The organism is uncultured Campylobacter sp., from assembly GCF_938041645.1.
Taxonomy (GTDB): Bacteria; Campylobacterota; Campylobacteria; order Campylobacterales; family Campylobacteraceae; genus Campylobacter_B.
Window position 1 is genome coordinate 1 of sequence record NZ_CALIST010000011.1, and the last position, 57,671, is coordinate 57,671.

General features: G+C 49.6%; 49 protein-coding genes (1 of these 49 running past the window's edge). 19 read left to right on the top strand and 30 right to left on the bottom strand.

Translation table 11 applies throughout. The features are described 5' to 3' along the window. Positions 1 to 1,392: translation initiation factor IF-2 (gene infB / locus Q0600_RS01135; RefSeq protein ID WP_298755917.1), on the top strand; the 1,392-nt coding region annotated here is incomplete at its 5' end. Positions 1,393 to 2,041: 649 nt separating this feature from the next. Here infB and Q0600_RS01140 read toward each other — a convergent pair. Further along, positions 2,042 to 2,365: a hypothetical protein gene (locus Q0600_RS01140; RefSeq protein ID WP_298755920.1), complete on the bottom strand. Its 324-nt coding sequence runs from the start codon at positions 2,363 to 2,365 to the stop codon at positions 2,042 to 2,044. A 40-nt stretch (positions 2,366 to 2,405) separates the two neighbouring features. Between Q0600_RS01140 and rbfA the strand changes: the two genes are divergently transcribed. Beyond that, the gene (rbfA, locus tag Q0600_RS01145; RefSeq protein ID WP_005872391.1) at positions 2,406 to 2,771 is read left to right on the top strand and encodes a 30S ribosome-binding factor RbfA; all 366 of its coding nucleotides are present in this window, start codon (positions 2,406 to 2,408) and stop codon (positions 2,769 to 2,771) included. Then, positions 2,764 to 3,183, top strand: a complete 420-nt coding sequence (rimP, locus tag Q0600_RS01150; RefSeq protein WP_298755922.1) for a ribosome maturation factor RimP — start codon at positions 2,764 to 2,766, stop codon at positions 3,181 to 3,183. Before rbfA ends, rimP begins: the two co-directional genes overlap by 8 nt. Positions 3,184 to 3,927: 744 nt before the next feature. Here the strand turns inward: rimP and Q0600_RS01155 are convergent. Then, a complete protein-coding gene (locus Q0600_RS01155) occupies positions 3,928 to 4,182 on the bottom strand; it encodes a hypothetical protein (RefSeq protein WP_069435689.1) in 255 nt (84 codons plus the stop codon). 539 nt (positions 4,183 to 4,721) lie between these two features. Here Q0600_RS01155 and ribD point away from each other — a divergent pair. Next, entirely contained in the window at positions 4,722 to 5,879 is a 1,158-nt protein-coding gene (gene ribD / locus Q0600_RS01160) for a bifunctional diaminohydroxyphosphoribosylaminopyrimidine deaminase/5-amino-6-(5-phosphoribosylamino)uracil reductase RibD (protein WP_298755923.1), read from the top strand. A 5-nt stretch (positions 5,880 to 5,884) separates the two neighbouring features. On the opposite strand, the gene Q0600_RS01165 is transcribed toward ribD, so the two are convergent. From Q0600_RS01165 to Q0600_RS01185, 5 genes are all read right to left on the bottom strand, one after another. Then, the gene (locus Q0600_RS01165; RefSeq protein WP_298755924.1) at positions 5,885 to 6,415 is read right to left on the bottom strand and encodes a hypothetical protein; all 531 of its coding nucleotides are present in this window, start codon (positions 6,413 to 6,415) and stop codon (positions 5,885 to 5,887) included. Between the two features lie 62 nt (positions 6,416 to 6,477). After that, positions 6,478 to 6,861, bottom strand: coding sequence for a transporter (locus tag Q0600_RS01170; RefSeq protein ID WP_298755926.1), 384 nt, complete (start codon positions 6,859 to 6,861; stop codon positions 6,478 to 6,480). Between the two features lie 156 nt (positions 6,862 to 7,017). After that, on the bottom strand, positions 7,018 to 7,596 hold the full coding sequence (locus Q0600_RS01175) for a hypothetical protein (RefSeq protein ID WP_298755928.1): 579 nt from the start codon (positions 7,594 to 7,596) through the stop codon (positions 7,018 to 7,020). Between the two features lie 458 nt (positions 7,597 to 8,054). Then, the gene (locus tag Q0600_RS01180; RefSeq protein WP_298755930.1) at positions 8,055 to 9,011 is read right to left on the bottom strand and encodes a cation diffusion facilitator family transporter; all 957 of its coding nucleotides are present in this window, start codon (positions 9,009 to 9,011) and stop codon (positions 8,055 to 8,057) included. Positions 9,012 to 9,063: 52 nt separating this feature from the next. Further along, a complete protein-coding gene (locus Q0600_RS01185) occupies positions 9,064 to 9,939 on the bottom strand; it encodes an ABC transporter six-transmembrane domain-containing protein (protein ID WP_298755933.1) in 876 nt (291 codons plus the stop codon). A 165-nt stretch (positions 9,940 to 10,104) separates the two neighbouring features. Here Q0600_RS01185 and Q0600_RS01190 point away from each other — a divergent pair, with 165 nt between their 5' ends. The 4 genes from Q0600_RS01190 (at position 10,105) to Q0600_RS01205 (ending at position 14,160) form a co-directional block, all read left to right on the top strand. Continuing rightward, entirely contained in the window at positions 10,105 to 10,479 is a 375-nt protein-coding gene (locus Q0600_RS01190) for a cupin domain-containing protein (protein WP_298755935.1), read from the top strand. 213 nt (positions 10,480 to 10,692) lie between these two features. Further along, entirely contained in the window at positions 10,693 to 11,328 is a 636-nt protein-coding gene (locus Q0600_RS01195) for an NAD(P)H-binding protein (protein WP_298755937.1), read from the top strand. A 930-nt stretch (positions 11,329 to 12,258) separates the two neighbouring features. Then, entirely contained in the window at positions 12,259 to 12,669 is a 411-nt protein-coding gene (locus Q0600_RS01200) for an Rrf2 family transcriptional regulator (RefSeq protein WP_298755940.1), read from the top strand. Between the two features lie 159 nt (positions 12,670 to 12,828). Continuing rightward, positions 12,829 to 14,160, top strand: coding sequence for an ankyrin repeat domain-containing protein (locus Q0600_RS01205; protein WP_298755943.1), 1,332 nt, complete (start codon positions 12,829 to 12,831; stop codon positions 14,158 to 14,160). A gap of 117 nt (positions 14,161 to 14,277) precedes the next feature. Here the strand turns inward: Q0600_RS01205 and Q0600_RS01210 are convergent, their stop codons facing one another. From Q0600_RS01210 to ileS, 7 genes are all read right to left on the bottom strand, one after another. Next, entirely contained in the window at positions 14,278 to 14,943 is a 666-nt protein-coding gene (locus tag Q0600_RS01210) for a ThiF family adenylyltransferase (protein WP_298755946.1), read from the bottom strand. Continuing rightward, positions 14,940 to 16,088 (bottom strand): carbon-nitrogen hydrolase family protein, encoded by a 1,149-nt coding sequence (locus Q0600_RS01215; RefSeq protein ID WP_298755949.1) that lies wholly within the window; start codon positions 16,086 to 16,088, stop codon positions 14,940 to 14,942. The genes Q0600_RS01210 and Q0600_RS01215 overlap by 4 nt, the downstream gene beginning before the upstream one ends. A gap of 9 nt (positions 16,089 to 16,097) precedes the next feature. Then, positions 16,098 to 16,283, bottom strand: coding sequence for an exodeoxyribonuclease VII small subunit (xseB, locus tag Q0600_RS01220; RefSeq protein ID WP_005872361.1), 186 nt, complete (start codon positions 16,281 to 16,283; stop codon positions 16,098 to 16,100). Beyond that, a complete protein-coding gene (locus tag Q0600_RS01225) occupies positions 16,273 to 17,379 on the bottom strand; it encodes a homoserine O-acetyltransferase (protein WP_298755952.1) in 1,107 nt (368 codons plus the stop codon). Before Q0600_RS01225 ends, xseB begins: the two co-directional genes overlap by 11 nt. Then, on the bottom strand, positions 17,376 to 18,827 hold the full coding sequence (gene guaB, locus Q0600_RS01230; RefSeq protein WP_295152204.1) for an IMP dehydrogenase: 1,452 nt from the start codon (positions 18,825 to 18,827) through the stop codon (positions 17,376 to 17,378). Before guaB ends, Q0600_RS01225 begins: the two co-directional genes overlap by 4 nt. A 2-nt stretch (positions 18,828 to 18,829) precedes the next feature. Further along, complete coding sequence (gene gatA, locus Q0600_RS01235; protein ID WP_298755955.1) at positions 18,830 to 20,188, bottom strand: Asp-tRNA(Asn)/Glu-tRNA(Gln) amidotransferase subunit GatA; 1,359 nt, start codon at positions 20,186 to 20,188, stop codon at positions 18,830 to 18,832. Between the two features lie 96 nt (positions 20,189 to 20,284). Next, complete coding sequence (ileS, locus tag Q0600_RS01240) at positions 20,285 to 23,044, bottom strand: isoleucine--tRNA ligase (protein WP_298755958.1); 2,760 nt, start codon at positions 23,042 to 23,044, stop codon at positions 20,285 to 20,287. A 118-nt stretch (positions 23,045 to 23,162) separates the two neighbouring features. On the opposite strand from ileS, the gene Q0600_RS01245 reads away from it, so the two are divergent. The 6 genes from Q0600_RS01245 (at position 23,163) to Q0600_RS01270 (ending at position 30,418) form a co-directional block, all read left to right on the top strand. Beyond that, positions 23,163 to 24,293 (top strand): CinA family protein, encoded by a 1,131-nt coding sequence (locus Q0600_RS01245; RefSeq protein WP_298755961.1) that lies wholly within the window; start codon positions 23,163 to 23,165, stop codon positions 24,291 to 24,293. Between the two features lie 11 nt (positions 24,294 to 24,304). Continuing rightward, positions 24,305 to 25,150: a hypothetical protein gene (locus Q0600_RS01250; protein ID WP_298755964.1), complete on the top strand. Its 846-nt coding sequence runs from the start codon at positions 24,305 to 24,307 to the stop codon at positions 25,148 to 25,150. A gap of 556 nt (positions 25,151 to 25,706) precedes the next feature. Further along, positions 25,707 to 26,237 (top strand): NAD(P)H-dependent oxidoreductase, encoded by a 531-nt coding sequence (locus Q0600_RS01255; protein WP_298755967.1) that lies wholly within the window; start codon positions 25,707 to 25,709, stop codon positions 26,235 to 26,237. Between the two features lie 279 nt (positions 26,238 to 26,516). Next, on the top strand, positions 26,517 to 27,446 hold the full coding sequence (locus Q0600_RS01260) for an aspartate carbamoyltransferase catalytic subunit (RefSeq protein ID WP_298755970.1): 930 nt from the start codon (positions 26,517 to 26,519) through the stop codon (positions 27,444 to 27,446). Then, positions 27,443 to 28,723, top strand: coding sequence for a dihydroorotase (locus Q0600_RS01265; protein WP_298755974.1), 1,281 nt, complete (start codon positions 27,443 to 27,445; stop codon positions 28,721 to 28,723). Before Q0600_RS01260 ends, Q0600_RS01265 begins: the two co-directional genes overlap by 4 nt. A 666-nt stretch (positions 28,724 to 29,389) precedes the next feature. Next, a complete protein-coding gene (locus Q0600_RS01270; protein WP_298755977.1) occupies positions 29,390 to 30,418 on the top strand; it encodes a hypothetical protein in 1,029 nt (342 codons plus the stop codon). Between the two features lie 28 nt (positions 30,419 to 30,446). Here the strand turns inward: Q0600_RS01270 and Q0600_RS01275 are convergent, their stop codons facing one another. The 4 genes from Q0600_RS01275 to Q0600_RS01290 all read right to left on the bottom strand — a co-directional run bounded on the left by Q0600_RS01275 (position 30,447) and on the right by Q0600_RS01290 (position 37,139). Beyond that, positions 30,447 to 32,900: a molybdopterin-dependent oxidoreductase gene (locus tag Q0600_RS01275; protein ID WP_298755980.1), complete on the bottom strand. Its 2,454-nt coding sequence runs from the start codon at positions 32,898 to 32,900 to the stop codon at positions 30,447 to 30,449. A 221-nt stretch (positions 32,901 to 33,121) separates the two neighbouring features. Beyond that, positions 33,122 to 35,257 (bottom strand): TonB-dependent siderophore receptor, encoded by a 2,136-nt coding sequence (locus Q0600_RS01280; protein WP_298755983.1) that lies wholly within the window; start codon positions 35,255 to 35,257, stop codon positions 33,122 to 33,124. Further along, positions 35,254 to 36,396, bottom strand: a complete 1,143-nt coding sequence (locus Q0600_RS01285) for a PepSY-associated TM helix domain-containing protein (RefSeq protein ID WP_298755985.1) — start codon at positions 36,394 to 36,396, stop codon at positions 35,254 to 35,256. Before Q0600_RS01285 ends, Q0600_RS01280 begins: the two co-directional genes overlap by 4 nt. Before the next feature lie 380 nt (positions 36,397 to 36,776). Further along, entirely contained in the window at positions 36,777 to 37,139 is a 363-nt protein-coding gene (locus Q0600_RS01290) for a diacylglycerol kinase (RefSeq protein ID WP_298755988.1), read from the bottom strand. A 67-nt stretch (positions 37,140 to 37,206) separates the two neighbouring features. On the opposite strand from Q0600_RS01290, the gene Q0600_RS01295 reads away from it, so the two are divergent. The 3 genes from Q0600_RS01295 (at position 37,207) to Q0600_RS01305 (ending at position 43,858) form a co-directional block, all read left to right on the top strand. Beyond that, positions 37,207 to 37,965, top strand: a complete 759-nt coding sequence (locus Q0600_RS01295; RefSeq protein ID WP_295152225.1) for an exodeoxyribonuclease III — start codon at positions 37,207 to 37,209, stop codon at positions 37,963 to 37,965. Between the two features lie 138 nt (positions 37,966 to 38,103). Then, a complete protein-coding gene (locus Q0600_RS01300; protein ID WP_298755991.1) occupies positions 38,104 to 39,750 on the top strand; it encodes a formate--tetrahydrofolate ligase in 1,647 nt (548 codons plus the stop codon). Between the two features lie 1,474 nt (positions 39,751 to 41,224). Beyond that, the gene (locus tag Q0600_RS01305; RefSeq protein ID WP_298755994.1) at positions 41,225 to 43,858 is read left to right on the top strand and encodes a hypothetical protein; all 2,634 of its coding nucleotides are present in this window, start codon (positions 41,225 to 41,227) and stop codon (positions 43,856 to 43,858) included. Here the strand turns inward: Q0600_RS01305 and Q0600_RS01310 are convergent. From Q0600_RS01310 to Q0600_RS01335, 6 genes are all read right to left on the bottom strand, one after another. Further along, positions 43,855 to 44,013: a pyrimidine dimer DNA glycosylase/endonuclease V gene (locus Q0600_RS01310; RefSeq protein ID WP_298755996.1), complete on the bottom strand. Its 159-nt coding sequence runs from the start codon at positions 44,011 to 44,013 to the stop codon at positions 43,855 to 43,857. The genes Q0600_RS01305 and Q0600_RS01310 overlap by 4 nt on opposite strands. Before the next feature lie 141 nt (positions 44,014 to 44,154). Continuing rightward, positions 44,155 to 45,261: an alanine racemase gene (locus Q0600_RS01315; RefSeq protein ID WP_298755999.1), complete on the bottom strand. Its 1,107-nt coding sequence runs from the start codon at positions 45,259 to 45,261 to the stop codon at positions 44,155 to 44,157. Positions 45,262 to 45,673: 412 nt separating this feature from the next. Then, on the bottom strand, positions 45,674 to 46,387 hold the full coding sequence (locus tag Q0600_RS01320; RefSeq protein ID WP_298756002.1) for a vWA domain-containing protein: 714 nt from the start codon (positions 46,385 to 46,387) through the stop codon (positions 45,674 to 45,676). A 296-nt stretch (positions 46,388 to 46,683) separates the two neighbouring features. Then, complete coding sequence (locus Q0600_RS01325) at positions 46,684 to 47,577, bottom strand: DMT family transporter (protein ID WP_298756005.1); 894 nt, start codon at positions 47,575 to 47,577, stop codon at positions 46,684 to 46,686. A gap of 263 nt (positions 47,578 to 47,840) precedes the next feature. Further along, positions 47,841 to 48,563, bottom strand: a complete 723-nt coding sequence (locus Q0600_RS01330) for a hypothetical protein (protein ID WP_298756007.1) — start codon at positions 48,561 to 48,563, stop codon at positions 47,841 to 47,843. A 42-nt stretch (positions 48,564 to 48,605) separates the two neighbouring features. Then, a complete protein-coding gene (locus Q0600_RS01335) occupies positions 48,606 to 49,295 on the bottom strand; it encodes a hypothetical protein (protein ID WP_298756009.1) in 690 nt (229 codons plus the stop codon). A gap of 350 nt (positions 49,296 to 49,645) precedes the next feature. On the opposite strand from Q0600_RS01335, the gene Q0600_RS01340 reads away from it, so the two are divergent. Next, positions 49,646 to 50,806 (top strand): PepSY-associated TM helix domain-containing protein, encoded by a 1,161-nt coding sequence (locus Q0600_RS01340; protein WP_298756012.1) that lies wholly within the window; start codon positions 49,646 to 49,648, stop codon positions 50,804 to 50,806. A 184-nt stretch (positions 50,807 to 50,990) separates the two neighbouring features. Continuing rightward, positions 50,991 to 51,941 carry a hypothetical protein gene (locus Q0600_RS01345; protein WP_298756020.1) on the top strand — a complete coding sequence of 317 codons (951 nt, stop codon included), beginning with the start codon at positions 50,991 to 50,993 and terminating at the stop codon, positions 51,939 to 51,941. Positions 51,942 to 51,995: 54 nt separating this feature from the next. On the opposite strand, the gene Q0600_RS01350 is transcribed toward Q0600_RS01345, so the two are convergent. From Q0600_RS01350 to trmB, 6 genes are all read right to left on the bottom strand, one after another. Next, positions 51,996 to 52,487, bottom strand: coding sequence for a threonine/serine exporter family protein (locus tag Q0600_RS01350; protein ID WP_298756034.1), 492 nt, complete (start codon positions 52,485 to 52,487; stop codon positions 51,996 to 51,998). A 1-nt stretch (position 52,488) separates the two neighbouring features. Further along, positions 52,489 to 53,292, bottom strand: a complete 804-nt coding sequence (locus tag Q0600_RS01355; RefSeq protein WP_298061162.1) for a threonine/serine exporter family protein — start codon at positions 53,290 to 53,292, stop codon at positions 52,489 to 52,491. 476 nt (positions 53,293 to 53,768) lie between these two features. Then, positions 53,769 to 55,151, bottom strand: a complete 1,383-nt coding sequence (locus Q0600_RS01360; RefSeq protein WP_298756023.1) for a peptidoglycan DD-metalloendopeptidase family protein — start codon at positions 55,149 to 55,151, stop codon at positions 53,769 to 53,771. After that, positions 55,148 to 55,963, bottom strand: a complete 816-nt coding sequence (locus Q0600_RS01365; RefSeq protein WP_297882232.1) for a hypothetical protein — start codon at positions 55,961 to 55,963, stop codon at positions 55,148 to 55,150. The genes Q0600_RS01360 and Q0600_RS01365 overlap by 4 nt, the downstream gene beginning before the upstream one ends. Next, positions 55,950 to 56,639: an ATP-binding cassette domain-containing protein gene (locus Q0600_RS01370; RefSeq protein WP_005872302.1), complete on the bottom strand. Its 690-nt coding sequence runs from the start codon at positions 56,637 to 56,639 to the stop codon at positions 55,950 to 55,952. The genes Q0600_RS01365 and Q0600_RS01370 overlap by 14 nt, the downstream gene beginning before the upstream one ends. Then, positions 56,627 to 57,671 carry the 3' end of a tRNA (guanosine(46)-N7)-methyltransferase TrmB gene (gene trmB / locus Q0600_RS01375; RefSeq protein WP_298756027.1) on the bottom strand. 1,112 nt of this gene lie beyond the right edge of the window, so only the last 1,045 of its 2,157 coding nucleotides appear in the window; its start codon lies beyond the right edge, outside the window; its stop codon occupies positions 56,627 to 56,629. Before trmB ends, Q0600_RS01370 begins: the two co-directional genes overlap by 13 nt.

Here is a 57,671-nt window from a genome sequence, read left to right on the forward strand (position 1 = left end):
GGCGCGTATATGGTCGAAAAAAACGGCAGGAAGATCACCTTCATCGACACTCCGGGTCACGAAGCCTTTACTTCGATGAGAGCGCGCGGAGCGGAGGTTACCGATATCGTAATTATCGTAGTGGCCGCAGACGACGGCGTCAAACCTCAGACTAAGGAGGCTATAGCGCACGCTAAGGCGGCAAACGTGCCGATCATCATCGCGATAAATAAAATGGACAAGCCTAATGCTAATCCCGATCTCGTAAAAACCGGGCTTGCAGAGCTTGATATAATGCCTACCGAGTGGGGCGGTAGCTACGAGTTCGTGCCGATCTCCGCAAAGACGGGCGACGGGATCGAAAATTTATTAGAGATCGTGCTTTTGCAAGCCGATTTTTTGGAGCTCAAAGCAGATCCTAGCAAGCAGGCTAAGGCAACCATCATCGAAAGCTCCCTTCAAAAAGGTCGCGGCGCCGTTGCCACCGTCATCGTGCAAAACGGCACCCTACGCGTTGGAGACACCGTCGTAGCGGGTATTGCATACGGCAAGGTGCGCGCGCTTAGCGACGATAAGGGCAGGGCGCTAAAGCAAATTTTACCGGGCGAATGCGGCGTTATCATAGGCCTTAGCGAGGTTCCGGGCGCGGGCGAGACGCTGATCGGCGTTTCAAGTGATAAAGAAGCGCGCGAGTACGCGAGTAAAATTTACGAGCATCAGCGCCAAAAAGAGCTTAGCAAATCGACCAAGGTCACCATCGACGAGCTAAGCGCCAAGATCGCCGAAGGCTCGCTAAAAAGCCTACCCGTGATCGTCAAGGCCGACGTCGCGGGCTCGTTGGAAGCTATCAAAGCAAGCCTTGAGAAGCTTCGCAACGACGAGGTTAAGGTCGATATCATCCATAGCGGTATCGGCGGTATCACGCAAAACGATATCGCCTTGGCAAGCGCTAGCGAAAACTGCGTGATCTTGGGCTTCAACGTCCGTCCTACGGGCGAGATCAAAGAGCTTGCCAAGGAGCGCGGCGCACAGATTAAGACCTACAACGTCATTTACAATCTCATCGACGATATCAAGGCGCTTTTGGGCGGCCTTATGAGCCCGATCATCAGCGAGGAGGCCTTGGGTCAAGCCGAGATCCGCCAGGTCATCAACGTGCCTAAGATCGGGCAGATCGCGGGCTGTATGGTTACCGACGGCCTTATCGCTCGCGGCGCAAAGATCCGCGTCATCAGAGAGGGCGTCATCGTTTTCGAGGGCAACGTCAGCTCGCTCAAGCGTTTCAAAGACGACGCTAAGGAGGTCGCCAAGGGCTTCGAGTGCGGCGTAGGCATCGAGGGCTACGACGATATGCGCGTGGGCGATTTTATCGAAAGCTACAAGCAAAAAGAGGAGCAGGCTACGATCGACTAATGCTCGCGGATTTCGCGTGGGCATTCGCTTCGTTTGCACGGTTTGCGGCTAAATTTGAAGTCGCGATCGCGCTTTGAAATTTTATGCTCGTAGAATTTGGGCGTGAAATTTCGCCTTTTAAATTTAGCGGCGGAATGCGCGGGCAAGGCTTTAAATTTTGTCGGTTTCTGCATGAGGCTCTTCCGCGTGGCGTCAGTTTTAAAATTTTAATGTTTAGACTTTTTGCGGCGCGGCTTTGCGATCAAATTTTATTTTACGCTGCTTGCTGATCGCGGATTTTCCGTGCGACTTAAATTTTAAATTTAATCGCAAAGTTGAAATTTTAAAGCGGCAAAATTTAGATTTCGCGCAGCATCGAAGCGTTTTTAAAATTTAAGATAAATTTCGAAGCGGCGCAGTGTGCGGCAAAACAGCGACGCGGAGGATAGCGCTGTGCAAGCGGCGCAAAATAAAGCCGCAAGGGCGCGCGGGTGCTATTGGGCAGCGCCAAGACGGGCAGTGCGCAGCGAATATAACGCGTCGTGGCGAGCAGAGCACGGCGCAGAATAGAACTGCGCCTTGCGCGGAAATATTTATGCGGTAGCGGTGTGGCTATGCGACGAGCTTCCGTATGCGAGCTGTAAAATTCTACGCGGCTTGCGTTTTGAAGTTAAGTGCAAAGTGTCGAGTTAAAATTTAAAAGCAAAATTTCAAAGCAGGGCTTGCGCCTTTTAAAATTTAAGAGCGAAATTTTAAAAGCGCAGCGCCGCTTGTAGTGCCTGCGCGATGCAAACCGCTCAGAATTTAAATAGACGCTCCGACGCATCGCAAGCCGCGTCAAATTTAAACAGACCGCGTCGCCGCAGGACGGATATTTCGTCATGTCAAAGCGAGATAAAATTCTGCGTTGTCGCTGCGCCGAAGCGAAATAAAATTCCGTATCGCCATAAGACGGATGCGAGATAAATTCCATGGCGGAGCAATAAAATTCCATCGCCGCGCAATCTGCGGCGATTTAAGATAGCGAGGTAAAGATGAATCCGACCGAACTTAGAAGACTGCGCACGCAAAGCGTGCTAAAGCAGCTCATCCCCGAAGCGCTCGCGAGCCTTGAGGACGAGCTTTTGCGCGGGCTGTGCGTCACCGACGTGGAGTGCAAGCGCGGGCGCTACGACGCGTTCGTGTATCTGGATAAAAACGCCTTCGACGAGCGCGAGCAGGAATTCGTGCTCGAAAAGCTCGGCCGCGTGGCGAGATATTTGCAAAACTTCTGCGCCGAGGCGGAGGGCTGGTACCGCTGCCCCGCGTTTCACTTCAAATTTGACGACCGCTTGGAGTATCAAAACAAAATGGACGATCTTTTTGACAAAATAGAGGAGGAGCTGCGCAAAAATGGTTGATTTAGAGGCTTTGGCGCGCGAGTGCGGCGTGCAGCTTTACGACGTGGAGACGGTGAGCGAAAACGGCAGAACGATCTACCGCATCAGCATCACGAAAGCGGGCGGCGTGGGCCTAGACGACTGCGAGCGGCTATCGAGGCTGCTTTCGCCGATTTTCGACGTGGAGCCGCCGCTTGAGGGCGAATGGACGCTGGAGGTCGGCTCGCCCGGGCTTGAGCGCAAGCTAAGTAAGCCGCAGCATTTCGCAAACTCCGTGGGCGAGCTTGTGCGCCTAAGCTGCACGGACGGACAGAAACTAAGCGGCGAGGTGCTAGACTGCAAAGACGGTGTGCTTAGGCTACGCGCGGATGGCGGCGAGGTAAGCGTGCGATTTGACGAGATCAAAAAGGCGCGAACCTACGTGCAGTGGTAGCGGCGCGGATTTTAAAGCTCTGCGTGCAGCTTTGAAATTTTGCGAATGAAGCTTTAAAATTTGCCGCGCGAGATTTGTGAGTTTGAAATTTCAGCTTTAAATTTTGAGGTTTAAATTTTAAAATCGCCTTTAAATTTTTGTCGCTCCCGGTTGCTCTTGGCTGCTTTTTGTCGCTCTTGATCTCTCGCGGCGCTCGGCGCAAAATTTTAAGATTCCAGCACCGCCCGCCTGTTTTGAAATTTTATGTTACGCCGATGAAAGGTAATTTTTTTATGCCGCTAGGCGGCGCTTTGAAATTTAAAATCGCTCCGCTAAAAGGCAGATTTTTGCGGCGATTGCTGCTGCGCAAATTTTTAATTCCCATGCCGCGCGTGCCGTTTTGAAATTTCACACTGCACCGTTAAAAGGTAAGTTTTGCATGACATTTGCGCGCCACTTTGGAATTTCACGGCATGTCGCTAGAAGCGGCTAAATTTAAAATTTACGCGCTATTTCGGCACGGTAAAATTCCACGCTAAAATTCCGCCCGTAAATTTTTGATACGAAATTTCTGCGCTAATTTTCGCCTTAAAATTTTACCCGTAGAATTTTAAGCGACTAAATTCTGCCCGTAAAATTTACGTTTTAAAGCTCTGCGGGCAGAGGTTCGCGCGCGTTCGGCGGGAGCTTAATTAGCCGCCGGCGAATTTTAATGTTCGTCCGGCAAAATTTTAATCACCGAGCAAGCGGCGCGGATGTTTGCGACTACGAAGCGGAGATGCCGATCGTGGCTAGCAGTACGGGCGACGTCATGAGCCCTACGATCGTAAGGATCCACGCTAATATCGCTATTACGAGCGAGGCTTGCTTTTTGACGGCTTGATAGGTCGCGGCGATCGCGCACAAAAACGCAAGCGGAACAAAGACGATACCTAGGAAAAATATCCCTAAAATCGCAAAGACTATGGAGAGTATCCCAAGCACGTTTGATTGGGGTTGAACGGTCGGTTGTTCAGACATTTTAATCCTTTGAAAAAAATTATGTAATTCTACCCCCCCCTGAATTTGAGCTGAAATTAAGCCGTGCCTTTTGGGGCTGTATATTCACGCTCGATTGCGGTTCTGCCATGCGCCTATTAAAATTTTACTTCGCAAAGCCGGCTTTTCCGCGCTATCGGCAGACGCTTTTTTTTGCACGATAAGCGTAAAATTTTGTGCCGTTCGCGCGCGAAACGGACGCCGCAAAATTTGTGATTTAGGATAAAATTCTAAAACCTGTGGTAAGATTTCACAGTTTCGCTTCCGCGCGGAATTTCTCTCAGGCACATACGGCGCGCGGCTTGTAAGCTCCGATAAATTTGGCGTTTAAAGCAAGCTTGGCTCTTGCAAGTGGGCTAAGTGCGAGCCGGCGCTATCCGGTACAGCAAGGATGAGCGCAGGTGAGCTAGTCGGTTTGCACCCGAGGCGTAATCCGTTGCGGGCAGACGAGGTTGCCGACTAGCCGCAATTTGGCTAAGCAAGCGCGGCGGAGCGGGACAATTTAAATTTTTGGATCTTTTATGAACGACGAATTTTACATGGATTTGGCGCTGCGGGCTGCGTGGCGCTATCAGGCCTTGACGCTACCAAACCCTGCCGTGGGCTGCCTGCTGCTGGATAAGGGCGGCAGAGTTCTAGGCATAGGCGCGCACAAAAAGGCGGGCTTTTTGCACGCCGAGGCAAACGCCGTTTTCGCCGCGCTGTGCGATCTGGACGCAAATTTCGCGCGGGATTTCGCTTGCGAATACGCCCGCAAATTCGGCGTTAAATTTCAAAACCTAGAAGCCCTAAAAAGCGCGCTCTTGCAGCCGAGCTTTACTTATGATTTTATCTTAAACCGCCACGGCGGGCTTTTGCGCGGTGCTTGCGCCTATGTCACGCTCGAGCCCTGCGCGCACCGCGGCAAGACCCCATCTTGCGCCGAGCTTTTGGCACAGCTCGGGCTATCGCACGTGGTAATCGGCGCGCGCGATACGAACGCGCAGGCTGCGGGCGGCGCGGAAATTTTACGCCGCGGGGGCATAGAGGTGAAATTTGACGTTTGCCATGCCGCGGCGGCAGAGCTTGCGGAGCCGTTTTATTTGGCGCGCGAGAGCGGCTTTTGCTTCATCAAAATCAACGCCACGCTAAACGGCTCGGTGCATGGGCGGATCGGCAGCGAGAAGCAGCGCGCGTTCGTGCACGAGCTGCGCGGCGTGTGCGACTACGTAGGCGTGGGCGGACAGACCGTGCGCGCCGACAGACCGACGCTGGACGTGCGTGCGGCTAAATTTGACGAAATTAGCACTTTGGCAGGCAGAGCCGATATGCTGGCACTAGACGTGCATGCAGTGTCGCAAAATCTAAAGCTACGCGCGCCCGATGTGTGGATCCACTCGCGCCGCAGCCTTTCGGATTTTGATGCGAGCATTCCGCTTTTTGGCGTCGCGGATCGCAAGGTGGAGGTCTCGCGCTCGCTGCCTGCGGGTGCCAAAATCACGATGATAGAGGCGGGGGCGAGCTCGTTTGACGAGTTCGCGCAGTTTGCGAGCCACGCGCTTATTTTTTACAGCGCGCAGATGAGGGACGCGGGAAATTTTAGAGCAAATGCCGCGCTACAGCCGCTTTTTATCTCTAGCGCGGGCGATCCGCACCTAGAAGCGAACGAATTCTACGGCTGGTTTAAAATTTTAAAATGAAAGGTTTATATTACTGCCGATATAAAAATCAGCGCAACTACTATTATTATGACGAACACTAGCACTTTATCTATATTATATTTCCTTTTAGGGCTGCAATTTTGCAAGAAAGCCCCAAGCTTGTATCCGCTGATATGAAATAGCCAAGCGGTCCAAATCGATCCGAGGGATAGGCACATCTCCGCAAATGCCGTATCAGATTTCTGCCATACGATCATGCCGAAAATCAAAAACAAAGACAGAAAAGAAACGATAATCACGCCTATCGTGGCAAAGGCGATAAAAAATATAAAATTTAGCTTGCAATCGATGCCTAAAATGCGAAAATCAATAATTTTATTTGCGATATAAAATGCAGAGATTATCGTTAGGATAGCTTTTGCGAGCTCGGCTTTAAAAGGAGCGTAAGGTAATAGCGATGCGCCAAAAACCGCATTTAATATGATGCCCACGTGCGATAAAGTAAAACCGAGCGAGAATGAAAATACGCCCATCAGTAAGATGCCTAAAAGTAATTTGTAGAAATATATTTTCATATGCAATCCTTAAAATTCTGCGAAATTATACGCAATAGCGGCTTAAAATTTTGATCGCAAATTTAGCGTAAGCTTTGAAATTTTTCACGTATGCCGCAGGCAACGACACAGAGCGAATATAAAAAACAGATATATGCCGCAAGCGGAACAAAAGCGACAAATCCCGAAGCATAAATTAGGGCGCTTAACCCGTATGTCGTATTTGCTAGTGCCGGTATATGATAAGTCCAAAGTTCGGGCTTTTCAAAAGGAGTGTCGATAGCGTTAAAATACAAAGCCAAATTTACGACAAGCAGCAGAAAAAATATATAGTTCTTTTTCATAAAAGGAAAAGCGGCGCAAACCAAGACTACTATCAAATTTAATGCGATAAGAAAACCTATGTAATTAATATCTATAAAGGCGCAAAGTAAGCCCAAAATCGCGATTAATATATGTCGTTTCATATCTAATTGCCGTCCTTTTCAATTTCTGCAATTATAATGCGTGGGTTTAAATTTTGATGTAAAAGTATTCTGCGTTTAAAATTCCGTCGCGCTGCGCGAACGATATACACCTATTAATTTAGCGCAGACGGACGAAATTTAAACGGCGCGTTTGCTTTATTTGGATGCAAAAAAGATAAGCCCCAGCCAAATTGCAGATACGCTAAGCAGCAAGATAGGGAATAGCTTCTTATTGATTTCCCCACTTCTCTTTCGGCTGACGATCTGCAAAAATTTGCCGAGCTCATAATTACTTTTGCGAAATGAATACGCCGTGAAATAGATACCTAAAAATAATGTCGTAGCGGATAATATTGCTACTAGCTTTTTCTCTAAATCCATACCAAATATCATAAAGCCGAATACTACGATAAGGGTGCCGGCGGTAAGCGCTAAAATTCCTATCGTCGCAAAGGCGATAAAAAATATAAAATTTAGCTTGCGATCGATGCCTTTGACGTAAAAATCGCTCAAACTGCTACTGATATAAAATGCGAATAGCTCAAGAATCGCCGTCGTAAAAGGCAGACGAATATCGCCCGGAAATAAAAAATAGCCTTTCAAAAAGCCTATTACATCGAGGCCTGAAAGCATTGTGAGATGCCACGAAACAACGTAAAATGAAATCACAAAAATAGCCAAAAAGACATTGCCTAAAAGAAACTTGTAAATTAGGTATTTTATGTTTTTGCGCACCTTGGCTCCCTGAAATTTCGCGAGATTATACGTCAAATTTGCTTTTAACAGGCTCAAATCGGCAGGAAAATAATGAGTGAAATTTAGGTAAATTTTGAGAGTAGTTTAAATTTGCAGCTCGATTTACAGCTCAACTTACGGCGCGGAATTTTAAAATTTAAAGGCGCGATATGCTTGGTTAAATTTTATTGAATGGTACAGCGATCTGCTGCGTAAAATTCTACTATTTTGCGTGCGCGCTGCCTGATTTTGAAATGGCTTCCGCGGAGCGAAATTTTAAAATTCCGCCACGTGTAGGAATTTTAAAATTTCATAACGAGCGCAAAATTTTAAAATTTGAAACCTCAAAATTCCAAAATTCCAAAATTCCGAAATTCCACTGCGGAGGCAAATTTAAAATTTAAAACTCAAGCCAAATTTTAAATTTCAAACCGAGCGGAATTCTAAATCCAAAAAATTTAGTGATGATGCCCCAAATGCCCGTCACCGCCATTTGATCTTACTTCGCAGATGAGCTCGCCGTCGCATTCGTTTTCGCTGCTCTCAAGCTGCAGCGTCGTGTGTGTGATGCCCAGATGCTCCATTTCGTGCGATACTTCGGCCATGATCCGCTCCGCTTCGCGCACGCTCAGCTCGCCGCTGACCACGATATGCGCCGTGAGCGCGTTTGCGCCGCTCGTGATGCTCCAGACGTGCAGGTCGTGCACCGAAAGCACGCCGTCCACACCCCTGATCTGCGCGACGAGCGCGTCCAGGCACACGCCATTTGGAGAGCCCTCCATCAGGATGTTTAGGCTCTCTTTTAGCACGCCCCAGCCGCTTTTTACGATGAGCGCAGCCACGAGCAGGCTAGCCGCCGCGTCCGCCCAGCCCCAGTCAAAGCACATCATCGCTAGCGCAGCCGCGATCGCGCCCACAGAGCCTGCAGCGTCGCCCAGCACGTGCAGGTAGGCGCCGCGCATATTGACGTTTTCTCTCACGTCGCTGCCACGTAGCATGTAAAGCGCCACGACGATGTTTACGGCAAGACCCAGCGTGCTGATAGCGAGCATGCCCGCGGTGGCCACTTCGGGCGGATTTTGCAGGCGCCGCGCCGCTTCGATGACGATCAAAACGGCGATGACGATGAGCGTGACGGCGTTTATCGTCGCGGCTAAAATTTCGATCCGCCTGTAGCCGAAGGTCTTTTGCAGATTGCCTTTGCGTTCGCCGAATTTAAACGCAAATAGAGAAAGCCCGAGCGCCGCGGCGTCTGATAGCATGTGCCCGGCGTCGGAGAGTAGGGCGAGTGAATTTGTGAGAAATCCGCCCGCGACCTCGACTAGCATAAAAGCGGAGATTATAAGGAAGGAATTTCTCAAAACGACCTTGTTTGACGCGTGCGAATGCGCGCAGCGGGCGTGATTTTCGTGCATTTTGACCTCGCTTTTGGGCAAATTTTAGTTAAATTATACCTCAAAAAAGCGCTTAAATTTTATCTATATCGCCTTCTAGTCCGGCATCTACGCGCTTGCCGATGTCTTTTAGTTTGCTAAACTCTTCTATCAGCCTCGGCGCGTCATCAAGGCTGATCGCAAACGTCCAAAGATAGGTGAGCACCGAGTAGATGTGGCCCGCGTTTGCCTGCTTGCTTGATAGCAAAAATATCGCCAAGCTAAAAATCGCCGCCGCGCTCGCGCCGATGATAAAAAAGCTCATCGCCTCTCTGTTTGATATGCGGATACGAAGCTTTGAAAGCACGTCGTAGTGGCGCTTTAGCGTACGCTCATCGCCTGCGCTTATGCGTCCTGCTTCGCGCTCTAGCTGGTTGTTTAGCTTTAGATACAAGCGGTCGTTTTTGGCGATGTATTTGGGTAGCAAAACTCCAAAAACCGCGAGCAGGGCAAAAACAGCCAAACCCACGTAGAACTCGATAAATAAAAGCATGATCGCCGAGCCGAAAATCGAGACGACCGAGGTAAAAAACACGGGAAAATGCTGCTCGAAAAAATCCACGAATTCGCGAGATAAATTTGCTCTTGCGATTACGGCGCTTTCGTCTTTTGCGGCTCTTTTTTCGTTCATTATCACGCTTACGGCAAGTCCTGCATATATCCTAGTAAACACCTGCGTATCCACGCGCCGTCTAATCGAGCCAAGCCCCCAGCCGACGAATACTAAGCCCGAGTAGCTAAGCGCCAAAAGCGTATCGCCCGCTACGATGGCGTTTATGGCGATGCCGGCTAGTACGGGATAGATGAGAAATAGCCCGTTTTCCGCCAAAACCAGGCTAAACGTTAAAAACAGCTTTTTAAAATTTTTCTTTGCGATGAGCGTTAGCGTCTTAAATGCGCTATTTTGCATAAAAACCCTTCGGTTAAAATCGCGCGGATTTTAGCTGATTTTAAAATTCGAGTCAAATTTTTTGAAAATTTTTGCTGTAACCCTTGACATTACAACAAAATTTTATTATACTTCGCTCATCGGTTGTAAGTTATAGCATTACAACAAAAATCTAAGGAGAAAAAGATGTCAAACTACAAGATCGTTTCAACGAAAAACGAACCGAGAGTCGAGCTAAAAGAAGTTCTAAATTTAAGCGGCTGTGAGCTTTCTATCAACGAGCTTCCCGCAAACGCGAGCGTGCCTTTCGTGCATTCGCACAAGCAAAATGAGGAGCTTTATTTGGTGCTAAAAGGCGGCGGTACGCTCTTTATCGACGGCGAGGAGAAGGCGGTCAAGGAGGGCGATGCGATCCGCATCGATCCGGCTGGCAAAAGATGTTTCAAAGCGGGCGCGCAGGGGATGAAGTCTATCTGTATCCAAACTAAACGCGGCAGCCTGGAGCAGTACACTAACGGCGACGGCGTGATAAACGAGGACGTAAAGCCTAGCTGGCTGTAAAATTTCGCAAGATAAGCATGTGGCAAAGCGCGGGTGTAAATTTTAAACCGTGCGGCGGGCAAGACGCGCCCTGCGGGGCGGGCGCAGCGGCTGCGACGACGACGATAGGTGATCGTATGATAGAGTATATCAGTCGCGGCGGCAATTAAATTAGCTTGCCGCAACGATAGGCAGCTGCGTCAGCAAACAAAATCTAAATTTAAAGGATAGAAAATGAAAAAGGTAGCAATCATCGGAGCAAACGGGAAATCAGGTAGCACGCTAGTCGCGGAGGCGCTAAAGCAGGGCTACGACGTAACGGGCTTCGCGCGAAACAAAGAGTATAAAAATGGTGCCATCAAGCTCGTGCACAAGGACGTTTTTGAGCTTAGCAAAGTCGATTTGGCGGGCTTTGACGTCGTCATCAGCGCGATCGCTGCATGGACGCCGCAGACCTTCCCGCTTCACGCGAAAATGACGCAGTACATCGCGGAGCTGCTAGGCGGCACGCAGACGAGACTTTTCGTCATCGGCGGCGCGGGCGTGCTATACACAGACGCTTCACGTAAGACGCGCCTGATGGATACTCCAAGCTTTCCGGCTGAGTATATGGGCGTAGCCGAGGCGACTGCAGCGAGCTACGAGGTGCTAAAAGCGAGCAAAGATTTGATCTGGACCTACGTGATCCCCGCCGCGGAATACGACGCAAACGCCGCTCGCACGGGCTCATGCGTCCTAGGAGGCGACGAGCTGATCCTAAACGGCAAGGGCAAAAGCTACATCGGCTACGCAGACCTCGCGCTCGCCGTAATAGATGAGATCGGGGCGCAAAAATTTATCGGTAAACCGTTCACGGCGGTCGGCGAATAATGCGGCTTTGCCGCGTATAAATTTTAACTGCACGGCACGGCAAAATTCTAACGTAAATTTTAAATCGTTTAGCGCGGTAAAATTCGAACGTAAATTTAAAATTTAGCAGCAAAGCAAGCTAGAGCTTTAAATTAAAATTTAGAGCTAGAGCGAGCTACGGCTGAAATTAAATTTAGCGGCGGAGCCGAACTCAAGCTAAAATTTAAAATTTAATGGCGATGGTGGCGACAGACGCACGGTTTTATTAATGATGGCTGCGATTGCGTTGCAGAACATCGGTAGCGATTGTATTCGAATAATAGCGGCGGTGGCGACTGCGGCGGATTGTATTCACGACAACGGCGGTAGCGGCTGCAATGATGGTAGGCGGCAGCGGCGTGTACGGTGACATTAGCGGCAGCCGTATCGCAGCGGGCGGCAGTGAGAATATAAGCGGCGACTGCAATAACAGCCGTAAAGATAATGAGCGATGGTAGCGTAACGGCAAGCAGCAATAGCAATCTGCTGTAAATATAATGAATGGTAGCGGCGAGAATGGCAGTAACGGCGATAATGTCGGCAAAGATAATGTGGTAGCGAAGTAATAGCGACGATAGCGGCAGTCGCGGCGACGAGACGGGGATAGTCGCGCTATCGGTATAGGGTAACGCGAGACCTGCTATGTCGCGGATGAAATTTAGGCGTGATTAAAATTAATATCTAAATTTTAAAAAATCGACTAGCGGATAAAATTTTGAAACGATTAAAATTTAATATCCGAATTTTAGGAAATCATTTAGCGAGTAAAATTTAGACACGGTTAAATTTAAGATCAGAATTTTAGGAAAATCGCTTAGTGGATTAAATTTTAGCGCGATTTGAAATTTAGCGGCCGAGTTTAAGGAAAATTTCGCTTAAATTCTAAAACTCAGATCCAAATCAAGGAGCGAAATGCAGGTAGGTATCAAATTTTCACTCGCCGTGCACATTATGCTTTGCGTCGCGTATTTTCGCGAGGAGAAGGTCACGGGCGATTTCGTCGCCGCAAGCTCGGGGATAAACCCCGCCATCGCGCGTAAGCTGATCTCGCAGCTAAAAAACGCGGCCTTGGTGCTCACGACTGCGGGCGTGGGCGGCATCACGCTAGCTCGCGACGTGCGGCTCATTACGCTTTTAGACATTTACGAGGCGGTGAGCGAGGAGGACGCGATGTTTCGCCTGCACAAAGGCTCGCCTAGCGCCTGCCCTGTGGGCGGCAAGATCGAGGCGGTACTCGCGCCGCGCTTTGCGCGCATTCAAGGTGATTTTGAGAAGTCCCTATCAAGCGTGAGCTTGGCGGATCTTTTGAGCGATCTAGAATAAAGCTAATTAAAATTCTAAACACGCATCTAATTTTTAAATTTGCTCAGATTTCAAAGCTTGCGGGCTAAATTTATATAAAATTTTACCCGCCCGCCATGTAAAATTTCGATTTAATTTGATTTAAGATATAATCCTCCTAATTAATTCTAAGGGGAAATTTTGAAATATTTAAAAGCTATATTGCAATTCATCGCAGTTTTTGCTTGCCTTATTTTGTATCTATTCGTAAGCGGAAGAGTAGGACTTCATAAATCTCAATCTCACTACACTATTACGATAGGCTCCGATACTACTAAAGAAGCGGAACTTGATAAGTATGTAAGCGAAGCGGAGATGCAAAGTTTTGCATTTAGACATTGGGATATAGATTATAATTCAAACCCAAAAAACGTATTTAAAGAACCTGCCATAGACGTAGAGCTAAAAAGGCTTTTAAAAAGCAAGCAAACTGATGAAATTTTAAAATTTATGAAAGATAACAATCTAACCGTCGAGCATACTATGCACGGAGGGGTAACGCCAGTGATGTATTCTAGCTTTTGGAATGATACAAATACCACTCAAGAGCTTATAAAGCTAGGTGCGGATATACATAAAAAAGACGAATACAAACTATCCGCTATGGCTTATGCGATAGAAAATAATGCTACTAAAACGGTAAGACTGCTTTTAGACAACGGGGTTAAATTTGAAGAGGCGGAGGTCGTTAGAAATAGGCTGCTTCCGCCGAATTATAACCATATAAAATCCCTACAAATAAGTGACGATGGAAATTTTACGTTGATTTATGAGACCGACTACCCTATGATTAGTATAGGAGAGCCGAATTATTTCTTTTCATATCTTACGAATACGAATATGTATGAGATAGCAAAGATGGCATTAGAAAGCGGCTACAAGCCATATATTTGGAAATTTCAAAACTCTACGGTAGGTCTAAGGTACGGAAACGATATTAAAAAGGTCGTGCCTGAAGGAATATTAAATGATAAAGCGGAACCGACGGACGGATTTGATATTACCGAATATGATTTTTCATTGTATGATACATTTCCGGGCACTCCAAATTACGAATCGATTTTAAAGCTGCTTATACAGTATAACGTAGGTGGACAACCGAGTCCGGAATTTCTAAAACGAAAATATGATGATTGTCATAGAAACTATATATATAGTTTGGATAGTTATTATAAAATAAACTACGATGCAACTTATTATATACCTAAAAGTGAAATTTCGCTTATAACGACGGTATATCGCAAATATTGCAAAGATAGAAATTCTACATTTAAAGATGTTTATGAATATACGAAATTTGCAAGCGAGTTAAATGAAATGGAAGCGGTATCCATCCATATGTATACCAGAGATAAAGACGGTCGCAAGCTTGATCAGCCGTATAAAGATAATTTAAAAAAGCTAGATAAATATATAGACGATATCTCATCCGATGAGATAAAAAATGCAATAAAAGAATCTTATGAAAACTAGATATTAAGGAGAATGAAATGACAGAAGAAGAGTTAAATCAACATACTCAAAGTTAGCTTTTTGATATAAAGTCAACCCACAAGCTCGGGCTTAAATTTAAACTAGCCCGAGCCAAAACTACAACCTTATCTTCCTAACTTCCAGCTCGCCGCCAAAAAAGTTCGCGTAGTAAAGCAGGTCTTTTTCGACCTCAAGCCCCGCTAGATAGCGCAGAGCGAGGTTTGCCTCAAAGCTCGCCGCAAACATCACGATCGCAGCCGTTATGCCCGCAGGCGTCGCGTTTAGGCTCGGGAAAAATTTAAAATCCGCATTCTGCACGAAGCAGACTTGGCACTGCCAGCTGTCCACCGACGCGAACACCCACGGTACGCCTATTTGCTTAGCAAACGCATCGATCTGCGCGCGTGTGGCGAGATTGTCGGTCGCATCCAAAATGAGATCAAATTTCTCGCCCGAGGCGGTCGCGCTAGCGAAAAATTCCTCCGCGCGGCTTTTGTGCACCTCCACGCTCACGCCGTCGTAGCGGCTTTCCGTGCGGCTTTTAAAGACGTCCGCTTTAAATTTGCCCTCGTCTTCGAGCGTGAATAAAATTTGCCTGTGAATGTTGTGAAGCGCCACCGTGTCGAAATCCACGACACTGATCCGCCCGATGCCGCTTGCGCCGAGTGCGTAAGAAAGGCTGCTTCCAAGCCCGCCCGCGCCGATGATTAGGATGCGTTTATCCGCAAGCGCGCGCTGTGTCTGCTCGCCCCAAAGCTGGATCTGTCTGTGAAAGTAGTTCATAAAAGCCCCCTGCTGACTAGGTTTTTGCGGAATTTCCACAGCCCGCGCGCCGCAGCGATCTCGTCCGCGTCCACTTCGCACATCAGCACGCCCTCTTCGTTTTTCAGCTCGTTTGTGATCTCGCCTCCGGGGGTTACGACGAAGCTCTCGCCGTAAAATTTAAACTCGCTCTCGCCGAATTTTGCCTCGCCGATGCGGTTGGCGCGGATGACGTAGAGTGAGTTCGTAAACGCGCGCATCTTCAAAAGCTCGCGCCAGCGTCCACCGCTTTCGAAGGTCGAGGCGCACGGCACGAGCACGCAGCCGACGTTTTTTTGCATAAAATAGCGCCAAAATACGTCAAAATGCGCCTCGTAGCCGAAACACACGCCGAATTTTACGCCACCCTCGCTAAAGATCATCGGCGAAATTTTACCGATTTTGCGGCTTTTGCGGTTGGCGAAAAAACCCTCTTCGTTCCAGTGCGGATAGTCCATCAGGATATTTTGATCGTAAAATTTCACCTCCGAGGGCGAAAATTTCGCGCAGGATTTCACCCAGATGGGCTCGTTTTCGCTCGCACAAAAGATCTCCTCTTCGCCCGCGTCTTTTTGGCTTTCTTCGGAATTTAAAGCGTTTGGGGCTTCGGAGGCGCTTTTTAAATTTGCGGCTTTGAAATTTAAAGATTTTGCGCCGCAGGAGTTTGAGCCGCCTTTGAAATTCGACTCGCTTGCGGAATTTAAATCGCCTTTAGAATTTGAACCATCGTTGGAGCTTAAATCGCTCTTGGAATTTAGCCCGCCCTTGCGACCTTGCTCGCCTTTAAGGCTTAAAGAATTTTCGCCGCAGCGCGCGCTTTTTTGAGTCGCGCCGCCGAAAATGCCCGCCTGCCTCAAAATCGCGCCGCTAGCGGCTCTGATTATCGGCGCTACGATATGCAGGTCGTATTTAGCGGCAAGCCGCGCCATCAGCTCCTGCTTATGCTCGCTCTGCTCGCACGCGATGGAGCGAGGCATCTTTTTAAGCTCGCTAAAGAAGGAATTTAGCTCATATTCGCCCAGCAACACGATCCGCGCGCCGTTGTCTTTGGCGACCTTCATATAGTAATCGATCCGATTTTCGCTCATCGAAAGCGTCGGTAGTTGCAAAACGCATACATTTATCATTGTCGCCTCCTAAGCCTGCTCGGGTGCGTTTATTTCGGCAACCTCGAGCTTAGCGTTTTCTAAAATTTCCTTCGCCTCCTTTAGCAGCGCCACGCCCTGTTTATACAGCTTCACGCTCTCTTCTAGGCTTAGATCCTTGTCGTTTAGGCTTTTTAAAAGCGCATTAATTTTTTCCATTTTTTCCTCAAAACTCATCCAAAATCCTTTTTATGATGTAATCAAATTTTTCTATCTCGACCAAAAACGCGTCGTGTCCGTAGTCGCTGTCGATCTGCGCGTAGCTAGTGCGATCCTTTTTGCCCAGATCGCTCATCGCATCGTAAATTTCTTTCATTAGCCCCGGCGGAAAGAGCACGTCGCCCTTGAAAGAGATGAGGTGCAGGCGCGATCTGATCTGCGCGCAGGCGTTTTTGAGATTGCCGTAGTGGCGCGTGCAATCAAATATATTCATCATCTTGGCGATGTAGAGATAGCACAGCGGATCGAACCTGCGCGCGAAATTTTCGCCGTTGTATTCAAGGTAGCGATCCACCTGAAAGCGCCCGTTAATCTCATAAAGACCGTCGGTTTCAACGTAGTTACGTCCGAATTTATCCTGCATCGAGCTTGGGCTTAAAAAACTTATATGCCCCGCCATGCGCCCCACCGCCATGCCGTCAAGCCCGCGCTCGGCGATCAGATTTTTATCGTAGTTGCCGTTTTTAAAGCTCGGATCGCGCAAGATGGCCTCGGTCGCGATCTTATTAAACGCGATCGCCCAAGGCTGCGTAGCGTATGTGCTTGCGAGTACGAAAATTTCATCCGCAAATTCCGGATATTCGATCGCGTAGCACAGCGCCTGCATGCCGCCCAGACTGCCGCCGATAACGGCGCGAACGCGGGCGATGCCTAGGCGCTTTAAAAGCATCATCTGCGCGCGCACGACGTCCGAGACGACCACTACGGGAAAGCGCAAGCGGTACTCGCGGCCGCTGCTTTCATCGACGTCGAGCGGGCATGTCGAGCCGAACGGCGAAGCTAGGATGTTTATGCAGATGACGAAAAATTTTGTCGTATCGACCGCTTTATGATCGCCGATGAGCCCGTCCCACCAGCCGGGCTTAACGTCGCCTTCGTAAAGTCCCGCGGCGTGTGCGGAGCCGGTTAGGGCGTGGCAGATGACGATGACGTTTGATTTGTCCGGGTTTAGCTCGCCGTAGGTTTCATAGGCGAGCTTGAAGTTGGAAAAGACGCGGCCGCTCTCCAGATAGAGCGGCTCGTCGAAATTTTGAATTTTGCTTTGAAGGATCACTGATTTACTCGGTAATTCGGCGCTTCCTGCGTGATGATGACGTCGTGGACGTGGCTTTCTTTAAGACCTGCGCTCGTGATCTCGACGAATTCCGCCTTTTGCTGAAAGGTCGCGATATCCTTGCTGCCGCAGTATCCCATCGAGCTTCGCAAGCCGCCTAGTAGCTGAAAGATCACGTCTTTTAGCATGCCCGCGTAAGGCACGCGTCCCTCGACGCCCTCGGGCACGAGCTTTTCTTTTGCGGTGCCGTCTTGAAAGTAGCGATCCGAGCTTCCTTTCTGCATCGCCGCTAAGGAACCCATGCCGCGGTAGGTTTTGTACTGGCGACCCTGAAACGTAATGAGCTCGCCCGGGGTTTCGTAGCAGCCCGCAAGCAGGCTTCCCATCATCACCGAGCTTGCGCCAGCGGCTAGGGCTTTAGCGATGTCGCCCGAGTATTTGATGCCACCGTCTGCGATGATCGGAATTCCAAATTTAGCCGCCTCGATCGCGCAATCGTTGATCGCGGTGAATTGCGGCACGCCCACGCCCGCTACGATGCGCGTAGTGCAGATCGAGCCCGGGCCGATACCTACTTTAATCGCATCGGCTCCTGCGTTTGCGATATCTTTTATGCTAGCGGGGTTTGCGACGTTTCCGACCACTACGTCCACGTCAAAATTTCGCTTCAGCTCCTTAAGCGTGTCGATAATGCCTTTGGAGTGTCCGTGCGCAGAATCCATCACAAGCGCATCTACGCCCGCTTTGACGAGAGCTTCGGCTCTTTGTAGATGGCCTACGCTGATCGCCGCGGCGACGCGAAGGCGGCCAAATTTGTCTTTATTGGCGCTTGGATATTCGATACGCTTTTTAAGGTCTTTAATCGTAATAAGCCCTTCTAAATGGCCGTTTGCGTCGATTATCGGAAGCTTTTCTACCTTATTGTTTCTAAAAATTTTCTCCGCATCATCAAGCGTGCAGCCTTTTGGGGCGGTAATTAGCGGAGCCTTGGTCATCTTCTCGCCTACGAGCGCGGCGGTGTCTGTTTCAAAGCGCAGATCGCGATTGGTTAAAATTCCAATCAGCACGCCGTTGTCGTCGATAACGGGAATGCCGCTGATGTGGTACTCGCCCATCAGATCGAGAGCGTCTTTGATCGTGGCGTCCGCCTTGATCGAGATAGGATCGATGATGACGCCGCTTTCGCTCTTTTTTACGCGGCGAACCATCTTGGCTTGGGAGTCCTCATCCATATTTTTATGGATCACGCCGATGCCGCCGAGGCGTGCCATCATTATCGCCGTGCGGTACTCGGTGACCGTATCCATCGCAGCACTCACGAGAGGGGTATTTAGCGTGATATTTTTCGTAAAACTCGTGCTGATATCGACCTCTTTGGGTAAAATTTCAGAGTATTGCGGTACCAACAAAACATCCTCGAAGGTCAGAGCCTTTTTGACGATCTTCATACTTATCCTTTCACGATTTTTTCTAAACTCAAGCCGCCGTCCAGCACCGTTTGTTCGTCGTAGGCGCGCCCGATGAGCTGCGCGCTGATATTAAGAGCCTCTTTGTTTTTCGCTACCGGCACGGAGATCGCGGGAAGCCCCGCTAAATTTACGCCGATCGTATAGATGTCGCTAAGATACGCACGCAGCGGATCACTAAGCTCGCCGAATTTATACGCCACGCCCGGCGCGATCGGCATAAAGATCAAATCAGCGTCTTTTAAAATTTCCTCATATTCACTTTTGATGAAGGCCCTTGCCTTCTGTGCCTTGATGTAATACGCGTCGTAGTAGCCGCTGCTTAGCACGAAGGTGCCTAGAAGCATGCGGCGCTTGACCTCGTCGCCGAAGCCTTCGCCGCGAGTGTTGGCGTAGAGCTCTTTTAAATTCAGAGCCTTTGCGCGGTTTCCGTAGCGCACGCCGTCGTAGCGACTTAAATTTGCGCTAGCCTCGGCGGTCGCGATGATGTAGTAGGTCGCGATGTCGTATTTGGAGCTGCAAAGATCGCGATAAACGATCTCGTGTCCGAATGATTTTAGTTTTTCTATGGTTAAATTCAGAGCCTCTTTGACCTGCTGCGAGGCTTCGTCGATATAATTTTTTATAACGGCGATCTTAAGCTTGCGATCTCCGTTTAGCTTATCCGCGGTGCTTTCGTAAGCGCCCGCGTAGCTCGTGCTGTCCATCTCGTCGCGGCCTGCGATGATGTCGTATAAAATCGCCGCGTCCTCGACGCTGCGCGTGATCGGTCCTATCTGATCGAGGCTGCTCGAATACGCCGCAAGCCCGTAGCGGCTGACCCTGCCATAACTCGGCTTAAAGCCTACGCAGCCGCAAAATGCCGCCGGCTGGCGGATAGAGCCGCCGGTATCGCTTCCGAGTGCGGCTACGGCGATATTTGCCGCTACGGCAGCCGCGCTTCCGCCGCTACTGCCGCCGGGTACGCGCGAGTGATCGGTCGGATTGAGAGTTTTGCCGTAGAATGAGCTTTCGGTCGTGCTTCCCATCGCAAACTCATCCATATTCGTTCGCCCAAACGGCGCCAGGCCGCGCTTCCGTAGCTTTTTGATCACCGTCGCGTCGTATGGCGCTACGTAGCCTTGCAAAATTTTACTCGCCGAGGTAACGCTCCAGTCTTTTACCTGAATGTTATCTTTGATCGCGATCGGCACGCCCTCGCCGCTGATGTTTAGAGCCTCACCCGTGAGCTGCTCGACGTAGGCGCCGAGCTCTTTGGTTTTTAAAATTTTATCCTTTAGCTCCGCTCTAAGCGCCGAAATTTCATCCGCACTCAGGCTTAGAGCCTCTTTCAAACTTATCATCTGCCATCCTTAAATTTATTCACGAAATAGATCCCCACGCCCGTCGCTACGCAGATCAGCGCGATCGTAAAAAATACGAAGCCGAGACTTATGGGGCTAGCGAGCATGCATGACCTTCGCGCAGCGCGGGCAGAGCTCATCAGGCTCTTTTGCGTTAAATTTCCAGCACCTCGGGCATTTGTGCTTCGATGATTTTACGAGGCGGAAAATTTCGTCGTTTATCTTAAACTCCGCTAGAGCCTGCCCGCTTTGCAGAGTGTCCACGTCGCTTACCATAAACCAATCCGCCACGCCCAGGATGTCGTTTGATAAAATTTCGTTCGAGCTCGTCTGTAAAACCAGCTCGAGCGTCGATTTGATGATCTTGTCCTTTTTCAGCGCATCGATAAGCTCGAAAAATTTCTCCCTCGATTTGATTAAAATTTCGTCAAATTCTAGAAAATCGTCAAATTCTACCTGCTTATAGATCAGATCAAAAACGTCCTCCTTGCCCTCTTTGATGATACGCGGCGCAAACTGCATTACTTCGTCGATCGTGTAGGTTAGCGTAGGCGCGATTAGAGGCAGCAGAGCTCGTGTAATCAGAGCGATTGCGCTTTGCGCGCTTCTGCGGCGCGGCTCGTCGGGTGCGTCGCAGTAGAGCCTATCTTTGCAGATATCAAGATAAATTCCGCTCAGATCGGCGCTTAAGAAATTTAGCAAAGCGTTGAAGCCTTTTGAAAAATCGTAGTTTCTAAATGCCGCTTCCGCGCTCGCAAAGGCGTTTGCCGCGCGCGTTAGGATCCAGCGGTCGAGCCGCGTAAAATTGCTCGTCTCGATCTCGCCCAGATCACTGGTGCTTGCGAGCAGAAATCTTATCGTATTTCGGATCTTGCGGTACTGTTCGCTTACCTGCTTTAGGATATTGTCGCTGATCTTTAGATCGGTCGAATAATCGCTCATCGCGACCCACAGGCGTAAAATTTCAACGCCGTGGCTCTTGGCGACCTCTTGCGGATAGACGACGTTTCCGACGGACTTACTCATCTTTTGGCCCTTCTCATCGACGGTAAATCCGTGAGTGAGGATGCTTTTGTACGGCGCGCATTCGTTGATCGCGCAGCTTAGAAGCAGTGAGCTTTGAAACCAGCCGCGGTGTTGGTCGCTGCCCTCAAGATACATATCCGCAGGGAATTTGCCCGCATCGTAGGCGCCGCTTTGCAGCACTGCTTTCCACGTAGAGCCGCTATCGAACCAAACGTCTAAGATATCCATCACCTTTTCTAAATTTTCAGGCTTATAGCCGCTGTCCTGAGGCAAAAGCTCCGAAATTTCCATCTGCCACCAAGCATCCGCGCCCTTAGCCTTAAAAATTTCGTAGATATTATTTAAAATTTTCTCATCAAAGATCGGCTCTTTGGTGTTTTTATCGCGGAAAAACGCTATCGGCACGCCCCAGTCCCTCTGGCGGGAAATACACCAATCGGGGCGGTTTTCTATCATCGAGGTAAGGCGGTTGATGCCGCTTTGCGGATAAAATTTAACCTTGCCGATCTGCTCTAGCGCCACCTGACGCAGCGTCTTGCCGCTAGGCATTGGCTCGTCCATCGCGATAAACCACTGCTTCGTCGCGCGGTAGATCACCGGCTTGTGCGTGCGCCAGCAGTGCGGATAAGAGTGGACGAATTTGCCGGATTTTATAAGCGCGGGGCCTAGGATCTGTAAAATTCTCTCGTTTGCTTTGAAGATATGCATCCCCACGAGCTCATCCACGACGTCCGCGCGGAAGAGTTTTTTGGTTTTAAGAGTTTGATCGAAACAGCCGCCCTCATCCACGGGCATCAGCACTTCGATGCCGTATTTAAGCCCTACGAAATAATCGTCCTCGCCGTGTCCCGGAGCCGTATGCACGAGCCCGGTGCCGCCGTCCATTAAAACGTGCTCGCCGAGGATAAACTTTGAAGCTCTATCGTTTAACGGATTTATCGCGTTTAAGCCTTCAAGCTCGGCAGCGTTAAATTCTTTAACGATCTCGCCCTTCGTGATGCCCAGGCTTACGAGGCTTTCGACCAAAGGTTTAGCAAGTATCAAATTTTCGCTCGTCAGCGCGTAAATTTCATTCGGGTTCAAAGATATCGCGCCGTTTGCGGGCAGCGTCCAAGGCGTGGTCGTCCAGATGACCGCTTTAGCGCCTTTAGCGCCGATTTTAGCGTTCGCTTCACTGCTTAGATCAAACGCCACGAAGATCGAGTAGTCCTCTTTGTCTTTGTATTCGACCTCGGCTTCTGCGAGCGCGCTTTTTGCCGCCCAGCTCCAAAACACGGGCTTACTTCGCTCAATCAAAATTCCTTTTTTCGCGATCTGGCAGAGCGCTTTGTAAATTTCAGCCTCAAACTCAAATTTTAGCGTCAGATATGGATCGTCCCAGTCTCCCAAAATCCCCATATCTTTAAATTCACTGCGCTGCACGTCGATAAACTCTTTGGCGTGCTGTCTGCAAAGCTCGCGTATCTGCACTTTTGAAAGCGATTTTTTCTTATCTCCGAGTTTGATCTCTACTTGCTGCTCGATCGGCAGGCCGTGGCAGTCCCAGCCCGGCACGTAGCGGATCTCCTCGCCGAAGAAATAATGGGTTTTGGTGATGATATCTTTTAAAATTTTATTCAGTGCGTGGCCGATGTGGAGGTGTCCGTTGGCATACGGCGGGCCGTCGTGGATATTGAAGCTGACGCTTGCGCCCTTGCGCTTAGCTTTCATCTTTTCGTAAATTTTACGCTCGTCGTACCACGCCTTAAATCGCGCAGGTTCGTTTTGCGGCAGTGCGCCTCGCATCGCAAAATCCGTAGTAGGAAGAAAGAGAGTATCTTTGTAGTCCATATTTGTACCTTTTCGTGTCTTAAAAAATTTGTGAAGTTTATCCAAAACGCCATTAAAAAGCTCTGAAAGAGCAGTCTGCGTTTATGCTATAATGTGCGAAAATTTAATGAGGGTCTTTATGAAAAATATCATCCTTGTAATCGGCGAGGAGATCCGCTACGACGCGGCTTTGATGAGCTATATATCTCGCAGCTATGAGCAAGTTTTCGGGCGGATGGATGATCTGAAATTCTTAAGCGAAAACGATAAGGTTTTGCCCTTCGCGCTTGAAAAGATGATCGATTCGTACGATTTTATCACGATCTTTGCGGCAAACTCCGCCTACGCGGTCGTCGGTAAAATTTTATCGACGCTCTCTTTCGATTCGCTCGAGCTGAAAAACGGAGAAACCCTAGCGCCCTCGATGGCGCACACGGTGGCGAAAAACAGCTTCCTGCTAAAAGTCAGAGGCTGCTCGGTAAACGTGATCAAGGCGCTTTGCTTGCAGAGCCTGCCGCCGATACTCCAAGACGCGCCGAGCGCGGGCGAGAGCTTTTATCTATTTGATTGCGAATACGAAAGCGTAAAGCAGCGCCTAGAGAGCCTTGCGATCAGTTATAAAATTTCGCTTACGATCAGTAGGCCCTGCTCCTTTTTGCTGCTCGTGCGCGCCAGTGCGATGAAATTCGGAGCGCTGGATGCGTTTTTACAAAGCGTCGGCAAGTATTATGAGAGCTGCTACATCGAAGGCGGCGATTTTATGGGCTTCGTGGTGGATAGACTGCGCGAAATAGGCGCTAAGATCACCTTTGCCGAAAGCTGCACCGCAGGGCTCATCGCCGCAAAATTCGGCGCGGTTGCTGGCGTGAGCGACGTTTTTGACGGCTCGCTCGTAAGCTACGCCAACGAGATAAAAAATCTCTGGCTCAACGTGAGCGAAGATACGCTCGCTCGCTACGGCGCGGTCAGCGCGCAGACCGTGGGCGAGATGCTGGAGGGCGCGCTGCAAAGCAGCGGGGCGAGTTTCGCTCTTGCAGTAAGCGGTATCGCAGGCCCCGGCGGCGGAAGCGCGCAAAAGCCCGTAGGGACAGTATTTATAGGCGCAAAGGAGCAGGGCGGCAAACAGATCGTCGGGGAGTTTCATCTAAAAGGCGATCGAAACTATATCCGCGAACAAAGCGCCGATATCGCTATCTGCTTGCTTTTGAAGCTTAGAAGCGATCTGTTTTTCGGGCGGCTTCCAAGCGCGCCTGCGAGAGATGAAATTTAAAGGAGCGGATTTTGAAAAGACGAATTTTGAAAGGGTGCGGGCGCGATTCGGCGCAGAATTTTATCCGAACGAGCGGCGAGCAGGGCTTTGAACGATGGCAAAATTTCGATTCGGCAGGCGCTGCGCGAAATTTTACTTCGGCGGATGACGGGCAGAATTTTACTCGGGCTAGCGACGGGCGAAATTTTATCTCAGAGCAGGGCGGGCAAAATTTTATCTCGGCGGGTCGCGCTAGAAATTTTAGTTTTATAAATGACTTTAGCTTTTTGAACGCGGCGCGAAATTTTACTTTAGCGCTAGCTACGGCGTGTATTTTAAGCGGCTGCGACGGCGGATTGGACGCGCAAGATCGCGAGCAAAGCGCACGCTCGGAGCAGAATTTTAGCGCGGGTAATCAAGGGCAAAATTTTAATAAAAGCGCGGATAGCTCGGGGCAAAATTCCGCTCAAAACTCCACGCAAAATTCCGCGCCGCAGGATTTTGAGCGCAAGCGAAACTCCGATCTGAACTCCACGATAGACGAGCTTGCAAGCGATGCTAAAGTTTTGGGCGAGGCCTTGCAAAATTTGCAGAAAAAGGCGCCCGAAGCGCTGAACGATTTCGCCGCTCGCAACGCGGATAGGACCAAGGATCTGATAAAGCAGGGCGAGGCGGCGGCGCGCGAGGCGGGCAAAAAGCTTGATCGAATGGGGCAGAGCCTGCAAGGCATTATTAAGGATGCAAACGATAGCCTAGGTAAGGTCTTGGAGGGCTTTGGCGTCGCGCCTCGGCAGGAGCCGCGCGGCGGGCGCTCGCAGGAGCGCGATGATAATTCTGAGCTTGAAGAGGCGACCGATAGGCAAAGTTTTAGAATTTAAATTACGCTAAATTCTACTCAAATTTTTTGTTGCAACTACCACCCGCAGGAAAGCGGCAAGTCTTCGCAGGAGCGTAACGAGCCTGCACGAAAGCGTGACGGACACTCATAAGAGCGCGATGAGCACCCGCAGCCCGACAACAGAACCGATGGGCAAGGTTTTAGAATTTAAGCGGCACTAAATTTCGCTTCAATTTGTTTGTTGCGGCGAATGCTTGCAGAGAAGCGATGCCAAATTTCATTAAAATTTCCCCTGCGCGGCGGCTTCGTTAAAATTTTACTCGCGCGAGCTTCCGCAATGGAATATGAATATTTGCAAAGAAGTGATAAACCTCTGTAAAACGCGACGAGTGCCCCAAGGGCGAGCATTTCTAAAATAAAGCGCGAGTAGTGGATGAAGTTTGGAATTCAAAGCTCCGCTCTTTGATGCTGCTGTAAAGATAAGCGGGTGGCGGCTGGTAAAGCTTTAGAATTTAAGGTCGCTTGCGATAAAACAAGAAAAATTTTACGAAGTAGGGCTATAATGCGCCCCGCAATTTCAAATTTAAAGGATAGAAATGAAAACTCTCATTATTTTAGCTCATCCAAATATCGCAAACTCGCTTGTAAACCGCCACTGGAGGGATGCTGTGCTAGCCCATCCTGATAAGTTCGAGCTTCATGATCTTTACGCGCTTTATGCGGATTTTAAAATCGATGTGGAAAAGGAGCAAAAACTGCTCGAAAGTCACGATAAAATCGTGCTTCAGTTTCCGTTTCGTTTTTCAAACTGCACGCCGCTTCTTAAGCAGTGGTTTGAGGACGTTTTTACGCGCGGCTGGGCTTATGGCGCAGAGAGCGGCGGCAAGCTTAAAGGCAAAAAATTTGCGCTTGCGATCTCGCTTGGCGCGACTGAGGCAAACTACTCTAAAAACGGCATCGTGGGCTTTAGCGTGGATGAGGTGCTAGCGCCATTTAAGGCTACATTTAATTTCGTCGGCGCAACGACTATGCCTAATTTCGTCTCATACGGCTTTACTTACGATAAAAGCGAGCAAGCCGTAGAAAATAGTGCAAAAAATTATATAAAGTATTTAAATAAGCTTTAAATTCTTTGCTTTTCTAGCCGCCCGCTGCGCGTAAAGCTTTAAAATTTTATGTAAGTGGCGTGGCTGATTTTTTAAAATTTTCGCTTAAAAAGCTCAAATTTAATCTCAAAATTTTTAAATTTTACCCCAAAATTCCGCTCGCGCTTCGTATGCGAACTCAAATGAAATTTCAAGCAAAATTCCGCGTCTAAATTTGAGCCCCGCTCTTAAATTTTAAAATTTTATCAGAGATTTTTTTATACAATTACGGCTGAAATTCGGCCCAAAAAAGGAGAGGGAATGTATAAGCTAAAGCATCTTCTTAGCGCGCAGGATCTGAGCCGCGAGGACATCTACGACTTTATAGATCTGGCGCGCGAGTTTAAAGCGCTGAACCGCAGCGATATCAAAAAATCCGACTCGCTTCGCGGCAAGACGGTCATCAACGCGTTTTTCGAAAACTCCACCCGCACCCGCACTAGCTTTGAGATCGCAGCCAAGCGCCTGGGCGCGGACAGCGTAAATTTCACGGCTGCGGACAGTAGCACGAAAAAGGGCGAGACGCTGATCGACACTATCAGAAATATGCAGGCGATGCGCACGGATATCTTCGTGCTGCGCCACAGCTGCTCGGGCGCGGCGAAATTTGTCGCGGCCAACTGCGACGCATCGATCGTAAATGCGGGCGACGGGCTGAACGAACATCCGAGCCAGGCGCTGCTGGATCTTTTTACGATCAGCGAGCACAAGGGCAGGATCGAGAATTTAAACGTCGCGATCATAGGCGATATATTTCGCTCGCGCGTAGCTAGAAGCGACATCTGGGCGATGAAAAAGCTCGGCATAAACGTGCGACTCTTCGGCCCTCCGATGATGCTGCGCGACTGCGACGCGTTCGGCTACCCGATATGCAAAAGCGTGGAGGAGGCGATCGAGGGCGCCGACGTCATCATCATGCTTAGAATCCAGCTTGAGCGGCAAGACGGCGAGCCGAGCTTCCCGAGCGTGCGCGAGTACTCGAAATTTTTCGGACTTACCGCCAAGAGGATGCAGGCAGCGAAAGAGGGCGTCATGATAATGCACCCGGGCCCGATCAACCGCGGCGTGGAGATCAACTCCGACGTAGCCGACGATCCGCGCTATAGCTGCGTTTTAGATCAGGTAGAAAACGGCGAGGCGATGCGAATGGCGATACTTCATACGATAAATTTAAACAGGAGCGCACGATGAAAATTTTGATAAAAAACGGCACGATCGTTAATCACGACGGTAGCGAGGAAGTAAACGTCCTGATCGAGGGCGATAGAATTTCAATGATCACGCGCGAGTGTCCCGCCGCAGACCGCGTCATAGACGCCGCGGGCAAGCTCGTGATGCCCGGGCTCATCGATATGCACGTGCATTTTAGAGACCCGGGGCTCGAATACAAAGACGACGTCATCAGCGGCAGCGAAACCGCGGTCGCAGGCGGCGTGACGACCTGCCTTCCGATGGCAAATACTAGGCCCGTAAACGATAACTCCAGCATCACTCGCGCGATGATTGCCAAGGCCAAGGGGCGCGGGCTGATCGATCTGCTGCCCATAGGCGCGATCTCGCAGGACTGTAAGGGCGCAAAGATCGTCGAGATGGGCGATATGCTGGAAGCCGGCTGCGTGGCCTTCAGCGACGACGGGCTGCCCGTGACCGACAGCTCCGTGATGCGACAGGCGCTCGAATATTCCGCGCACTTCGGCTCGTTCGTGATAAATCACAGCGAGGATTGCTCGCTTTGCCATGGCGGCGTGATGAACGAGGGTAAAGTCAGCGCGATACTCGGTCTAAAGGGGATGGCGAGCGAAAAAGAGGAGATTATGATCGCGCGCGATCTGCTGCTTGCCAAAAAGACGGGCGGGCACATCCACATCGCGCACGTAAGCTCGGCGTGGTCGTTAAAGCTCATCGAGCAGGCTAAGCGCGAGGGCATCCGCGTCACCTGCGAGGCTACGCCGCATCACTTCACCTTCGACGAGCGCGAGCTGATGGGATACGATACGAATTTTAAAATGTCGCCGCCGCTTCGCACCCAAAGCGACGTGCAGGCGATCAGAGAGGCGCTTAAAAGTGGTCTGATCGACGCCATCGTGACCGATCACGCTCCGCACAATACCGACGATAAATTTGTAGAATTCGACCACGCGCCGTTTGGAATTTTAGGGCTTCAAACCCTCGTGCCGCTTACGCTTCGGCTAGTAAACGAGGGCGTCATCGGTCTTGAAGACATGGTGCGGCTGTGCTCGTTTAATCCGGCTAAAATTTTAAATTTAAAGGACAAGGGCGAGATCAAAGAGGGCTTTTTGGCCGACGTCGCGATCATCGATCCGCAGATTTCCTACGTTTACGACGAGGCGCTAAATAAGTCCAAATCGCGCAACTCGCCGCTTTTTGGCAAGCAGCTTACGGGCGCTGCGGTTTGCACGATCAAAAGCGGCCGCGTGGTCTATGAGTTTCCAAACGTCGTAGCATAGGGTACTTGCGGCGTAAGGCTTGCGAGCGGCGGCTTGCGGACGAGCGGCATTCGTAGCATAAACGAAGCGATTGCTTCATTTTAAATTTAGCTAGTTTGGACGCAACGACTCGCTTTTAAAATTTTGCGGTGCGATCGGTTCATTTTAAATTTGATGGCAGCGTAGGCGTGGCGACTTGTCTTTAAAATTTCATAGTGCGTTTTGCTCGGTATCGGCGCAGCCCTTGATCTCGCAGCGTGACTGACCTGCTTAAATTTATCGGTAGCTCGGTGTGGTAACTTGCTTTTAAAATTTCATAGCGCGAGCGCGGTTGAAATTTTTTTAAAGCGGTTTGTCATTTTTGTAGTGCGGGTAAATTTGACGCACATCGCCTTGCTCATGCCGCTCGTAGATTTCGGCTTTGGAATTTTATCCATGCCCGTGCGCGAGCTGCTTTAAATTTATAGCAGCACCTTTTCGATACGGCAGCTGCTTTTAAATTTATGTTCGCGGCGGTTGAGAATTCTATCTTTGCGCAGATTTGTTTTTGCTTCACGCGCAAATTTTATCGTGATTAAATTTGTCGCTAAGGCGCAAAATTTTAAAATTTTGCCGCCGCTAGCTTTTGGCGCGGAGCATAAATAATCCGCCGCATGAACGGGAGCGATCGAAATTTAAAGGATATCTATGAACGGCGAAATATATCTCTCGTGCGCGCTGTGCGTCGCGCTAAAATCAGCTCTGCGCGGCAATCCTAAGCCGCCGCTGCAAGATCAAAAATATATAAAATATTTAAATTTTGAGTTTGCAAAGGAGCATTTCCGCACCGCAGAGGGTGTGAGCCGCGCAGTGCAGGACGGCGTAAACGACGCAAGTAAAGCTACGGAGCAAAAAGATGCGTACGGTGCAGTGCAGAGCAGTGCGACGGACAAAACTGCCGAGAGTGGCGGTGCAGCGGAGCAAAAGCGCACGAACAGCAAAGAAGCGGCAAATGAAAAAGCGGCGAGTAAAAAAGGCGCCGACGAAAGCACGGGCTCGCCACTTTTGCAAAAAGCGCGCGAGTTTTTCACCGGACGGCTCGCGCAAAAAGGGCGCGAGGACGAGCCGATCTCCGCACGGCGGCGTTGGATAGAGCAGTGCTTAAAGCTCGGTCTGAAGGACGCGGGGCTTAGTATTCCAACTTTCGCAAAAGATAGAGCGCTTTTGGGTTTTTCGGGTATGAGCGTAAACGGCATCGTTTGCTGCTTCGAGGGCTTTGACGGCGTTTTTACGCCTGATTGGAAATACGATCGCGACAAAAAGGCTTGGCGCGTGAAATACGTCGAGCGTCTTTGGCGCGGGATGCCGCGGGATGCGCTAAACGCGCGCGATAACAGCGCAGAATTCGGGAATGTTTTAGTGCAAATTAGGGATTTTGCGAGCAAGATAGGCTGCGAAAACTTTGCGCAGACGTTTGATAATGCGCTTAAGACGCTGCGGGGCGAAGTCGCTGTAGGCGAGTATTACGCCGTTTCGTTTGCAGCGCTACCGCAGCCGAGCTTGAGGGCGTTTGCCGCGGCGGGGATCGCCGATGTATTCGGTGCGATGGGCTCTTGGGATGATGAGCCGCCGTCTATGGCGCAAGAAATGGGGCTCGGGGGTGAATACGACCGCCTCTCGGACGAGCTCTTGGCGCAGAAAAACTTAGCGATTTTATTTGCGATAAACGGCTGGTAGGGCTTTGGCACAAGAGCTAGAAAGCGCGCTAAGCCTCTATCGTCACGGGCCGATCAAACGCCGTTACGCTCGGCAGTTCGCCTTTAAATTTCTCGATCTGCACCATGCTCGTGTGCGCGGTATTGCTTTGCGAGAGCTGCGAGCTAGGCACGTCCTTGGTTAGCACGTTTATGTTGCCGTGCTTGCACAGGCTGCGCTCGCCCCAAACGGTCGGGTCGTACCACGCGCCCTCGCTTACGATCACGACGTTATCTTGCGCCGTATCGCTTACCAGCGCGCCGCAGAGGATCTCGCCTCGGTCGTTATAGATCCTTACCACGTCGCCTGTTTTGATACCGCGCGCCTTTGCCGTGGCTGGGCTAATTAGCGCGGGTTCACGGCCCGCGATCTCGGCGTAGTTGCGGATGAGCGAGTTGTTTAGCTGCGAGTGGAGCCTAAATTTAGAGTGCGCGCCGCTGATGGCGATAGGATACTTGCTCACGTCGCCGCCCAGCCACTCAAAGGGCTCCATCCATGTCGCGTGCGGCGGGCAGTCGGGATAACCTAGCTTTTCGACCGCTTCGGAGTAGAGCTCGATCTTGCCCGACGGCGTTTTTAGCGCGTTTTTCTCGGGATCGGCGCGGAAGTCCGCGTAGTTTGTAAAGTATCGCTTTTTCTCGTCGATTTTATCAAATTTAACGTAGCCTTTTTGCCAAAACTCCTCAAATTTAGGCATCGCTATGCCTATACCCTCGGCTTTTGCAGCAGCGTCGGCATAAATTTCCTTCACCCACTCAAGCTCCGTTTTACCCTCGCTAAAGGCCTGCTCGTACTCCTCGCCCCACTGCGCGCAGATGAGCCGCGCGATCTCAAAGTCGCTTTTGCTCTCGCCCGCAGGCTTTACTAGCGGCTTAATCGCAAAAAGGTATTCGCTAGTCGAGTTTGCAAACTCGATATCCGTGCGCTCGCACTCAAGCGCCGCCGGTAGAACGATGTCGCTGAGCCTCGCCGTACTAGTCCAAAAGGGCTCTGTGGTGATGATCGCTTCAATCTTGCGCATCGCCTCGACCGCGCGGTTGGTGTCCGGGTGGCGGGTGAAGGTCGAGCCGTTGGCGTTAAACATCACTCTAATGTGCGGCATAACGTACTTTTTGCCGTTGCGTTCGATCTCTTTGCCCGGCTCCATGATCGCGTCTATGAGTCTGCTGTTTGGTATCTCGTGATATTTAGCCTTAGCTAGCTTGCCCTGCGGGGCGATGTATTTTTCGTTTATCGCTGGGTTAAAGGCCTGAAGCTTTGGCGCGATGAAGCTAATATCTGCGTTTTTATGCATCTGATCATTCATCACGTAGCCGCGCCCCGTCTTGCCAATGTCGCCTAGCATCGCAGCTAGCGCGATCAGCGCCCAGTACGCCATCTCGCCGTGATGCTGTCGCTGTATCGCGTAGCCCGTGACGATGAGCGTGTCTTTTTTAGCTAGCGTGTCGGCTAGACTTTTTAGCTCCTTTTCGCTCACGCCGCAAATTTTGCTCGCCCATTTTAGATCCTTTTTCACGCCGTCTTTTGCGCCGGTGAAATACTCCTTAAATTTATCAAATCCGACCGTGTAGCGCTCAATAAATTCCTTGTCGTAAAGCCCGTTTTCGTAAAGATATTCGCAAAGCCCGATCAACATCGCCGTATCGGTGCAAGGGCGCACGGCTAGATAGTGCGCGCCGAAATACTCCGCCGTTTCGTTGCGGTAAACGTCTATGCTGTAAATTTTCATCTCACCTTTTTTAAATTTCTCTTTCATAATCTCGTAGTAGGCGTAGGAGTTGTGCATCGGCACGCCGATAGCGATCTTGTTTGAGACGACTGGGTTCGTGCCCCAAAACACGATCGTTTTAGCCTCCTTTACCACGCCCTCCCAGCGCGTAGGATTATGCGTCGGATCGATAGAACCCGTCACGTGAGGCAAAAACGCAGTCGCCGCGCCGTATGAGTAGCCGCCAAGCTCGCTCACGTAGCCTCCTAGCGCGTTTAGCATGCGCTTTGCAGTGCGCTGTGAGTGGCCGACCTTGCCCAGACTACCCCACTGATAAAGCTGTCCGTAAATGGCCTCCGAGCCGTATTTATCGAAGTTTTCTTTTAAAATTTTAGCGCTTAGCTTTATCGCCTCGTCCCAGCTAACGCGCACGAAAGGCTCTTTGCCGCGAAGCTGCGGTTTTGGATCTGCGGGACTAGCCAGGAAGCTTTTGCGCACGTAGGGGTATTTCACGCGCGTTTCGTTTTGGATGTGATCGCTTAGGGCGTTATTTAGCACCGTTGGCATCGCGTCGCCCTCAAAGGGCTCTGTACCCACGACCCTGCCGCCGATGGTTTTTACGTAAAACGCGCCAAATTTATTCGCGCAAAGCCCCATCTGCTCGTCAAATATCGCCTGCGCCGCTGCGTCAAATTGCTTTGCTTGCGCTGAAGCCGCCGCCAGCGCGCCTAGTTTTAGAAAGTCTCGTCTTTTCATGGTTGTCTCCGTTAAATTTAAATTGATTGGTTGATTTGGTTTAAATTTAACGGGATTTACGTGGTTGATTTTTGCATGGTTTGCCTTTTAACGTATTACGCGACCTCGCGTCTTGGCAGTGATTTTACGAAATTTAGGCTTAATTTGCCATTTATCTATGGCGTCGCGATGAAATTCTATTAGAGCTAAGCACTAGACAAATTCCACCGCGACTATTTGGGTCAAAAGCTATACGTAAGGCTTAGATTGAAGGTGCGCGGATCGCCGTAGATCATTCGATTAGAACCGATACCCTCAAAATAGCGCTTATCGGTTATGTTATCGACGTTTAGCTGCACATCTAGGTTTTTACTCGCTTTGTAGCCTAGCATTACGTTTGCAATCGTGTAAGCTTTCTGCTCGATCCTGCCGTATGGCGAGTCGGAATAAATCTTTGAGCGATACATCGCGCCTGCGCCGATTCTAAATGTGCCGATCTCATATTTTGCAAAAAGATTTGCGCTGGTGCGGGAGGAGTCGCTGGCGTAGATATTGCCGTCAGCATCTTTGGCTTTGTAGTGCGCTAGCCCCATGCTTAGGCTTAGTGCATCGGTAATTTTACCGTTTACATCCGCTTCAAAGCCCCTGCTGGTTACTCCGCGACCCTGCCTGTAAGCGTAGGAATTTGTGCCCGTGATATACTCGTCGGTGCGGATGCCGAGCTTATCTTGGATGATCTTAAAAACGCCCAGGCTTGCTTGCAGATCGCCGTCAAAATACTCGCCTTTGATGCCCGCTTCGTAGTCCTTGCCTTGGATGGGATCAAGATATTTATTGTTTTTGTCCTTGTAGGTTTGAGGTTTAAAAATACTCGTATAACTTGCATAAAGGGTATGATGATCGTCTAAATCATAGGTGATCCCTGCATATGGAGTAATTTCGCGGGTAAAATTTCTATTATCTGCTCCACCTGTAATTTTATATTTATAGTAACTCATCCGTGTTCCTAATAAGAGCTTTAAATCCTCGGTGATTGAGAGTTTATTCGCGGCATAAATTGCTTTTTGAATAGTTCGATCGGCATTATTTTGATCTACATACGGTAAGCGTGGATCTTCAATATGAAGGTCGTTAAAATTTATTCTAGTACGCGCGGCATAAGCAAGGCCTGCCGGAGTGTTTCGACTATTCCAGTAGCTACTTACGTTATCAGATCCTTTTTTGTAAAGATTATACATCACACCAAATACAAATTCATGATCTTGTCCGAAAAGCTCATACGGGATATTTGCGTAGGCATCGATATTGTGGATATTCTCTTCGCGCTTGTTAGCATAAACGCTAAGATCGGCGACGTTTCCGATGCCGCCAGGGCCTACCCTGCCGCCATAATAGAGCAAATTTGAATCGGTATGAGCGCGACGAAACGAATAACTCAAGCTTAAACTCGCCTCGTTTGAGAAATATTGTTTAAAATCGGCATAAAAATCAAGCGTAGAGATGTCGTATCGCGTCCAAGGCTGAGAGAAAATTTTGTTTTTGCCGAAGTGCGTGCGCGTGCCGTCCGATTTAAACGCGGGCATTCCGCCCCAGCGTGTGCCATGTCGGCGTAGAGTCTGATAAAATGAGCCAAAGCTCAGCCTTGAATCGTCTGTTACATCGATATCTAATACGCCATAAACGGCAGTATTGCGACGATTGTAATAGTCCATATAAGAGTGCGATCGTTCATGCATAAACGCTAGGCGTCCGCGTACCGAACCGCTTTGATTGAGCGGGCTTTGCACATCGGTTTTAAGCCCGTATTTGTCGTATGAGCCGCCGTTTAGGCTGATGTATCCTTTCGGAACGGCGGAATCCGCGTGCTTGCGGATAAAATTTAAACTCGCGGCGGGATTTCCCGCGCCCGCCAATAATCCGTTCGCACCCTTTACTACCTCAACGCGCTCATATGGCAGTAAATTTAAATCGTTCGCCCCGAGGCTAAAACCTCCGAAGCTAGGCATCGAATCAAGCAGATAATAATCTATGCTAAATCCGCGCGCCGTAGGATAGAGCCTCTCATCCATACGCCCGCTCGTAATGCCCGCGATATTTCGCATCAGCACCTGATAATCGGTTATCCCCATATCTTTTAGCTTGGCTTCGGTCACCACGGTAAGAGACTGGGGCGTTTCTCTCGCCGTAAGATCGAGCCTGGTGGTACTTTTAACGAGCTTTCTAGCCTCATAATCTCTGTCGTCGCGACGGAGCTTTTGGGTATCTTGCACTTCTATGGTGCCTAAGTTCTCCGGGGTGCTCGCAGTGGCGTTATTTTCCGCATAAAGCGAAGTTAGCATATTTAATGCGACTACGAGCGAAAGAGATACTTTCTTCATAACTTTCTCCTTTTAGAATTTCTATTTTTTAGGGTTATGTAAAATCCGCAAATGCTTAAAAATAGGGGTGCAAGCCCCGCTAAAAACCATATAAGCTTCGTTATTGCGCCGTATGAGCCCGCATGGGCGCGACGAAAGCCGTCTTGAAGTTTGTCCGAAAAATCCGCATCGTTTATAAAGTCCGCTTTTAAAATTTCGCCTGCATCTGATATCGTGATACGGCTCGCGTAAGGGCTTTGCAGCGGGTTTTGCCCCGCCTCGAAGCCGTATACGGTAAAAGCGCCGCCCGGACAGAGCGGAAAGGCGATATAGGTGGAGCGAAATTCTTTAAATTTAACCGTTATCCGCGCTAAAGCTTCATCTAGCGTCGCAAGATTTTGCACCGCTTTCATGCTTACCGCTCCGTTTGATGCCGCGACGGTGGAATTTCGCTCGGTCTTAAAATTCTGCAAGACCGCGCCGCATGGATTTGCGAGCGGCTTGTAAGTTACCGCCCTTAGCTCCCACCATGCTCCGCTTATAGCTATAGCAAACATTACGGGAGTGCTCGCGACTCCGATTAGGCGGTGAGCGCCGCGCATAAAATATATGGCCCGATCTAGCCTCAGCGAGAATAAGTTTTGCCAAAATTTTTTGTAGATAAAAAAGCCGCTAATGCCGATAAGTAGCGCGCTAAGCCCCACTATACCTGCAAAAATTCTACCGCCGCGACCTAAAAACAGCTCCGCGTGCAGTTTGTTTATCGCGCCGATAAAGCCATGAGCTCGCGGTATAGACGCGCCTTTTATCTCGCCGCTAAAGGCGTCCAGGTAAATTAGGGCTTGCTTTTGTAGCTTCTGCGAGGAAAGTCTGATTTTATCGGTCTTTAAAGGATCTTGCGCGATGCTCCAGCCCATGATCGCGTACTCTTTAAATTTGGATTTTATCTCGGATTGCAAAGCGCTGAATTTCATTCTAATGGGGAATTTCGCCACGCTTTCTTGGGTCCTAAACACCTTGTCTTTCAGCAAAGCTTCATCGATCCGCTCCGCATAGACTAAGACCGAGCCGCTTGCGGATACGATTATAAGGGGTATGCAAAATATCAAAGATAGCCACAAATGAAATTTGCGCGAGATTTTGTGAAAGGATTTAGACAAAATTTTCCTTTTTTTGAAAATTATTTTAATTAAAGCGGCGTGATTTTAGTGAAAATTGTATTAAAGCATCTTGAAAGTCGTTATAATTTTATAGCTAAAATTTTACGGCGTAAAATTTGCTTGAATGATTTATCTATAGAAATTTTTAAAAGCTATTTTAAAATTTTAAGAGCCGAGCGAATATTAAAATTTTCGCGCACAGGAGAGTTTAAATTTAAAGCAAATTTCGGATTTTAAAATTTCAATATCACGCAGGGTCGTGTTTGGGTTGCAGGCGTGGACGATCAACAACTCAAGTGGCTTGCAAATTCCGCACTCGCCAAAAAAACTCTGCGTTACAGCGATTTAAATCTTTTATCGCGAAATTTGCAATTACGCGATTAAAAGAATTTACCGATAAGCGCATATCCCCACAGCGCGGCGTTGAGAAATAGGCTCATCATCACGGCGGTGCTTGCGGTGTCTTTGGCGCCCTTGGCTAGCGGGTGGATTTCGCTCGTGGCAAGATCGACCGCACGCTCGACGGCGGAGTTTATGCACTCGGTTGTGAGCGTAAAGACCGCGCCGAAGATCAAAAATAGATTTAGCACCGCGCCGAAATTCCAAAAAAATAGCGACAGCAGAAGCGGCACGAACACGCAAAGCTCGAGTCTAAAGCTACGCTCGCTGCGCAGCATCTCGGCAAGACCCGCCATCGCGTAGCCCCAGTTGGCAAAAAATCGGTATTTGGGCTGATTGCGCATAATTTTCCTTTAAATTTAGTCAAAATTTCGTATAATCATACCAAAATTTTTGCGCCAAAGGCTAAATTTGAAACTGATTAGTTGGAATGTAAACGGACTGCGCGCAGTGCTCGGCAAAGACGGCTTTGCGTGGCTTGCGGAGCAAAACCCCGATTTTTTGGGCTTGCAAGAGATCAAGGTGAGCGAAAAGGACGCTCCGAAAGGGCTTTACGAGCTCGGATTTTCTCAGATCGATCTAAATTCCGCCGCTCGCGCGGGATATTCGGGCGTGGCAAGCCTAGCTAAATTTAAAAGCGAGACGAGCAAGGCGCTGTTTTTCCCAGACGACGAAGGACGCGTGCTGCAACACCGCTTCGGCGATGTCGTGCTTTTTAATATCTACTTTCCTAACGGCCAAAAAGACGAGGCGCGGCTAGCCTATAAGATGGAATTTTACGCAAAATTCCTAGCCTACGCGCGCAGCCTCGCGGAGCAGGGGCTCGGGGTGATATTTTGCGGCGACGTAAATACCGCGCACCGAGAGATCGATCTTGCAAACCCCAAAGCAAACTCCAAAACCTCGGGCTTTTTGCCGATCGAGCGGGCGTGGCTCGATGAGGTGGAGGCGGCGGGCTTCGTGGACACTTTCCGTGCCGTGCATGGCGAGCTGCGGGACGCCTACTCGTGGTGGAGCTACCGCTTTAACGCGCGCGCCAAAAACGTCGGCTGGCGGATCGATTATTTTTTCATCTCGGCAAATTTGCGCTCGCGGCTAAAGGATGCTTTCATCCTAAGCGACGTGATGGGCAGCGACCACTGCCCCGTGGGCATCGAGATCGAAATTTAGCCGGGGCAACTTTCACGCCTGCAAGCTTTGATCTTGCGCGACTGGCGGATAAGGTGCGCGTAGCAGCGGCTAATGCGCAGATTTAAAGAGGCGGTGCGTAAAAGCTGCGCGATAAAATTTTAAATTTAAGGAGAGAAAATGTTGAGCGATATCGAAATAGCAAATGCGGCGAAGCCGGATAAAATTTCAAACGTTGCGAAAAATTTGGGGCTTAGCGAGGATGAGATCGAACTGTACGGCCACTACAAAGCCAAGCTAAACATCAAGCCGCGATCGCGCGCTTCGAAGCTTATTTTGGTCACGGCGACCAATCCGACGCCGTTTGGCGAGGGCAAGACGACGACCTCCATCGGTCTAGCCGACGCGCTAAAGCGTCTAGGCAAAAGCGTCTGCCTTGCGCTGCGTGAGCCGTCGCTGGGACCGGTTTTTGGTATCAAAGGCGGCGCCGCGGGCGGCGGGTATTCGCAACTGGTGCCGATGGATGATCTAAATTTGCATTTTAACGGCGATTTTCACGCGATCACCTCCGCGAACAACCTCATTTCGGCGGTCATCGACAACTCGCTGTATCAAGAAAACCCGCTAAAGATCGATAAAATTTTATGGAAGCGCTGCATGGATATGAATGATCGCGCGCTGCGCCACATCACCGTTGGACAGGGCGGGCGCACCGACGGAGTGCAGCGCGAGGACGGCTTTAATATCACCGCAGCTAGCGAGATAATGGCGGTTCTGTGCCTCTCGAACGATCTTGCCGAGCTTAAGGAAAACATCGCAAACATAATGGTCGCCTACGATACGCAAGGAGAGCCGATATACGTGCGCGATCTGGGCTGCGCGGACGCCGTGGCGATCCTGCTAAAAGACGCGATGAAGCCAAATCTCATCCAGAGCCTTGAGCACACGCCCGCGCTTGTGCACGGAGGACCCTTCGCAAATATCGCGCACGGCTGCAACTCCATAATGGCGAGCAAGCTAGCTCTAAGTCTTGCCGATTACGCCGTGACGGAGGCTGGCTTCGGAAGCGAGCTCGGGGCTGAAAAATTTATCGACATCAAGTGCCGCCGCGCCGGCATCGCTCCGGACGCTGCCGTGCTAGTTAGCACGATCCGCTCGCTTAAATACAACGGCGGCGCGGATAAAGAAAGTATCGCGAGCCCTGATCTTGCCGCGCTTCAAAGAGGCATCGTAAATTTAGGCGGGCATATTGAAATTTTACAAAACTTTGGGCTAAATCCGGTCGTGGCGCTTAATCGCTTCAGCTTCGATAGCGACGAGGAGATCGCTTTCGTGCGCGAGTATTGCAAGCAGCGCGGCGTGCAGATGGCGATTTGCGAAAATTTCGCCAAAGGCGGCGAGGGCGCGCTTGAGCTAGCCCGTCTCGTAGTAGATGAGTGCGAGCGTGCTAAGGAGCTTAAATTCGCCTACGAGCTTAGCGACGATACGGCGAGCAAGATCGAAAAGATCGCTACTAAAATTTACGGCGCGAGCGAGGTCGTTTTCGAGCCGGAAGCGCAAAAGGCGCTGCAGCATATCAAGGCCTTGGGGCTTGAGCGGCTAAACGTCTGCATCGCCAAGACGCAATATAGCTTCAGCGACGATGCCAAGGCGCTTGGGCGTGCGCGCGGCTTTAAGCTTAGCGTCAAGGATCTTCAGATCCGCACGGGAGCGGGCTTCATCGTCGCCGTCTGCGGCAAGATAATGCTGATGCCGGGGCTGCCGAAGGTTCCTAACGCGCTAAATATGAAGATCACGGATGGGGGCGTCATAAGCGGTCTGGCGTGAAATTTTATTTTCTGCGCTCAAAACCAAAGCCTAAAATTCCGTGCTTGGGCGGTAAAATTTAGCTGCGGGCTTTGGCGGCGATAAATTTTGCTTGCAGGTTGCGGCGAGTTTATCACGCCCCGGTTTTAGTGCATCATAATTTTGCCATGCTTGGGTTTTATTGCGCTAGGCTTTAGCCAGTTGAATTTTGATTATTCGGGTTATTCGGGTTATTCGGGTTATTCGGGTTATTCGGGTTATTCGGGTTTCGACGCGCCGAGCTCGGCCTGCAAAATTTCATTAAATTTCACGCAAGATCTACGCAGAATTCGGCGCGAAACCCGTGCAAGTTTAGCATTTGAAATTTCGCTCGCAAAATTCCGCGTAAAAACCGAGCGCAAGATCTTAAACCGAACCGCCCGCGAGCTTGCGAGCTCATCGCGGTGAGATTAAAATTTCATGCCGCATAAGCTCGCCGTGAAATTCAAAATTTCACGCGGCCGCGCACAGTGTCATGTGTCACTACGAGATTCTAAATTTCATGTCGAGCGCACCGTGAAATTAATCCGTCGGTCGCGCAGCAGATCGCCGCACGATCTAAAATTCGCGCTTGCGCCGCGACATGCACCGCCGTGAGTTAAATTATGCGACAGGCGAGCTAAATTTTACGCTCGTGCGATCAGTCATGTTGGCGGAGGTTTGCGGCGCCCATATTAAATTTAACGCACCGCCGTGCAGCGCCTGCAGTGGGCGCGGATGTGTCTGATCTGCTCTGCTTGCAAAGGCGCAGGCGGCTATAACTGCGCGGTAACAGGATTAAATTTTACGAGCTGACGCAACGCAGTATGAAATTCCGCGTTGCGTCGGTCGCTGCGAACAGAATTTGTGCGATAATATGTCGGCTATGCGCTTGTAAATTAAATTGTACTCCACGCACCCGTCGCCTGATTGTCGCGCGGAATTGAAATTTGCGCGCTGCTACTTGTCATAAATTTAGATCGCTGCACGTCGCGCCATAGCTGTCGTAAAATTTTAAATTTCATGCTGTGCGTACGTACGAGCTCGCCGTGAAATCTAAAATTTCACGCGGCCGCGAAATTTGCTGTGCGTTATGCCGTATCGCGCATCATCGCGAGCCAAATTATGCGCTGCTGCGGAATTAAAGTCTTGCATACCCGCTGCTACCGCTCGGGCGCCGTATGCCTCGCGGCTCCGTTTTGCGATCCGTTCGTGCCGTATTTGTTGCGGCAGTTATGTACGTCGCCGCGCCGCAGTGCGAGATTCCGCGTCGAGCTATATTTTAGAGTTTTGATTTGCAGCGAGATTTTACGGCGCGCAATGGCGCTAAATTCCATCCTGCGTGAGATTTTGGAATTTTAAAATTCCCTTCCGCGGTATAGTTATATGAAATGCTAAAATTTGCAGGATTTTAATAAAGAAATTTTAAAATTTATGCGGCGCGGCTTTGTGGCGCGCCCGCAAGAAAGGAGCGATCATGGACAAGCTGGATAAAGAGGAGCTTGCAGAGGCGTTTGTCGCTAGGCTCAAAGCACTAGCGCGTAGCGGAGGCGCCGATCTGCGCGAGCTTGATCGTGAGTTTTACGGATTTAGCGTGAGGCTTGGCGTGCGATATGACTTTGCCGGCAAGTTTAGCGTCTCGCAGATAAGTGGCGGCGAGCGCGCTCAGCTGCATTTCGCTGACGTCGCGCAGTTCGAAGCTCATGCGCGCGAGTGCCTGCGCGCGGCAAGCGCAGATGCGGAGCTAAGCGAGGCCTTTATGCTACGCCTGCGTGCAGATCCCCAAAAAGCCGCTACGAATGCGGATCAGATCATAAAATTTCACGATTTTAAGCCCTTTAGCGTTCAGCTGCGTTGCGAGCATTGCGGCGGATCGGGCAGGAGACGCTGCAAAGCCTGCGAAGGCGTAGGCAAGACGCCGTGCGCTAACTGCGGCGGACGCGGGCGCTTGATCTGCCCCACTTGCAAGGGCGCCGGTGGCTATAGCCGTGCGGCATTAAGCTCTACGGACGCTCATGCGCGCGGCCTTTCTGGAGGCGATTCTGCAGGCTCTGCGTCAAATTCTATGGGCTATCGCTTCATTCCCTGCGCTAGCTGCGGCGGTAGCGGCTCGCGCATTTGTCCCGCTTGCGGCGGCGCAGGCAGATTGCGCTGCGAAAAGTGCGGCGGCGCGGGTGATTTTCGCTGCGAGCACTGCGATGGGCGCGGGTATTTCACTCGCACCGGCAAAGTATCCGTTTATGCTCGCCCGAGCGTCAGCATAGGCGCTAGCTCGCAGGTTTTCGGTCGCGAGCTGCTGGAGTTTTTATGCAGCAAGGGCGTAGGTTTTGCAGCACGCAGACTTTTGTTCCGTCTAAGCTCGCTGCGAGCGGTGCAGGGCGGCTGTGAAGCGGTATTTAGCGCGGAGGATGATTTTTTGCGCTTGAGTTTTGCCGTCTGCGGCAAGGCTTACGATGCGGCGTGCTTCGGCGGCGTGACATTCGTAAGGCCCAGCTTTTTTGACGAAGTTTTTGCGCCGGAGCTTGCGGCGGTGCGCAGCGCATCCGCTAGGCTAGGGCGGGACGATGCGCAAAGCCTTTTTGCGCTATTTCGCGCGAAGCCTGCGCTGGATGCGGCGATGCGCCTAGCTAGTGCTAAGCTGCGCGGCGAGACGCTAAATCTCGAGCAGTTGCGCGGCTCGGATGGACATTTTAACTTTGCAAATTCTGCCTGCAGCGCGGCTGATCGCGACGCTTTGAGCCTTGCAAAAGGCGCTTCTCGCAAAGAAAATCTCGAGGGTGGCGCGAGCGTAAAATTTGCGGGCATGAAATTCGCGAGCGCTTCGGCGAATTCTATGGGCGCGGAAGATAATCGCCTGGGGTTGCGCGGAGAGCTTGGCAGGTTTACAGGCGCCGTGGGGGGCGGCATAAAATTTGCAGGGGCGGATCTTTCGGGAGAGAATTCTGCCAGCGATTTTGAGGCTAGGCAGCAAAGCGACGAAGCTCGCGCGCAAAATGGACCTAATTTTGCCGGCTCGCAAGAGGGCTTAGGCGGCACTTCTGATCGCGCCGCGGAGGGTCTTTACGAATTACGCGGCGAGCGAGATTACCGAGATTTAAGTGTCTTAAATGCTCAAAATTCCACAAATTCCATAGACTCCGCCGCAATAAATTCCGTAAATTCCAAAAATCTTGCCGCTGCAAAATTTAAAAATCACGCGAATACGCAAAGCCCTGCCGCGTCAAATTCTAAAATTTCGCCCTTTGCACGATTAAAGAAATTATTTTTCCCGCGTTCTTTACGCGAGGATTGCGCGCAGAGTTTCGCCACAGCGATTATGCGCGTTTGTGAGGGCTTTATTTCGCAGCAATGCGCTCGCGATTTGGGCAGCGCGATGGCTGGGGCACTTGGCGTGCTAAGTCCACGCTATGACCGCGTAGTGTGGTACGTAGGCGGAGGCGCGCTCATCGCAGCGGCTACACTAGCGTGCGAGGGCTGCTTCGAGATGATCTTTGCGGAGCATTATTTTTGGGCACTTGCATGTGGCGTGGCAATCGCTGCTGTGGGGCTGTTAGGCGGAGGAGTGCTGTGGCTGGCAAGCGCAGTGCGGTGCGCCGTAAAAGCTCGTAAAATTCCGCGAGAGTATCGCTGCGGCAGAGGCGGCGCGGCGTTTGTTCGCTTTTGCAAAGCTCTGCTCTGCGCCGTTTTGGCTAGTGCAATCTACGGAGGCGCGGCAAATACGGGCTACGTGCTAAAAACCGGCGCAGCAGGGCTGCTGCGAGGGTGGATGCCTACATTTTTTGAGGACGAAAATTCTACTTCCGCGAGTGATGGCGTAAATTCTGTAGACGAAAATTCTACGAGTGCAAGCTCTAACGGCTCTGAAAGCCCTGCTTCAAATTCCGCTTCCGGGGCTACTAAGGATTCCGCTGCGATGCAAAAGGATAAAATTTTATATATCCAAAAAAGCATCGGAGCCAAGCAGGATGGGATTTTCGGCGCGCGCACGCTAAAAAAGGCGAGGGAGGTTTTGGATCAAAACCTAAGCGGCGTCGATGAAATTTACGAGGCTCTAAAAAGCAAAGAGCGGGCGAGAACGAACCCGAACTCTAGCAATCAAACTGCGCCTTAATGGTTTTCATGCGCGTAAAAGCGGTCAAGCTGCGGGTGATTTTTGTAGCCTTTAGTTAGCCCCGCCAGCACGTTTTTGGCTAGCAGCGCCTCTCGCCAAAGTGCGACTAGCCCCTTTGCATCGAGATATTTAAAACTTATCGTCCAAAGTCTCATTTTCGCCTTTCGTTAAATTTCGTCGTCAAATTCGGCGCGCTTTGCGCCACAGCCTGAGCGGCGATAAATTTGCGCCTTAAATTTGGCCGCGCCCTAGATTAGAGGCTAAATTTTATCTCGCACACCTTTGAGCTTGCCTGCTCATTGTAGCTTGCCTCTACATAGCACGGGGATCTTTTCTACGACCTCGCCGCCGCTAACGAGGTGGGCGAACTCGTGCAAATTTACGACGGGGCAGATGTGGTTCGGATAAATTTCAAGCCGATTGCCCACGCGCACGGCGTCTCGCAGCGCTCTGTCGTAGATGATCGCATGCTCGTCGTAAACGCCATTTACCCACACATCCGTGCCCTTTATGCGCCCGAGCCCCGGCGTTGCCGTAAAGCCCTCGGTGCGCCTTTGCTGCGTGAGCCCCTTGGCGCCGATGTCGGTGATGATGCGATCCGCCGTAGGCCTGCTGATGACGGTCGTAAGGATACTCGCCGCGTTCATCGAATAATCGCCGTAAGCCTGCGCCTGCGAGGCGTCCATAAAGATATATGTGCCCGGGCGGATCTCGGTGACGCCCTTTAAAATTTCAAAATCGTTGATGAGCGAGGGCGTCGAGCCGATGCTAACGACGCGCGCGGGCAGAGCCAGCTCGCGCGCGATATCCGCAAACTCCAGCGTGCGGCGCTGCGCGGCTAGGTGGATGCGCTCGCATTCGCTTTTGCAGGCGGCTTTGTAGGAGTGGCCGTCGTGGGAGAATACGCCGCGGAATTCGATATTTTTGCAGCCTTTTATAAATTTTATAAACGCCGCGAAATCCTGCTTTTCCACGAAGCCCGAGCGGTTTTCGCCCACTTCGATCTCGGCAAGCACGCAGGCCTTCGCGCCGCTACGCTCAAAGGCGCGCTCTATCAGGCTCGCCTGCTCTATGCTATCGATGCCGAAGCTTAAGTTTATCCCCGCGCGCAAAAGCGCGATGATGCGCTGAAATTTTAGCTCGCCCACGATCTCGTTTGCGATAAATATATCTTTCAGCCCGTTTGCAGCCATGATCTCGGCCTCGCCCGTCTTGGCGACCGTGATGCCTGCAGCGCCGAGGCTTTCTTGCAGCTTCGCGAAATAGGGCATTTTGTGCGTTTTGGTGTGCGGACGCAGGCTTACGCCCGCGGCGTCCGCGTAGTTTTGCATCTTTTGCAGGTTGCGAAGCACGATTTCGCGATCAATCAGCAGCGCCGGCGTGTCGATCTCGGATACTCTCATAAGCTTCCTCCTCTTTAAATTTACGAAATTTTAATGCAGCCGAGCTTAGTAGCTGCGCCCGTTTTGCAGTGCCTAAATTTTAAAATTTAGCGCCGCTTGCGAAAGACGGAATTTAGCTATCACTTGCAAAAGGCGAAATTTACCTGTCGCTTGCAAAAAGCGAAATTTGCGCGCCGTAAATTTAGCTTCGTCTGCGAAATGCGGCTTGTTCGCCGTAAATCGGCTCCCTTCGCGAAGCATTTAAATTCGGCGAGCAAATTTGCATTTTCGCGCCGCACGTTTTTGCACCGCTGCCAGTGTTTTTTACTAAAGCTCGTTTTGTGCCGCACGATGCACATCGCCGCCTATTTTAGTGCCGCCGCTCGTTTTAGTAGCGACACTTCATTTCTGGTGCGCCTCGCCTCGCGATTTGTTATTTTTTATCTTGTAGCACCTTGTCGCGCCATTTCGAGTTTACTTTATTATCGGTCGCTACGTCTTTGGATATCTCGGCTGCCGCTTCGAAATTTTTACTTACACCCTCTTTGGAATTCTCGTATTTTAGGGCATTTTCGCTTTTGATACCGATGCTTTGTGCTTCGCTTGCGGCGTCGATATTAGCGCCTAAAAAGATAAATTCCCAGTCGTATTTCTCCTGCTTGTCGCTAATCATCTTCTTAATCTGCGCTTTGGAGTATTCGCGGCTTGAGTTCTCCATCCCGTCGGTGATGATGACGAAAAGCACGCGATTGTTTTTGGCATAGATGTCGGGCACTCGCTCGATACGCGCTATCGTGCTGCCGACGGCGTCTAATAGCGCGGTGTTGCCGCCGGCGTAGTACTCTTTAGACGTTAGGTTTTCGACCTTCTTAAGCGGCGTGCGGTTGTGGATGACGTTAAATTTCGTATCGAAAAGCACGGTCGTGACGCTGGCGTCGATCCCCTCTTTGCGCTCCTTTTCTATCATCGAGTTAAATCCGCCGATCGTGTCGCTCTCAAGCCCGCTCATCGAGCCTGATTTATCTAAGATCAGCACCAATTCCAGGTGATTTACGCCGTCTTTATGATCGGGCGGCGTCTCTAGCTCTACGCTTTTGGCAAACATTATGCCCGCAAGCGCGGCTACAAGAAGGATGATTTTTTTCATAGGGGCTCCTTTGTTAAAATTTCATTATTTTACTATTGTATCGCTTAAGCAATGAAATTTTATCGCTAAAGCTTCGCCGCACGCCCCTGCTACGTAAATTTTAATACGAAATTTTGTCGTGGAATTTTAACGTATCCTTGCAAGAGGCGCCGTAAAATTTCGCGCGACATAGAATTCTGTGAGGCGCGGAATTTTATACGGCACGGGATTTCGCGTGCAAATTTTATGCGGCACGGAATTTTATGGCGCAAAATTCCACGTGGCATGGAAGTTATGGAATTTGCGCCGCCGCAAAATCAAACGTCTGCGGATCTGCTCCGTTTTGCGCTGAGGTAGCTTCCGATCTCGCTTATCAAAACGCCTGCGAGGATGAGCGCCGCGCCTAAAATTTGCATCGCGCTTAGCCTCTCGCCGCCCACGAATACCCCCATAATGCCCGCCGTTACGGGCTCTAGCGTGAAAAACAGAGCGGTTTTTACGGGCGTCGTGTATTTTTGCATCAAGGCCTGGGCAAAAAAGCCAAAAACCGTTCCCAGCAGGCAGATCACTGCCATTGCGACGAAAAAGCTTCGGTCCATCACCGGCACTATGCTGACCCTCTCAAAAAAGATCGTCGCGAAGCAGCAAAGCGCGCTTAGGCAGAGGATCTGTACGTAGGCGATGCCCGCTACGTCGCAGCTTTGAACGAATCGGTTGGTCAGCACGATGTGAAATGAATACGCGCACGCGCAGACTAGCGCCAGCGCTTCGCCCTTGCCCAGGCCTAGCTGCGTGTCGCCGATGAGATAGAGCCCAGCGATCGCAAGCGCGATGCCCGCGTAGGCGTAGGAGTAAATTTTATGTCTAAACAGCGCTGCGGCGATGAAGGGCACGAGCGCGACGTTTAGGCCGATGATGAAGGCTACGGAGGAGCTTTGCGCAAATTTAAAGGCGAAGGTCTGCGACGTAAAACCCGCGAATAAAAACAGGCTAAGCACCGCGCCGTGCTTGATCTCACGCGAAGTTATGGCCTTGAGCTTCGGGAAAAATATCGCGCCTGCGATGATGCTCGCGGCGAAAAAGCGCCAAAATAGCAGCACGAAGACGTTGTTGCTCGCAAGCGCCTGCGAGGTGGGCAGATACCCGAGCCCAAAAGCGATCGCTACGAAGACCATCCCGATGTCGGCTCTGAATTCCAAACTTTTATTCATCTGCGTCCTTTTTGAAAATTTAAAGTCGTAATTCTACGAAATTTTAGGTAAAAAATAGGCTAAATTTTGACGATTTTGACGAAGAGGTTTGAAATTTTGGTTTTTAAGATCGCGAGTTAAATTTTAAGCGCCTAGCTCATCTTTTTGGCTTGCATTGGGCTCGTCTTTTTGGGCTTGCGCGCACTTGTTCGCGCACTTGTTGCCTCCGCTTCGCTACGCGTAAATTTTTATAGCTGCTACTTGCGCGTGGATAAATTTAAAATTTAATTGCCCGCGCCCTCTTTGTCATTTTTTAGAATTTCTATGTTTGCGCGCTCATTCGCGCCTTTTAAACTTATAGTTTTTTTGAGCACGGATTTAAGGGGAGTCTTTGCCTCTTTTGATTTCATCATCTTATAGCGTCTCTTTCTTATCTCTGCTTCGATAAATTTTATATCTTGCTGTGTGTATGGGAATGAGAGCGTAAAATTTTTGCCGCTTTGCCCGTCTTCTACTATCAAAATCGGCATCTCACCCCTCATCCCTTTCTCCGTAAGGGCATTTTCTATATCGATCTTTGTGCTAAATTTAAACAACAAAAATCTCCACTCTTTCCTTACGGTGCGGCTGTCTATGATGACGCCCTTTTCAGATAACGGCAGTATGGCAATTAGCATCATTGCAAGACCCATCGCGATCACGAGCGCGGTCTCGCCACTGCCTCTTTGTATATACCCGCCTACGCATAAAGGGTCGTTTGTATCAAAGCATGCAACTTTACCTCCGCCTCTTGTTGTTTTTATCCAAGGCTCATCAAACGCCACCAACGAACCCCAGGATAAAAATAGCACGATAAGCATAGTTTTTGCTATGTGGCTAGGAGGTATGAGCCAGGCGCCCTTTTGCACGGTTTTATAAGAGGCTTTGCTTTTAAAAACCATGCTTTTTAAAATAGCAAGCCCAAACAGTAAAAGATTTATGCCGAATATCAAATATAAAAATATCATGCCACCGCCTTAAATTTAGATATTTTTAGCGTTAAATTAAGCTCAAGCATTTTGCTCGGCTGCTTTAGCTTTTGAAATTTCAGCGAGCTTTTCTAATATAAAATTTTGCAAAAAATCTATATCCTTTTGTGCATACAAATATCCCGCCCCGAATTTAACGCCGCTAATTTTGCCTCGTATGCTGATTATTTTTACGCCTCTTATAAACCATGTGGCGTAGTTCATCTCATCAAAGTATATCTTTTCCGTATGCCTAAACGGCAGAACCTCCCATTCTTTGCAGATGCCGCTTTTATCTATTCTGATTCCTTTTTGAATTAGCACGATAAAAGAAAAAATTATGGCGCAGACAGATATGATTTTGCCGAGTATTAGCCTAGGTCCGCTTATTTGCAGATATCCGTCCACGCATCTGGGATCGCCTTCTTCGAAGCATCTTAAATTTATGCCCGCCGCTTTGTACTCTTGCGAGCAAATTTTATCGTGGGTGTAAAAGCAGGGTATGGGATTACCGTTGTGTTTTGCTACGTGCGGGCTAGATAGAGTGATTACGCCGAAGCTTAGGCATATTATAAATATCTGTATTTTTAAAAGCGGATCGGTTGGGATAAATAATGTCCCGCGATACACGGTTTTATACGATCTGTTTGTCTGAAGCAATGAAACAAGAAGGCAAAAGCCTATCGTAACATAAAGGATTATCGTAGCAAACTCGGTTATACTTTGCGACATAATAATGACCTTGTTTTTTGGATTACGCAAGCTCGCGTCTTTGGCAATTTTAGCGCAAAATTTCTAAATTTACGAGATTTTGATTGCGCTTTTTATAAAACGCGATTAGAATTTTACCTCGCTAGCGTGATCTCGCCGCGCGAAAGGCGGATTAAATTTTGGCTTTGAGATCCTAAAGCGCGCGGTTTATGACATTGCGCAAAGTGCCTAAGCGCTCTTGTGATGCCATAAAGCGCCTTAAAATTTCGTAGCCTAAATCTTAATGATAATTATCTAAATATTTAAAATCGCACAATATAATTGCGAACCTCAATCAAATAAAGATTAAATTTATCTCGCAAGGATATACAATGAGCTCGCTTTTGAAGCGCAATAAAATTTTGTTTAACGTCCATCTTATTTTATCGATCGTTTTTTCTATACCGCTGCTTATCGTTGGCACTACGGGCGCGATTTTGTCGTATCAGCACGAGCTTGAGGCGCTAATAAACGCGGACTCTAAAAAGGTCGAAAAAACGGGCGAAATGCAAAGCGTAGAGAAAATTCTGCAAAGCTTTAGCGAGCAAACAGGCGCTAAGCAGCCCGTAAGGCTCGTCGTGCCCAAAAGCGATGATGAAGCCTTCGTCATTTACGCAAACAGAAATGATGCGTATCTGGTCGATCCATACACTGCGCAGATCATTGGCAAGGATCGCGGCACGGGCTTTGTGCTAACGGTGATGGCGTTGCATCGAAATTTGGGCCTAGCGCTAAGCGGCAACAAAACCGCAGCTGAGGTCGGTAAACAGATCGTAGGCGCGAGCGCCGTGGCGATGATACTGCTCGTAATAAGCGGCGTCTGGCTGCATTTCCCAAGGCTTAGGCGTAAATTTATCGAAGCTATAAGACCAAATTTTAAACTCAAAAAATACGCTCTTTTTTATAACCTACACACGAGCCTAGGCTCGCTAAGTGCGGTGATTTATCTGCTTATCTGCCTAACCGGGCTTAACTGGTCGTACGGCTGGTATAACGATGCTGTGATGAAGCTTTTTGTAAGCTCGCAAAATTTGCCGCAAGCTAGCGCACCTAAAGCCGCCACTTCTAAAGATCACGCCGCCGCACCTGCTAAAGAGGAGGGCAAAAAGCCCGCTACGTATAAATTTAGCGACGCGCAGATGGCTTATGAGATATTCAGATCAAGTGGCATAGAGTATAAAGAATTTACCCTAATGCTCGCAGCCGGAGATAAGATGAGCATCAGATACTACGAGCCTGATGCGCCTGCCACTGCGCGTCCAAAAGGCGTGAGCGTGAAGCTAAAGGAGGGCAAGGTCGCGGAGCAGAAGCAAACGGACGGTATCACCGTGGGCGAGTTTAAAGACGCGAACTATCAGCTTCACACGGGCTATTTTTTTGGGCTCGTGGGTAAAATTTTATGGTCGCTCGTTTCGCTTTGTATGGCGCTTTTTATCTTTAGCGGCTTTTATATGACGGCAAGAAGGGCGTTTAAGTCAGAAAAGCTCAGCTAATTTTATCTTTGCGGCAAGAGGTGCGACGAGCGGCGCAAGAGAGCCCAATACTTACGAAGCATTGAGATGAAATTTGCCGAAGCGAATCAAGAAAAGCCCTGATTTAACGATATTTGAGACATTCTAAAATTATAGCGGATTAAGTCTATGTGAGGTATATTGCGGAAAATTTTAGGAGTGAAATTTGAAAACGAGATATTATCTAGGCCTAGCCTGCATTATAACAATATGTGCTTTGAGTGCGATACTTTCGATTATCGCGGAGTATAAATACCCAAATTCAGCCGAAAAAATTAAAACCGATCCGTATGAGTGGGTATGCGATCTAGATGGCAATCTTACAGATATACAGCTTAAAGATAGAGCGTTAAAGTGTATGCTTAAAAAGACCTATAAATCTATAAATATTTCAGCGGAGGAATTCCGTGATATGGAAAGAAAAATAAAGAAGCAATACGGTAAAGTAGACGATGAATTTTATAATTTTTATAGCGGGTTGGCGGAAAGATGCGGTGGAAATAATCGTCCAGATAAAGCTTGCGAATTTTTCATTGTAGATGACAATATAAATTTAGAATATTTTATGGGTTTGGGAGACAGGGCTTGCAATGGTAAACAAGCCGTAGCAAATTTCAAAGATTTTGTAAATATGTCCATGCTCAAAGGCGAAGTTGTTTACCCCTGGGAAAATAATAATAGTTTAATCTTGTCGGATGGAAATTTAAAATACAAATTATATTTTAGCGGATTAGAAAATGATAAACATGTATTTGATATGTTATTTACGGAAAAAATATTTTTAAATGAAATTAATCCTAAAATATACGACCACAAATATCCTAATGATAAAATTTTTTCTATTCCAACCGACATGCTATTTTTTGATATGTATGTAAGCCTAATAGATAAAAAATACGATAACTTTTGTAATTTATATAACTTTAAAAAGAAAGATATAAAACCGTATAAAGCGTTTTTTGAGTTAGAAGGTAGAAAATATAGTCGGTATGCTTTTTATCTAGGTATTTTTGATGAAAATTATACATATAAATGCGATATAAAAGATAATTTGCTAGGTGTGGAGCAAGGATATTATTACGATGAAAAAACCAAAGAGATAAAACGAGAGCAATAAAATAGAATTTATAAAATTTACCCGCCGCGCTTGCTTAAAATTTCTTATTTAGCGCTATTTGCTCCTTGCGCCGCGAGTGATCATCAAGGACTGTTCGTAGAAAATTAGCAGCGTTATTGAAACGCCCGTGCCGAGCGCCAGCGAGATCGAGATCGTGGCGAGGGCGTTATCGAAAAACGAGATAAGATGAGCGAGTTTATGCTCTGCGCCCGTGGCTCTGATATAAGAAAACAGCGCCAAAACCGCCTTGTAGGCGTAGATGCCGGGGATCATCGGAAGCAGCGCGGGGAAGGCGATGATCTCTGCGGGCACCTTGAGGCGCTTGGCACAGAGCATCCCTAAAACGCCGATCAGAAACGACGCAAAAAGCGTCGCGGCAGCGATCGAAAAAATTTGGCTTTGAATCAGCAAAAACCTGCATGAATGCGCAACCGCCGCAAGCAGCGCCGAGAAGGCTAGCGTCTTTTTAGGCGGCATGCACGCATACGCAAACCCGAGCCCCGCCGCAGCGGCAAAGCAAGCATCCTTAAATACCAAAAGTGCTATATCAAACATTTACAAGCCCCAAATTTGAGATGCTAAGCGTCAGAAAGAGCCCGATCGCGATGCAGATGATCAAAAGCCCGGTGTTTAGCCCTCTGCTGATGCCTACGAGCATATTTTCGTTTAGGATGTCAAATACCGAGTTGATAAGCCAGACGCCCGGGATCAAAAACAATATGCTCGATCCCACGGCGATGTCGGGCGTGGCGCTAAGCCCGTAGCGAGCGCCTAGCGAGACGATGAAGGAGACTGCGAACGAAACCGCGATGTATTGGATTTTTAGGTTGATTTTAAGCTTGCTAAGTAGATAGCGGGCGCAAATTCCAAAAGCCGTAGCCGCAAAAACTAACGCCATCGCACCGCCGTCGCCGCCGAAAAGCTCGCAGAACGCGGCATTTGCGACGCTGAGCAAAACGAGAGTTTTGGCAAAGCTTTTCTTCTGCGAGGCTAAAATTTCTGCAAATGCGGCTTTGGCGCGCGCAAAAGGGATTTTTTCATCGTAAATTTCCCAGCTAAGCGCGCTTAGCTCCGAGATCAGATCGAAGCTGATCTGCGCCGCAGCGCCCGTTTTGACGTAGGTGCGGCGGATAGAGTTGTCCGCAGGATCCATCACGCTGATGATGAAGTGGCGCACAAAGATCATCAGGCTAGCCTCATAGTCGTAAGCGTCCGCTATCCTGCGCACGCAGCGCTCGATGCGCGCGGTGTAAGTGCCGATACTAAGCATCTTGGCGGTGTATTCACTAAGAAAATTGGTAAGCTCTTGGATTTGCGGTCTCACCGCTTCTGCTTCTTTTGCTGCCGCCATTTCTGTTGTCATTATTTCCTCCGCTACCCTTGTAATCTCAATATCGTTTTGCGCTGTTTCTGAGGCCGTTGCAGCTTCTGTTTCCACAGCGGCCGCCGTCGTCTTCGATGCCTCTTCGGCGCTCGTTGCGGCGGAATTTTTATTTTTAAAATTTAATGCAGCGGCAGCGCCCATGGCGGAATTCTCGCTATCTAAATTTGATGCGGCGACAGCGCTTGTAGCGGTAAAATTTTGATTGTTTAAATTTGGCGTCGTTTCGGAATTTGAGTTATCTAAATTTAGCGCCGAGGCGGAATTTTGCCCGTTTAAATTTAACGTCTCCGCAGAGCTTTCTTTGTTCAAATTTGAAGCGCCGCAATTTTGCTCTTTTAAAGAATTCTGCTCATCTAAATTTAAATCGCAGTCCGAGCTTTGCTCGCTTAAATTTAGACTTTCGGCATCCTCGCAAGATTTGCTAAATTTAGAATTTTTCACGCTTACCTCAGGCTGATGAGATCGAGCGGGTTGATGTGGTAGTTCTGCTGCGTCACTTCAAAGGTCAGATCCGAGCCGATGCGCCCGATGATGTAGCCCTTTTTGACGTTGGAGCCGACGCGCACGGTAGGCGGGATCTGGTTTAGATGCGCGTAGATCGTGTGGATGCCGCCGCTGTGCTCTAGGATCACGACCTTATCGAGCACGGCGGTTTCTTTAGCAAAGACCACTTTGCCCGGTAGCACCGCTTTAACCTGCGTGTCGCCGCTGTTTGAGCCCAGCACGATATTTTCGTTGAAAAGTTTGATGTTATACACGGGATCGTTGTAGTTGCCGAATTTTCGCTTCAAATACGCGCCGTTTAAAGGCGCTGTGGTCTTGGCTCCGCTGTATTTTTTAACGCGCGAGGACTGATAGCTCGAGCCGTACTGCTTGACCTTTTGGTTGATCTTACTTACGCGCTCATCCGCTGGCTCGCTCACTTCGGGCTCGGGCTCGCTAGGCGGCGCAGGCTCGGGCTTGCCCGCCTTTTTGGCAGCCGCCTTTGCTTTGGCGTACTCTTTTTCGCGTGCCTGGCGCTCCTTTTGCTTCTGCGCTTCAAGCTTTGCTTGGCGCGTCGCTTCCTCCTTCTGCGCTTTGGCCTTCTCCTCGGCATCGTCGATGATCTTAAGCTCCTGCAGGGTCTTAGATATGGCGTCTTGCTCGTCGTTTATCTTCTCTAGGCGCGCGATGTAGTCCTCTTTGTCCTTTTTCATCTGCGCGAGCTTCTCTTTTTGGGTGGTTTGCTTGGCGTTGAGATCGGTTTTTTTCTTGTCGTAGCCCGCCATGCTCGCCTGGATCGATTTGATCTTTTTATTCTGTTCGTTGATAAAATTTTGATTATTTTCGTAGTCTTTGATTAACCCCTTCAGCTCGTCGTTCATAACGACGCCGAGCCCCTCTAAAATTTCGCTAGCTACGATAGAATCGGGCGTAGTGGTGGAATTTACGTCGGTGATTAGATCAAACGATAGCTCTTGCGAGATCACGCTTATGATCTTGCTCTCCAGATCGTTTTGCACGCTAAGAAGCGTGACGTTTTGGCTATTAAGCTTTTCAAGCTCCTGCGCTTCGGCGGCGTATTGATCTTTTAAGCCCTCTATCGCGTCGCTTAGCTGCTTAATCTCGCCCTCGCGCTTTTTAAAGCCCTCCTGCTCCTTTACGATTTGGCCTGCAATCTCATCGATCTTTTGCGAGAGCTGCATACCCTCCTTTTGCGAGCTTTTTAGCTCTTGACCCGCTTTGGCGATCTTATCTTTCGTGCTTTGTCCCTTTGCGGGCGCGGCATAAGTAAGAGCCGCGGCGAGCCCTAGCACAAGAAGCGGCGCTAAAAAAGCCCTTTTCATGCTCGTTTATTTCCGATTTGCAGCATCACAAAACTTACCGCGATGATAGATAGCGCTAAGGCGACACCCAAAAGAATCAGCGCATCGTAAGGCAGCACTATGGCGGTGCGTAGATCGCCGATACCCTTAAGCGTGGTCGAAAACACCTCCCAAGAAGGAAGCGCAATGTAAAAGCAGGTCACGATCAGCGTGGCGATGAAGGAGTCTATTATCGCCATTCGGTAGAGTTTGCCGCTTTTTATCAAAAACGACGCGCCGAAAAGCTCCATGATCTCGATGCGCTCTTTGTGTTCGTAAACCCAGATACGCATCTGGCGGTGAATTAACATCACGCCTAAAAGCACGATTAGAAACGCAAAGCCGTAAACGAGGCTTTTTATAAGCAGTAAAATTTTAAAAATTTCATCGTGGGTCTTTTTAAAAATTTCAACCCGCGTAAGCGAGCCGATAGATTTTAGATCCTGCTCGATCTTGGCAAGCTGCGCGGCGTCGGGGAAGCTTTCAAGCTTGACGCTATAAAATTTAGGCAAATTTTTACTAAGCTCGGCAAAGGCGTTTTGTGAAATTTTACCCTTTAGCCGCTCGGTTATGCCCGCTGTGGAAATTTCGCTAATCGAGCTGATCTTCGGTACCGCTTTTTGCGCGTCTTGCAGGCTGAGCGAGGTTTTGGAGACTAGCACGATGTTGTATTCGTTTTGGATCGAGCGCTCGTAGCTTTTGGTCAGATTGCTCATAAAAATTCCAAACTGCACCGAAAAAAGCAGCGCGACGAGCGAAAAGATCACGCCGAAATGGGTTTTAATCGATTTCATTTACTTTAGCGTCCTTAATCTCAAAATGTCGGTGCCTAAAACGAAGCGTAGAGGGCATTTTATGCGTCACGATAACGACGCAGGCGTTCCACGACTCGCACGCCGAGCGCAGCAAATTCCAAATAATGGCGCTGGAGTAGTCGTCCAAATTTCCCGTTGGCTCGTCGCACAGCAGCAGGCGCGGATTATGCGCCATCGCACGCGCTAAAGCCACGCGCTGCTGCTCGCCGCCGCTAAGCTCGAGCGGATACTTACCCATCTTGTGCCCGAGCTCGACGTGGCGCAGTAGCTTTTTGGCTTGGTCTTGGCAGACCTGCTGATTGTAGCCCATTATCATTAACGGAAGCATTATATTGCGCTCGATCGTCCATTCGTTGATCAGGCGGTAGTTTTGAAAGATAATGCCGATGCGCTGGCGCAGGGTGCGCAGATCGGAGTTTGTGATGCCTTTTAGATCGCACAGGCAGACGTTCAGCTCGCCGCCGATGATGTCGATGCCGCCGTAGAAGGACTTAAGCAGCGTGGATTTGCCGCTGCCGCTCTTGCCCGTGATGATGACGAAGTCCTTCGCGCCGATGCCGAAACTCGCGTCTTGGATGACCGCGCCCGCCTTTTCGTAGCCCAGCGTGAGGCCCGCTGCGGTGATGATGTTGTAATCGTCCGTTATCTCTGCCATTGTGAAAATATCTCCGAAATTTTTTGATGTGCCGCGTGGTTTTCGCGCGTAGGAAGCGGGCGGCGGATGAAGTAGCGCGTACCGCTTGCGTTTGCGCGGATAAAACACTGCTGCGGAAAGTCGAATGCCCCGAGCGAAAGCAGGATTAGCACGTCTTGCGGCTCTGCTGTGCACGGCTTGCTTTGCTGTTGCGGCTCGGTGTAGCTTGGTTCACTTTGTCGTTTATCTTGCCGCTCGGCACGATTTAATTTGCCTTGGTGTTTGGCTTGTAGCTCGGCTCGCTTCGGCTCGCTTCGGTACCCGACTTGCGACTTGATAGAGTTTGACTTATTTTGTAATTCTGCTTGCGGCTCGACAGCGTGGTTTAGCTCGTTTTTTAGTTCGGCTTGCGGCTCATTTTTGCAAGATGCGGCGCTTGCTTTTTTTAGAATTTGTGTAACGTTTGCTTCGTCTGTGCGGGTCGCATTCGGCGTGGCGCTCTCTTCTATCGCACGGGTTGCCGCGAATGAGCCATCCAAATTCAGCACATTGCTTGCATCTATTACACTGATCGTTGCAGGTGTAGTTCTTGCACCTGTCGCGTCGATAGCTGCAAGCGCACCCTCCGTGCCGCTAGAATTTAGCGCGTTGCTTGCGTCGATTGTTGCGAGCGGGTCATTTGCGTTTAGTGTATCGCTTGCGGCCGCGGCGCTGTTTATCTGCGTGCCTTGCTTTGTTACGATCTGCTCGCAGGCTAAAGCGCGATTTTCGCCAGGGGCAGTGCGGCTAAATTTAGCGCTTACTGCGATGGGAACATCGCCCGTTAAATTTACGTCGTTTGAGCTCAAGCAATTTTGATTTAAATTTACGCTCTCTTTTACGCCCGCTTCATCCGCGCGGTTTGTATTTGGCGCGGCGCTCGCTTTTTTTAGAATTTGCGTAGCATTCGCGCAAGTTGAAATTTTATCGCCCGCCGCCGTAGCTGAAATTTTGCCGCAGTCTGACGAAATTTCATCCACGCTTACTTGCTCGGTCAAATTTTTGTCGCGCGTC

What these genes read in the sequence shown, in the direction of transcription:
- Q0600_RS01140 (WP_298755920.1), bottom strand. Translation starts at nt 2,365, where the DNA reads ATGGAATTTTATTGCTCCGCCATGGAATTTATCTCGCATCCGTCTTAT.
- rbfA (WP_005872391.1), top strand. Translation starts at nt 2,406, where the DNA reads ATGAATCCGACCGAACTTAGAAGACTGCGCACGCAAAGCGTGCTAAAG.
- rimP (WP_298755922.1), top strand. Translation starts at nt 2,764, where the DNA reads ATGGTTGATTTAGAGGCTTTGGCGCGCGAGTGCGGCGTGCAGCTTTAC.
- Q0600_RS01155 (WP_069435689.1), bottom strand. Translation starts at nt 4,182, where the DNA reads ATGTCTGAACAACCGACCGTTCAACCCCAATCAAACGTGCTTGGGATA.
- ribD (WP_298755923.1), top strand. Translation starts at nt 4,722, where the DNA reads ATGAACGACGAATTTTACATGGATTTGGCGCTGCGGGCTGCGTGGCGC.
- Q0600_RS01165 (WP_298755924.1), bottom strand. Translation starts at nt 6,415, where the DNA reads ATGAAAATATATTTCTACAAATTACTTTTAGGCATCTTACTGATGGGC.
- Q0600_RS01170 (WP_298755926.1), bottom strand. Translation starts at nt 6,861, where the DNA reads ATGAAACGACATATATTAATCGCGATTTTGGGCTTACTTTGCGCCTTT.
- Q0600_RS01180 (WP_298755930.1), bottom strand. Translation starts at nt 9,011, where the DNA reads ATGCACGAAAATCACGCCCGCTGCGCGCATTCGCACGCGTCAAACAAG.
- Q0600_RS01185 (WP_298755933.1), bottom strand. Translation starts at nt 9,939, where the DNA reads ATGCAAAATAGCGCATTTAAGACGCTAACGCTCATCGCAAAGAAAAAT.
- Q0600_RS01190 (WP_298755935.1), top strand. Translation starts at nt 10,105, where the DNA reads ATGTCAAACTACAAGATCGTTTCAACGAAAAACGAACCGAGAGTCGAG.
- Q0600_RS01195 (WP_298755937.1), top strand. Translation starts at nt 10,693, where the DNA reads ATGAAAAAGGTAGCAATCATCGGAGCAAACGGGAAATCAGGTAGCACG.
- Q0600_RS01200 (WP_298755940.1), top strand. Translation starts at nt 12,259, where the DNA reads ATGCAGGTAGGTATCAAATTTTCACTCGCCGTGCACATTATGCTTTGC.
- Q0600_RS01210 (WP_298755946.1), bottom strand. Translation starts at nt 14,943, where the DNA reads ATGAACTACTTTCACAGACAGATCCAGCTTTGGGGCGAGCAGACACAG.
- Q0600_RS01215 (WP_298755949.1), bottom strand. Translation starts at nt 16,088, where the DNA reads ATGATAAATGTATGCGTTTTGCAACTACCGACGCTTTCGATGAGCGAA.
- xseB (WP_005872361.1), bottom strand. Translation starts at nt 16,283, where the DNA reads ATGAGTTTTGAGGAAAAAATGGAAAAAATTAATGCGCTTTTAAAAAGC.
- guaB (WP_295152204.1), bottom strand. Translation starts at nt 18,827, where the DNA reads ATGAAGATCGTCAAAAAGGCTCTGACCTTCGAGGATGTTTTGTTGGTA.
- gatA (WP_298755955.1), bottom strand. Translation starts at nt 20,188, where the DNA reads ATGATAAGTTTGAAAGAGGCTCTAAGCCTGAGTGCGGATGAAATTTCG.
- ileS (WP_298755958.1), bottom strand. Translation starts at nt 23,044, where the DNA reads ATGGACTACAAAGATACTCTCTTTCTTCCTACTACGGATTTTGCGATG.
- Q0600_RS01245 (WP_298755961.1), top strand. Translation starts at nt 23,163, where the DNA reads ATGAAAAATATCATCCTTGTAATCGGCGAGGAGATCCGCTACGACGCG.
- Q0600_RS01255 (WP_298755967.1), top strand. Translation starts at nt 25,707, where the DNA reads ATGAAAACTCTCATTATTTTAGCTCATCCAAATATCGCAAACTCGCTT.
- Q0600_RS01260 (WP_298755970.1), top strand. Translation starts at nt 26,517, where the DNA reads ATGTATAAGCTAAAGCATCTTCTTAGCGCGCAGGATCTGAGCCGCGAG.
- Q0600_RS01265 (WP_298755974.1), top strand. Translation starts at nt 27,443, where the DNA reads ATGAAAATTTTGATAAAAAACGGCACGATCGTTAATCACGACGGTAGC.
- Q0600_RS01270 (WP_298755977.1), top strand. Translation starts at nt 29,390, where the DNA reads ATGAACGGCGAAATATATCTCTCGTGCGCGCTGTGCGTCGCGCTAAAA.
- Q0600_RS01275 (WP_298755980.1), bottom strand. Translation starts at nt 32,900, where the DNA reads ATGAAAAGACGAGACTTTCTAAAACTAGGCGCGCTGGCGGCGGCTTCA.
- Q0600_RS01280 (WP_298755983.1), bottom strand. Translation starts at nt 35,257, where the DNA reads ATGAAGAAAGTATCTCTTTCGCTCGTAGTCGCATTAAATATGCTAACT.
- Q0600_RS01290 (WP_298755988.1), bottom strand. Translation starts at nt 37,139, where the DNA reads ATGCGCAATCAGCCCAAATACCGATTTTTTGCCAACTGGGGCTACGCG.
- Q0600_RS01300 (WP_298755991.1), top strand. Translation starts at nt 38,104, where the DNA reads ATGTTGAGCGATATCGAAATAGCAAATGCGGCGAAGCCGGATAAAATT.
- Q0600_RS01305 (WP_298755994.1), top strand. Translation starts at nt 41,225, where the DNA reads ATGGACAAGCTGGATAAAGAGGAGCTTGCAGAGGCGTTTGTCGCTAGG.
- Q0600_RS01310 (WP_298755996.1), bottom strand. Translation starts at nt 44,013, where the DNA reads ATGAGACTTTGGACGATAAGTTTTAAATATCTCGATGCAAAGGGGCTA.
- Q0600_RS01315 (WP_298755999.1), bottom strand. Translation starts at nt 45,261, where the DNA reads ATGAGAGTATCCGAGATCGACACGCCGGCGCTGCTGATTGATCGCGAA.
- Q0600_RS01320 (WP_298756002.1), bottom strand. Translation starts at nt 46,387, where the DNA reads ATGAAAAAAATCATCCTTCTTGTAGCCGCGCTTGCGGGCATAATGTTT.
- Q0600_RS01325 (WP_298756005.1), bottom strand. Translation starts at nt 47,577, where the DNA reads ATGAATAAAAGTTTGGAATTCAGAGCCGACATCGGGATGGTCTTCGTA.
- Q0600_RS01330 (WP_298756007.1), bottom strand. Translation starts at nt 48,563, where the DNA reads ATGATATTTTTATATTTGATATTCGGCATAAATCTTTTACTGTTTGGG.
- Q0600_RS01335 (WP_298756009.1), bottom strand. Translation starts at nt 49,295, where the DNA reads ATGTCGCAAAGTATAACCGAGTTTGCTACGATAATCCTTTATGTTACG.
- Q0600_RS01340 (WP_298756012.1), top strand. Translation starts at nt 49,646, where the DNA reads ATGAGCTCGCTTTTGAAGCGCAATAAAATTTTGTTTAACGTCCATCTT.
- Q0600_RS01355 (WP_298061162.1), bottom strand. Translation starts at nt 53,292, where the DNA reads ATGGCGGCAGCAAAAGAAGCAGAAGCGGTGAGACCGCAAATCCAAGAG.
- Q0600_RS01360 (WP_298756023.1), bottom strand. Translation starts at nt 55,151, where the DNA reads ATGAAAAGGGCTTTTTTAGCGCCGCTTCTTGTGCTAGGGCTCGCCGCG.
- Q0600_RS01365 (WP_297882232.1), bottom strand. Translation starts at nt 55,963, where the DNA reads ATGAAATCGATTAAAACCCATTTCGGCGTGATCTTTTCGCTCGTCGCG.
- Q0600_RS01370 (WP_005872302.1), bottom strand. Translation starts at nt 56,639, where the DNA reads ATGGCAGAGATAACGGACGATTACAACATCATCACCGCAGCGGGCCTC.